This window comes from Pseudaminobacter soli (ex Li et al. 2025) (assembly GCF_003012705.1).
Taxonomy (GTDB): Bacteria; Pseudomonadota; Alphaproteobacteria; order Rhizobiales; family Rhizobiaceae; genus Pseudaminobacter; species Pseudaminobacter soli.
In genome coordinates, this window is the sequence record NZ_PXYL01000001.1 from 57340 (window position 1) to 113993 (window position 56654).

Annotated in this window: 49 protein-coding genes (2 of these 49 only partly in view); 28 read left to right on the forward strand and 21 right to left on the reverse strand. The window is 63.6% G+C overall.

Annotation, left to right across the window (positions count from 1 at the left end; genetic code table 11):
• The 4 genes in view from lpdA to C7I85_RS00270 are tightly spaced (at most 4 nt apart) and all read right to left on the reverse strand, a layout consistent with a single transcriptional unit that may run on beyond the window.
• Positions 1–1347: the 5' portion of a dihydrolipoyl dehydrogenase gene (gene lpdA / locus C7I85_RS00255; RefSeq protein ID WP_106721950.1), read on the reverse strand. It extends 51 nt beyond the left edge of the window; only the first 1347 of its 1398 coding nucleotides appear in the window; it begins with the start codon at positions 1345–1347; the stop codon falls past the left edge of the window.
• 4 nt (positions 1348–1351) lie between these two features.
• Complete coding sequence (locus tag C7I85_RS00260) at positions 1352–2677, reverse strand: dihydrolipoamide acetyltransferase family protein (RefSeq protein WP_106721952.1); 1326 nt, start codon at positions 2675–2677, stop codon at positions 1352–1354.
• A 2-nt stretch (positions 2678–2679) separates the two neighbouring features.
• A complete protein-coding gene (locus tag C7I85_RS00265; RefSeq protein WP_106721954.1) occupies positions 2680–3693 on the reverse strand; it encodes an alpha-ketoacid dehydrogenase subunit beta in 1014 nt (337 codons plus the stop codon).
• Between the two features lie 3 nt (positions 3694–3696).
• Positions 3697–4929 (reverse strand): 3-methyl-2-oxobutanoate dehydrogenase (2-methylpropanoyl-transferring) subunit alpha, encoded by a 1233-nt coding sequence (locus tag C7I85_RS00270; protein ID WP_106721956.1) that lies wholly within the window; start codon positions 4927–4929, stop codon positions 3697–3699.
• Between the two features lie 336 nt (positions 4930–5265).
• On the opposite strand from C7I85_RS00270, the gene C7I85_RS00275 reads away from it, so the two are divergent.
• From C7I85_RS00275 to C7I85_RS00280, 3 genes are all read left to right on the forward strand, one after another.
• On the forward strand, positions 5266–5586 hold the full coding sequence (locus tag C7I85_RS00275; protein ID WP_106721958.1) for a hypothetical protein: 321 nt from the start codon (positions 5266–5268) through the stop codon (positions 5584–5586).
• 152 nt (positions 5587–5738) lie between these two features.
• The gene (locus C7I85_RS30850) at positions 5739–5891 is read left to right on the forward strand and encodes a hypothetical protein (RefSeq protein WP_181257037.1); all 153 of its coding nucleotides are present in this window, start codon (positions 5739–5741) and stop codon (positions 5889–5891) included.
• Positions 5892–6005: 114 nt separating this feature from the next.
• Positions 6006–6980, forward strand: coding sequence for an LLM class flavin-dependent oxidoreductase (locus C7I85_RS00280; protein WP_181257038.1), 975 nt, complete (start codon positions 6006–6008; stop codon positions 6978–6980).
• On the opposite strand, the gene C7I85_RS00285 is transcribed toward C7I85_RS00280, so the two are convergent.
• From C7I85_RS00285 to C7I85_RS00315, 7 genes are all read right to left on the reverse strand, one after another.
• The gene (locus C7I85_RS00285; protein WP_106721962.1) at positions 6981–7430 is read right to left on the reverse strand and encodes an RrF2 family transcriptional regulator; all 450 of its coding nucleotides are present in this window, start codon (positions 7428–7430) and stop codon (positions 6981–6983) included.
• Between the two features lie 257 nt (positions 7431–7687).
• On the reverse strand, positions 7688–8734 hold the full coding sequence (locus C7I85_RS00290) for a sulfate/molybdate ABC transporter ATP-binding protein (RefSeq protein WP_106721963.1): 1047 nt from the start codon (positions 8732–8734) through the stop codon (positions 7688–7690).
• Positions 8735–8762: 28 nt separating this feature from the next.
• Positions 8763–9650 carry a sulfate ABC transporter permease subunit CysW gene (cysW, locus tag C7I85_RS00295; RefSeq protein WP_106721964.1) on the reverse strand — a complete coding sequence of 296 codons (888 nt, stop codon included), beginning with the start codon at positions 9648–9650 and terminating at the stop codon, positions 8763–8765.
• Complete coding sequence (gene cysT, locus C7I85_RS00300; protein WP_106721965.1) at positions 9643–10494, reverse strand: sulfate ABC transporter permease subunit CysT; 852 nt, start codon at positions 10492–10494, stop codon at positions 9643–9645. The genes cysW and cysT overlap by 8 nt, the downstream gene beginning before the upstream one ends.
• Before the next feature lie 130 nt (positions 10495–10624).
• A complete protein-coding gene (locus C7I85_RS00305; RefSeq protein WP_106721966.1) occupies positions 10625–11653 on the reverse strand; it encodes a sulfate ABC transporter substrate-binding protein in 1029 nt (342 codons plus the stop codon).
• Between the two features lie 197 nt (positions 11654–11850).
• On the reverse strand, positions 11851–13935 hold the full coding sequence (gene pbpC / locus C7I85_RS00310) for a penicillin-binding protein 1C (RefSeq protein WP_106721967.1): 2085 nt from the start codon (positions 13933–13935) through the stop codon (positions 11851–11853).
• Between the two features lie 2 nt (positions 13936–13937).
• Positions 13938–19421 carry an alpha-2-macroglobulin family protein gene (locus C7I85_RS00315; protein WP_106721968.1) on the reverse strand — a complete coding sequence of 1828 codons (5484 nt, stop codon included), beginning with the start codon at positions 19419–19421 and terminating at the stop codon, positions 13938–13940.
• 497 nt (positions 19422–19918) lie between these two features.
• Here C7I85_RS00315 and C7I85_RS00320 point away from each other — a divergent pair, with 497 nt between their 5' ends.
• The 10 genes from C7I85_RS00320 (at position 19919) to C7I85_RS00365 (ending at position 31208) form a co-directional block, all read left to right on the forward strand.
• Positions 19919–21574: an ABC transporter substrate-binding protein gene (locus C7I85_RS00320; RefSeq protein ID WP_106721969.1), complete on the forward strand. Its 1656-nt coding sequence runs from the start codon at positions 19919–19921 to the stop codon at positions 21572–21574.
• Between the two features lie 166 nt (positions 21575–21740).
• Positions 21741–22775 (forward strand): ABC transporter permease, encoded by a 1035-nt coding sequence (locus C7I85_RS00325; RefSeq protein ID WP_106721970.1) that lies wholly within the window; start codon positions 21741–21743, stop codon positions 22773–22775.
• A 9-nt stretch (positions 22776–22784) separates the two neighbouring features.
• Positions 22785–23942: an ABC transporter permease gene (locus C7I85_RS00330; protein WP_106721971.1), complete on the forward strand. Its 1158-nt coding sequence runs from the start codon at positions 22785–22787 to the stop codon at positions 23940–23942.
• Positions 23943–23953: 11 nt separating this feature from the next.
• On the forward strand, positions 23954–26110 hold the full coding sequence (locus C7I85_RS00335; RefSeq protein ID WP_106722556.1) for an ABC transporter ATP-binding protein: 2157 nt from the start codon (positions 23954–23956) through the stop codon (positions 26108–26110).
• 157 nt (positions 26111–26267) lie between these two features.
• On the forward strand, positions 26268–26567 hold the full coding sequence (locus C7I85_RS00340) for a hypothetical protein (RefSeq protein ID WP_146148819.1): 300 nt from the start codon (positions 26268–26270) through the stop codon (positions 26565–26567).
• A 224-nt stretch (positions 26568–26791) separates the two neighbouring features.
• Positions 26792–28156 (forward strand): NAD(P)-dependent oxidoreductase, encoded by a 1365-nt coding sequence (locus C7I85_RS00345; protein WP_106721973.1) that lies wholly within the window; start codon positions 26792–26794, stop codon positions 28154–28156.
• Positions 28157–28158: 2 nt separating this feature from the next.
• Positions 28159–29472 (forward strand): NAD-dependent dihydropyrimidine dehydrogenase subunit PreA, encoded by a 1314-nt coding sequence (gene preA / locus C7I85_RS00350; protein WP_106721974.1) that lies wholly within the window; start codon positions 28159–28161, stop codon positions 29470–29472.
• A 159-nt stretch (positions 29473–29631) separates the two neighbouring features.
• Positions 29632–30147, forward strand: coding sequence for an RrF2 family transcriptional regulator (locus C7I85_RS00355; RefSeq protein WP_106721975.1), 516 nt, complete (start codon positions 29632–29634; stop codon positions 30145–30147).
• 14 nt (positions 30148–30161) lie between these two features.
• Positions 30162–30620 carry a carboxymuconolactone decarboxylase family protein gene (locus C7I85_RS00360; RefSeq protein ID WP_106721976.1) on the forward strand — a complete coding sequence of 153 codons (459 nt, stop codon included), beginning with the start codon at positions 30162–30164 and terminating at the stop codon, positions 30618–30620.
• Positions 30621–30785: 165 nt separating this feature from the next.
• The gene (locus tag C7I85_RS00365; protein WP_181257039.1) at positions 30786–31208 is read left to right on the forward strand and encodes an AprI/Inh family metalloprotease inhibitor; all 423 of its coding nucleotides are present in this window, start codon (positions 30786–30788) and stop codon (positions 31206–31208) included.
• A 34-nt stretch (positions 31209–31242) separates the two neighbouring features.
• Here the strand turns inward: C7I85_RS00365 and C7I85_RS00370 are convergent, their stop codons facing one another.
• Both C7I85_RS00370 and C7I85_RS00375 read right to left on the reverse strand, forming a co-directional pair.
• Positions 31243–31551: an EthD family reductase gene (locus C7I85_RS00370; protein WP_106721978.1), complete on the reverse strand. Its 309-nt coding sequence runs from the start codon at positions 31549–31551 to the stop codon at positions 31243–31245.
• Between the two features lie 135 nt (positions 31552–31686).
• A complete protein-coding gene (locus tag C7I85_RS00375) occupies positions 31687–32328 on the reverse strand; it encodes a TetR family transcriptional regulator C-terminal domain-containing protein (RefSeq protein ID WP_106721979.1) in 642 nt (213 codons plus the stop codon).
• 235 nt (positions 32329–32563) lie between these two features.
• On the opposite strand from C7I85_RS00375, the gene C7I85_RS00380 reads away from it, so the two are divergent.
• The 7 genes from C7I85_RS00380 to C7I85_RS00410 all read left to right on the forward strand — a co-directional run bounded on the left by C7I85_RS00380 (position 32564) and on the right by C7I85_RS00410 (position 40080).
• Positions 32564–33892 carry an aspartate aminotransferase family protein gene (locus tag C7I85_RS00380; protein WP_106721980.1) on the forward strand — a complete coding sequence of 443 codons (1329 nt, stop codon included), beginning with the start codon at positions 32564–32566 and terminating at the stop codon, positions 33890–33892.
• Between the two features lie 168 nt (positions 33893–34060).
• Positions 34061–35311, forward strand: coding sequence for a Zn-dependent hydrolase (locus tag C7I85_RS00385; RefSeq protein ID WP_106721981.1), 1251 nt, complete (start codon positions 34061–34063; stop codon positions 35309–35311).
• Between the two features lie 367 nt (positions 35312–35678).
• Positions 35679–36473: an ABC transporter ATP-binding protein gene (locus C7I85_RS00390; protein WP_106721982.1), complete on the forward strand. Its 795-nt coding sequence runs from the start codon at positions 35679–35681 to the stop codon at positions 36471–36473.
• 8 nt (positions 36474–36481) lie between these two features.
• Positions 36482–37360, forward strand: coding sequence for an ABC transporter permease (locus tag C7I85_RS00395; RefSeq protein WP_106721983.1), 879 nt, complete (start codon positions 36482–36484; stop codon positions 37358–37360).
• Positions 37357–38484: an ABC transporter permease gene (locus tag C7I85_RS00400; protein ID WP_106721984.1), complete on the forward strand. Its 1128-nt coding sequence runs from the start codon at positions 37357–37359 to the stop codon at positions 38482–38484. Before C7I85_RS00395 ends, C7I85_RS00400 begins: the two co-directional genes overlap by 4 nt.
• A gap of 22 nt (positions 38485–38506) precedes the next feature.
• Entirely contained in the window at positions 38507–39478 is a 972-nt protein-coding gene (locus C7I85_RS00405) for an ABC transporter substrate-binding protein (protein WP_106721985.1), read from the forward strand.
• Between the two features lie 161 nt (positions 39479–39639).
• Entirely contained in the window at positions 39640–40080 is a 441-nt protein-coding gene (locus tag C7I85_RS00410; RefSeq protein ID WP_106721986.1) for a CHRD domain-containing protein, read from the forward strand.
• A 58-nt stretch (positions 40081–40138) separates the two neighbouring features.
• Here the strand turns inward: C7I85_RS00410 and C7I85_RS00415 are convergent, their stop codons facing one another.
• The 3 genes from C7I85_RS00415 to C7I85_RS00425 form a co-directional block, all read right to left on the reverse strand.
• Positions 40139–41788, reverse strand: coding sequence for a thiamine pyrophosphate-binding protein (locus C7I85_RS00415; protein ID WP_106721987.1), 1650 nt, complete (start codon positions 41786–41788; stop codon positions 40139–40141).
• On the reverse strand, positions 41785–42960 hold the full coding sequence (locus C7I85_RS00420) for a CaiB/BaiF CoA transferase family protein (RefSeq protein ID WP_106721988.1): 1176 nt from the start codon (positions 42958–42960) through the stop codon (positions 41785–41787). The genes C7I85_RS00415 and C7I85_RS00420 overlap by 4 nt, the downstream gene beginning before the upstream one ends.
• 98 nt (positions 42961–43058) lie before the next feature.
• Positions 43059–43991 (reverse strand): alpha/beta fold hydrolase, encoded by a 933-nt coding sequence (locus C7I85_RS00425; RefSeq protein WP_106721989.1) that lies wholly within the window; start codon positions 43989–43991, stop codon positions 43059–43061.
• Between the two features lie 218 nt (positions 43992–44209).
• Here C7I85_RS00425 and C7I85_RS00430 point away from each other — a divergent pair, with 218 nt between their 5' ends.
• The gene (locus C7I85_RS00430) at positions 44210–45136 is read left to right on the forward strand and encodes an ABC transporter ATP-binding protein (protein ID WP_106721990.1); all 927 of its coding nucleotides are present in this window, start codon (positions 44210–44212) and stop codon (positions 45134–45136) included.
• Positions 45133–45894: an ABC transporter permease gene (locus C7I85_RS00435; RefSeq protein WP_106721991.1), complete on the forward strand. Its 762-nt coding sequence runs from the start codon at positions 45133–45135 to the stop codon at positions 45892–45894. Before C7I85_RS00430 ends, C7I85_RS00435 begins: the two co-directional genes overlap by 4 nt.
• Before the next feature lie 12 nt (positions 45895–45906).
• On the opposite strand, the gene C7I85_RS00440 is transcribed toward C7I85_RS00435, so the two are convergent.
• Entirely contained in the window at positions 45907–47328 is a 1422-nt protein-coding gene (locus tag C7I85_RS00440; protein ID WP_181257040.1) for a DUF1254 domain-containing protein, read from the reverse strand.
• Positions 47329–47537: 209 nt separating this feature from the next.
• Between C7I85_RS00440 and ettA the strand changes: the two genes are divergently transcribed.
• From ettA to C7I85_RS00460, 4 genes are all read left to right on the forward strand, one after another.
• Positions 47538–49187, forward strand: coding sequence for an energy-dependent translational throttle protein EttA (ettA, locus tag C7I85_RS00445; RefSeq protein WP_106721993.1), 1650 nt, complete (start codon positions 47538–47540; stop codon positions 49185–49187).
• A 68-nt stretch (positions 49188–49255) separates the two neighbouring features.
• Entirely contained in the window at positions 49256–50023 is a 768-nt protein-coding gene (gene tam / locus C7I85_RS00450) for a trans-aconitate 2-methyltransferase (protein WP_106722557.1), read from the forward strand.
• A 125-nt stretch (positions 50024–50148) separates the two neighbouring features.
• Positions 50149–51270 (forward strand): beta-ketoacyl-ACP synthase III, encoded by a 1122-nt coding sequence (locus C7I85_RS00455; RefSeq protein WP_106721994.1) that lies wholly within the window; start codon positions 50149–50151, stop codon positions 51268–51270.
• Between the two features lie 133 nt (positions 51271–51403).
• Positions 51404–52018: an MOSC domain-containing protein gene (locus tag C7I85_RS00460; RefSeq protein WP_106721995.1), complete on the forward strand. Its 615-nt coding sequence runs from the start codon at positions 51404–51406 to the stop codon at positions 52016–52018.
• A gap of 43 nt (positions 52019–52061) precedes the next feature.
• Here the strand turns inward: C7I85_RS00460 and C7I85_RS00465 are convergent, their stop codons facing one another.
• The 3 genes from C7I85_RS00465 to tsaA form a co-directional block, all read right to left on the reverse strand.
• On the reverse strand, positions 52062–52895 hold the full coding sequence (locus C7I85_RS00465; protein WP_106721996.1) for an SDR family oxidoreductase: 834 nt from the start codon (positions 52893–52895) through the stop codon (positions 52062–52064).
• A gap of 119 nt (positions 52896–53014) precedes the next feature.
• Positions 53015–53332, reverse strand: a complete 318-nt coding sequence (locus tag C7I85_RS00470; protein WP_106721997.1) for a DUF2293 domain-containing protein — start codon at positions 53330–53332, stop codon at positions 53015–53017.
• Positions 53329–53829 carry a tRNA (N6-threonylcarbamoyladenosine(37)-N6)-methyltransferase TrmO gene (gene tsaA / locus C7I85_RS00475; protein ID WP_106722558.1) on the reverse strand — a complete coding sequence of 167 codons (501 nt, stop codon included), beginning with the start codon at positions 53827–53829 and terminating at the stop codon, positions 53329–53331. The genes C7I85_RS00470 and tsaA overlap by 4 nt, the downstream gene beginning before the upstream one ends.
• Before the next feature lie 125 nt (positions 53830–53954).
• On the opposite strand from tsaA, the gene C7I85_RS00480 reads away from it, so the two are divergent.
• Positions 53955–54959, forward strand: coding sequence for an ArsR/SmtB family transcription factor (locus C7I85_RS00480; RefSeq protein ID WP_106721998.1), 1005 nt, complete (start codon positions 53955–53957; stop codon positions 54957–54959).
• Positions 54959–55882 carry a methylenetetrahydrofolate reductase [NAD(P)H] gene (metF, locus tag C7I85_RS00485; RefSeq protein WP_106721999.1) on the forward strand — a complete coding sequence of 308 codons (924 nt, stop codon included), beginning with the start codon at positions 54959–54961 and terminating at the stop codon, positions 55880–55882. The genes C7I85_RS00480 and metF overlap by 1 nt, the downstream gene beginning before the upstream one ends.
• A gap of 314 nt (positions 55883–56196) precedes the next feature.
• Here the strand turns inward: metF and C7I85_RS00490 are convergent, their stop codons facing one another.
• On the reverse strand, positions 56197–56654 hold the 3' portion of the coding sequence (locus C7I85_RS00490) for a DMT family transporter (RefSeq protein WP_106722000.1). 502 nt of this gene lie beyond the right edge of the window; the window shows 458 of its 960 coding nt (coding positions 503–960); the start codon falls outside the window, past its right edge — the gene reads right to left on this strand; the stop codon is at positions 56197–56199.

Here is a 56654-nt window from a genome sequence, read left to right on the forward strand (position 1 = left end):
TTCGCCCTGGGTCGGATGGGCATGGATGGTGCCGGCAATGTCTTCCAGCCGCGCGCCCATCTCGATCGCCAGGCCGAAGGCGGTGGCGAGTTCCGAGACATGCTGACCGACCGCCTGGATGCCGAGCACCAGATGGTTGTCGGCGCGCGCCACCACGCGCACGAAGCCGGCCTCGCCCTGCATGGTCATGGCGCGGGCATTAGCGGTGTAAGGGAACTGGCCGACCTTGATTTCGTGGCCATGCGCGCGGGCCTCCTCGGGCGACAGGCCGGCGCTCACCACCTCCGGATCGGTGAAGCAGACGGCCGGAATGCAGCGCTTGTCCCATGAGCGGCGGTTGCCGGCGACGATCTCGGCCACCATTTCGCCCTGCGCCATGGCGCGGTGCGCCAGCATCGGCTCGCCGGTGACGTCGCCGATGGCATAGACGCCGCGCATGGAGGTGCGGCACTGGCTGTCGATGCGCAGGAATTTTCCCGCGCGGTCTAGATCGAGCTCTTCCAGCCCCCAGCCTTCCATCACCGGCTTGCGGCCCACCGTGACGAGAATCTTGTCCGCGGGAAGCTCCTGTTCGCGGCCGTCGGCGGTTTCCACGACGAGGGCGTCGCCCTTGGCCGAAAGACCCTTCGCCTTCGCCTCGGTCAGCACCGCGATGCCGAGTTCGCCGAGCCGCTTCGCCACTGGCCGGGTCAGTTCGGCGTCATATTGCGGCAGGATGCGCGGCAGGGCTTCCACCACCGTCACCTTGGAGCCGAACTTTGCGAAGGCGGTGCCGAGCTCGAGCCCGATATAGCCGCCGCCCACGACGACCAGCCTTTCCGGTACTTTTGACAGCGAGAGCGCTTCGGTCGAGGAAATCACCGGCCCGCCGAAGGGCAGGGCGGGCAGTTCCATCGGCGCGGAGCCGGTGGCGATGACCACCGTTTCGGCGCGGATCACCTGCGTCCCGGTCTCGGTCTCGACCTCGACGGTCTTGCCGTCGCGGAATCTGCCGCGGCCATGCACGATCTTCACGCCGGCCTTCTTCAACAGGCCGACCACGCCGTTGTTGAGACGGCCGACCACGCCGTTCTTCCAGGAAACCGTTTTTGCGAGGTCGAGCTTGGGCGCTTCCAGCGTGATGCCAAGCGTGTTCTTGCCTTCGGCTGCCAGCAGAGCTTTTTCGAATTCGTCGGCGGCATGGATCAGCGCCTTGGATGGGATGCAGCCGATGTTGAGGCAGGTGCCGCCCGCCTTCGTCATTTCCACGATCACTGTGTCGACGCCGAGCTGGCCGGCGCGGATGGCGCAGACATAGCCGCCCGGGCCCGCGCCGATGACCAGAAGCTTGCAGGAGATGTCTTTCATGAGCTCATCCCTCGACGAAAATCAGCGCCGGTGTTTCCAAAAGCGTCTTGATGCGCTGGATGAAAACGGCGGCATCCCAACCGTCGACGACACGGTGGTCGAAGGAGGAGGACAGGTTCATCATCTTGCGCGGAATGAACTGCGTGCCATCCCACACCGGGCGCACCATGATCTTGTTGACGCCGACGATGGACACTTCCGGATGGTTGATAACCGGCGTGGTGGCGACGCCGCCCATGGCGCCAAGCGACGTGATGGTGATGGTCGAGCCTGACAGTTCCTCGCGCGTGGCGGTGCCGGTGCGGGCGGCGTCCGACAGCCGGGCCAGTTCGGCAGCACTATCCCAGATGTCGCGGGCCTCGGCATGGCGGACCACCGGCACCATCAGGCCGCCCGGCGTCTGCGTTGCGATACCGATATGCACGCCGCCATATTGATGCACCACGCCCGCCTCGTCGTCGAAGATGGCGTTGACATTGGGCTGGTCGGCAATGGCCTTCACCATGGCCCGCATCAGGAAGGGCAGCAACGTCAGCTTCGGCTGATCGGGGCGCTTTTGCTTGTTGAGTGCGGCGCGCAGATCTTCGACTGCTGTGACATCGATCTCCTCGACATAGGTGATGTGTGGGATGCGCGATTTTGCCACCGCCATCTTCTCGGCGATGCGGCGGCGCAGGCCGACCACCTTGATGTCTTCGACGGACGTGTTCCGAGCGAGGCCGGGCGCGCCGGTCGGCGCCTGCGGTCCGCGCGCCAGAAAGGCGTCGATGTCCTCATGCGAGATGCGGCCCGCGGGTCCCGTGCCCGGAACCTGGCGCAGGTCGATGCCCGCTTCCGTGGCGCGCAGACGCACTGCCGGCGAGGCCAGCGGCTTTTCGTCTTCCGCGCGTGGCGCGCCTAACTGCGAGCGGGCCGGGAAATGGTTGCGGCCATTCGCCGGGGCCGGCTTTGGTGCGGGCGCGGCAGGAGCGACTGCCGGTGCGGCGGGCTTTGCCTCCGTGGCGTCGATTGCCTTGGCGGCGGGCTCTGGCTTCGGTTCTTCAATCGCTTTGGGGGCTTCGGTAGCGCTTGGCTCCTCCGCCGTTTCGCCTTCCACCTTCAGCCGGATCAGCGGCGAGCCGACGGCGACCACGTCGCCGATCTCTGCGCCCAGCCAGGTGATCTCGCCATGGACGGGCGAGGGGATTTCGACGGTCGCCTTGTCGGTCATCACCGCGGCTAGCAGCATGTCCTCGCGCACCAGGTCGCCGACCTTGACGTGCCATTCCACAAGCTCGGCCTCAGCTACGCCTTCCCCGACGTCCGGAAGCTTTATGACGTGCTCGGCCATGCTCACGCCTCCATGGTTTCGCGCATGGCCTGCCCGAGGCGGGCGGGGCCGGGAAAATACTCCCATTCCTGCGCATGCGGGTAGGGCGTGTCCCAGCCGGTGACGCGGGCGATGGGGCCTTCGAGATTATAGAAGCAGTATTGCTGGACGAGCGCGGCAAGCTCCGCGCCGAAGCCCGAGGTCAGCGTCGCCTCGTGCACGATGACACAGCGGCCGGTCTTCTTGACCGAGGCCACGATGGTGTCGAGGTCGAGCGGCAAAAGCGTGCGCAGGTCGATGATCTCGGCGTCGATGCCGGTTTCCTCGGCTGCGGCTTCGGCCACATAGACCATGGTGCCGTAGGCGAGGATGGTCAGGTCCGAGCCCTCGCGGCGCACCGAAGCCTTGCCGAGCGGCACGACGAAATGGCCGTCGGGCACTTCTCCCAGCGGATGTTTGGACCACGGCGTCACCGGACGTTCGTGGTGCCCGTCGAAGGGACCGTTGTAGAGCCGCTTCGGCTCCAGGAAGATGACCGGGTCGGGGTCTTCGATGGAGGCTATCAGCAGTCCCTTGGCATCATAGGGGTTCGACGGCACCACGACCTTCAGGCCCGAGACGTGGGTGAACAGCGCTTCCGGGCTCTGGCTGTGGGTCTGGCCGCCGAAAATGCCGCCGCCTGTGGGCATGCGCACCACGATGGGGCAGGTGAATTCGCCATTGGAGCGGTAGCGCAGGCGCGCGGCCTCCGAGACGATCTGGTCATAGGCAGGGTAGACATAGTCGGCGAACTGCACCTCGACGCAGGGGCGCAGGCCATAGGCAGCCATGCCGATGGCAGCACCCACGATGCCGGATTCGCTGATCGGCGCATCGAAGCAGCGGGTCTTGCCGTATTTCTGCTGCAGCCCTTGCGTGCAGCGGAACACGCCGCCGAAATAGCCGACATCCTCGCCGAAGACGACGACGGTGTCGTCGCGCGCCATCGAAACGTCCATGGCGCTACGGATCGCCTCGATCATGGTCATTCTGGCCATGAGCTACACCCCCGCTTCCTGCCGCTGGCGCCGGAGATGCGGCGGCATCTCGGCATAGACGCCTTCGAACATGTCGCGCACGGAAGGCTTGCCGCCGGCGTGCAGCGTGCCGTGGCTTTCGGCCTCCTTCTGCGCGGCGATGACCGCGTCGAGGATTTCGGCTTCGGCCTGCTTGTGGCGCTCTTCGGACCACGCGCCGCGCTTGATGAGGTGGTTCTTCAGCCGCAGCACCGGGTCGCCCAGCGGCCAGGCCGACGACTCCTCCTTGGGCCGATAGGCGGACGGATCGTCAGAGGTCGAATGGGCGCCGACGCGGTAGGTGACATATTCGATCAGCGTGGGCCCGAGATTGCGCCGTGCGCGCTCGACCGCCCATTTGGCCACCGCATGCACGGCCAGATAGTCGTTGCCATCGACCCGCAGCGCGGGGATACCAAAACCCAGGCCGCGCGCAGCAAAAGTGCCGGAGCCGCCGCGAGCGATGCCCTGAAAGGTCGAGATCGCCCACTGGTTATTGACGATGTTGAGAACGACGGGCGCCGTGTAGGTGGAGGCGAACACCAGAGCCGCATGGAAATCGCTCTCGGCGGTGGCGCCGTCGCCCACCCAGCCGGCGGCGATCCTGGTGTCGTTCCTGATGGCCGAGGCCATCGCCCAGCCGACTGCCTGGATATATTGCGTGGTGAGGTTGCCCGAGATCGAGAAGAAGCCGTGCTCCTTCGAGGAATACATGACTGGCAGCTGGCGACCCTTCAGCGGGTCGCGCTCGTTGGAAAAGATCTGGTTCATCATGTCGACCATCGGATAACCGCCCGCGATCAGCAGGCCGGCTTGCCGATAGGTCGGAAAATTCATGTCGCCGGGGGCGAGCGCCTTGCGGAAGGCGCAGCTTACCGCTTCCTCGCCCATATGCTGCATGTAGAAGGAGGTCTTGCCCTGCCGCTGCGCCATCAGCATGCGCGCGTCGAAGGTGCGCAGGGTCATCATGTCCCTGAGGCCTTGCAGCAGCTCCTCGTCGGTTAGCGTGCCGGCCCAGGGGCCGACAGCCTCGCCTTCGCGGTTCAACACGCGGATGATCGAATAGGCGAGATCGCGGATTTCCTTCGGGTCGACATCCACCTCGGGGCGAGGCACGGAGCCGGCCTTGGGGATGGGGACGTTGGAGAAATCAGGTGTGCCGCCGGGGCGTACCTCCGGCTCGGGGACATGCAGGCTGAGCGGTCCGTGCTCGGTCATGCGGCCAATTTCCTCCCGGTTACGGTTGGCCAACGACACTTTATTCGCCATTCATTCCACCGGCTTGGGCGGCAATCAACCCCTCCTTCCGACTGCCGGAGCCTGTTCCGAGGGCCGGCGAAGAGGCCGCGCAGCAGGCTTGGAAACTTTATGATTCGATTGCTTCGTGGCGGGACCGTTCCTGTCGCCTGCGCAATTTCGAACAGTTTTTCCTGTCGTTTTCACTTATTTTGGGTTTCATTGGTGCCGGCTGAAAATTTTTTCGGCCAGCCGCAGAGGAGCCAGTGCATCCGCAGCGACCGACAGCAACGACCGTCAAAGTGAGAGGAGACAGACATGACTGCCTTGTTGCCCCCGCTTCATGAAGGCCACGCGCCGACCATTCTGCACCAAGCGTTCCACGATGCCCTGGAAGCCTTCGAGGAATGGGTGCCGGGTGCGCCCGAGCCCTTCGTCGAGTTCGACGGCAGGCAAGTGGCCGTAAGCGCCGTGTTCGGGCGCATGCGTACCTGCACCGACATCCTGCCGGTTCGCACGCTGGATGCTGTGCGCGAGATCGTCGGCCCCGCCGCGCAGGAACTCTCCGAGGATCAGGTGACCTACGCGCATGCGGCACTGCTGCTCAGAGCGCTCTGCGTGGAGCGGTTGAGAGGCTAGGATTCACGGCGTTCCCCGAAATTCGGGTTTCGGGGAACCAATTTTCGCAAAAATGCTGTTGACGAAAAATTAATCGTAATTGTGGCGTGAATTTCGCAATCGACAATGTCTACAAAACTCATAGACTATGTGCGATTAGGGAGACCACGACGATGTCGCGCAGCCACCAGCCAATTGTAAGATGGCATTCCATCCGCGGGCCGCTGGCAAACCGTCCGGCTAAGTTCCGTATTGGCCTGGAAACCATCATCTTCCTTCTCGCCGTCGGGTTCACCATAGCTTTGGTGTTCGGCCTGTTCAGATAGGCCGGCAGGGCCCCCGGGGAGAGGCCTTAGCAGTCAACGAAAACAGGGAATTGGTCGCCGCGTCGTGAGCGCGGTCGATAGACTGTTGTCGATAAGACCATGGAGGAGAGTGCCATGCATATCGAATTCACGAGCCGTATCGAACGATGGACGCCGGCTGCCGATACCGGCGGAACGACGGAAGCCGACGCACAGGTCCAGGCTCGCCGGCTGGCCTTGGCGGCCGAAAGTGTTGGGTTCGACCGCGTGCTGATCGCCGACCCGAAGGGCGGGGCCGACAACAGCCAACTGGCCTCGTTCCTGCTGCACAACACGCTGCAGCTCGGCGTGGCAATGTCGCATGCCGCCGGTATTCTGGCGCCACAGGTGGCGGCCGAGCAGTTCGCAACGCTCGACCAACTGAGCGGCGGCCGGCTCATGGTTCGCGTGGTGCCCGGCGAGGATGGCCTCGATCATGAGGCCGCTTTCGCCCGCACTGACGAATATCTGGTGCTTCTCAAGCGCTTATGGGCCAACGAGCGGCCTTTCGACCATGAGGGGGCGCACTACAGCTTGAAGTCAGCGCTTTCAGCGGCGCGGCCTTTCGGTCGCGCGCAGGTGCCGTTGGCGCTGGGCGGGCTGTCGGGAACGGCGGTCAAGGTTGCGGCAAAGCATGCCGACCTGTTCGAGCTGCCCGCAGCCACGGCCGCTGAAACGCGCCAGACCATAGCCCGTGTGCGCGCTGCCGCTTCCACCCATGGCCGGGTCGACAAGATCCGCTTTTCCCTGCCGATCCGGCCGGTGATTGCCGATAACCGTGCGGAAGCATGGGCGAAGGCCGACAAACTGGCGCAAGACAACAATGCGACCCGACTCGTCGGGACGCCGGAGCAGGTCGCGCTGGGTCTGGTGGATTACTGCGAGCTGGGCATCAGCGAGTTCGTGGTGCACGGCCTCGGCCAGCCGCAGGAGCTGGTGGCATTCGGACGCGACGTGGCGGCAGTCGTCAGGCGTTCACTGGCACGGCATGAAGCGCAGGCGGTCGAAATGCCGAAGCACGATTTATGGGACGCGCTGGTGGCCCTCCCGCTGCGCGCAAAACTCAGCTAATCACATGCCGTATTTGACGTTGCGCAGTACGTCGTCATTGTCGGCGTCGCGCATCGAGGCAAGGCTGCGGTTGTCGAGCACCTCGGCGATGGCCTGGCGCACGTCCAGCATCATGTGGCGCACTTCGCAGGTCGCCTCGTCGCAGTCTTCGCAGCGCTGATACTGGGTGCGGCTGGCGCAGGGGATGGGCGCGAGCGGGCCGTCGAGCACGCGCACCACATGACCGATCTTGATCTCCGAGGCTGGGCGGGCGAGGCGGTAGCCGCCGTCCTTCCCCTTGCGGCTCTGCACGAAGCCGGCGTTGCGCAGTTCACCCAAGATGGCGTCGAGGAATTTCTTCGGGATGTTGTTGGCAACGGCAATATCGTTGACGAAGGCAAGCTGGCCGGCCGGCAACCCCGAAAGATGAATCAGGGCTTTGAGGCCGTATTTACCTTTTTTAGTAAGCATGCCCGCGAAAACTCACAGAAAATCTGCCTATGCCTGTGGCGAGCGTTTGTGTGCAAATGATGACAGAACGCCGCCGCAAAGCGCGCATGACTGACTTAAAAGTCTGCGCCAGCATAAACAAGCGCAAACTCGTTGAAGTTCTGTGACTTTTCGGCGCCGCGCGCCCGTATTGGCGCGTGAAGGGGTTCAGGCGACTGAAATGCGCGTGTGGCGTCGCAAGGGATCGTCACCAAGGCCTCCCTAGCGGCAGTTCGATGTCAGGAATCCTGTGCCGGAAACACCTTCCACCGACGCGGGCGGAAGGCGATTCGGCTCTTCTGTGCGGCCGGATGCTCGATCGGCAGCTCGATCTCCACCAGCTGGCGTCCTCCGCCGATCTCAAGCTCGACGCGCCTTGTGCCCGCCACGCGGCGGCTCGCCGCCACCGTGCCGGCGATGCAGCCGTTGCAGCCGTCGAGCAGCTCGATGTCGTGTGGGCGGAAGTAGAGCGTCGCCTTGCCATTGGGCGCATCCGGCGTCGCGAGACCGATCGGCCGGTCGGCAACCCAGATCTGCCCGTCCTCGACCTTGACCGGCAGCGAGCTGGATTCACCGATGAAGCCATAGACGAAGGGCGAGTTGGGCGTGTCGTAGACCTCGTCGGCGGTGCCGATCTGCTCGATGCGGCCCTGGCTCATGACGACGACGCGGTCGGCCAGCTCCAGCGCCTCCTCCTGGTCGTGGGTCACGAAGATGGTGGTATGGCCGGTGGCATCGTGGATTTCGCGCAGCCAGCGACGCAGCTCGCGCCGTACCTGCGCGTCGAGCGCGCCGAACGGCTCGTCCAGCAACAGCACCCTGGGCTCGATCGCCATGGCGCGGGCCAGCGCTACGCGCTGCCGCTGGCCGCCGGAGAGCTGGGTCGGATAGCGCTTTTCCAATCCCGAAAGCTGCACGAGATCGAGCAGTTCGGAAGCGCGGCGGCGGATTTCGGCCTTGGGCGGGCGCGTGGCGCCGGGGCGCACCTTCAGGCCGAAGCCGATATTGTCGGCCACCGTCATGTGCCGGAACAGCGCATAATGCTGGAACACGAAGCCGACATTGCGCTCCTGGATGGTGCGCTGCGAGGCGTCCTCGTCACCGAAATAGATTTTTCCGCGCGTCGGCTTCTCCAACCCGGCGATCAGCCGCAGCAAGGTCGTCTTGCCCGAGCCGGACGGCCCCAACAGCGCAATCAGCTCGCCCGACTTGATGTCGAGCGAAACGTCATGCAGCGCCGGGAAGCGGTCGAACTCCTTGCGTACATTGGCAACGCGAACTTCCATGAAATTACCCTTGTCCCAAATGCGTTCGTCAATGTCCGCGGCTGGCGGCGATGGCGTGGCCGTAGCGGATTTCCAGAATGGTTTTCAGCACCAGCGTCACCAGCGCGAGTCCCGCCAGCAGTGAGGCGACTGCGAAGGCACCGACGGCGTTGTATTCGTTGTAGAGAATCTCGACATGCAGCGGCATGGTGTTGGTGAGGCCGCGAATATGGCCGGACACTACCGAGACGGCGCCGAACTCGCCCATGGCACGCGCATTGCACAGTAGCACGCCGTAGAGCAGGCCCCATTTGATGTTGGGCAGCGTGACATACCAGAAGGTCTGCCAGCCATTGGCGCCGAGCGACAGCGCCGCTTCCTCGTCGCCCGTGCCCTGTTCCTGCATCAGCGGGATCAACTCGCGGGCCACAAAGGGGAAGGTGACGAAAATGGTCGCCAGCACGATGCCGGGCACGGCGAACAGAATTTCGATGCCGTAGCTCTTCAGCCATGGCCCGAGCACGCTGTTGGCGCCGAAGAGCAGCACATAGACCAGGCCCGAAATCACCGGCGAGACAGAGAAGGGGAGGTCGATGAGCGTTGTCAGGAACGCCTTGCCCTTGAACTCGAACTTGGCGATCGCCCAGGCGGCCGCCACGCCGAAGACGAGGTTGAGCGGTACGGCGATCGCCGCCACCAGCAAGGTTAGACGAATTGCGGAGATCGTATCCGGATCGATGATCGTATCGAAATAGGGGGCCCAGCCGCGCTTGAACGCCTCGGCGAAGACCAGGACCAGCGGCAGGAGCAGGAAGACGGCGAGGAAGACGAGCGCCAGCGCCAACAGCGCCCAGCGCGTGGTGCGGCCTTCCGTGGTGGCCGAGACGGTACTGGCCGGGCTGGTGTCGGCAGCGGCGGTGTAGGACAGGTCAACCATAGCGCTTGCGGCTCCAGGACTGGATCAGGTTGATGACCAGCAGCATCAGGAACGAGATGGCGAGCATGATCGTGGCGATGCCGGTCGCTGCGGCGTAGTGGAACTCCTCCAGCCGGATGACGATCAGAAGCGGCGCGATTTCCGACACATAGGGCAGGTTGCCGGCGATGAAGATCACCGAGCCGTATTCGCCGACGCCGCGTGCGAAGGCGAGCGCGAAGCCGGTGACGATGGCCGGGGTCAAGCCCGGCAGCAGCACGCGCGAAATGGTCTGGAAGCGGTTGGCGCCGAGGGTTGCGGCGGCTTCCTCGACTTCCCGGTCGATCTCCTCGATGATCGGCTGAACCGTGCGGACCACGAAGGGCAGGCCGACGAAGATGAGCGCGATCACGATGCCGAGCGGCGTATAGGCCACCTTGATGCCGAGCGGGGCAAGCAGGCTGCCGACCCAGCCCTTGGGCGCATAAAGCGAGGTCAGGGCGATGCCGGCTACCGCGGTCGGCAGGGCGAAGGGCAGGTCGACCATGGCGTCAAGGATGCGACGGCCGGGAAAGCGGTAGCGCACCAGAACCCAGGCGACCAGCGTGCCGAACACGACGTTGACAGCGGCGGCCACAAATGCAGTGCCGAAGCTGACTTGCAGCGCCTTGATCGTGCGACGGTCGGTGGCGATCGCCCAGAAATCGGCCCAGCCGAGCGCTGCGGTGTGCCAGACCAGCCCGGACAGGGGGATGAGGATGATGAGCGTGAGATAGGTGAGCGAAAAGCCGAGGGTCACTCCGAAACCCGGAATGACGCTCGGCTGCCTGAATCTCCACCCTGCTTCGGCGGGCGCTGTGGTCATATGTTCCCGTTCTTTTTAGCGTCGGCCACTTTGTCGTGGCACTATCATAACATGCCCTGCCGGGGCGGATGACGCAGCTTCGTGGATGCCGCGTCAATCGCCCCGGCAGGGGAAGGCTTTTTAGGGGCTGTTACTGGCCTGGCTTGTAGAGCTGGTCGAAGATGCCGCCATCGCCGAAATGTTCGGGCTGCACCTTCTTCCAGCCGCCGAAGATCGGATCGTCGATGCTGACGAGCTTGAGCTCGGGCAGCTTCTTGAGATCCTCGGCCGGAACGAGCTCCGGCTTGGAGGGCCGGTAGTGGTGCTTGGCGGCGATGCGCTGGCCTTCCTCCGAATAGAGATAGCCGAGATAGGCTTCGGCCACCTTGCGGGTGCCCTTGGCATCGACATTGCCGTCGACCACCGCAACCGGCGGCTCGGCGAGGATGGAGGAGGGCGGAATGACGATGTCGAACTGGTCGGCGCCGAATTCGTCGAGCGCCAGATAGGCCTCGTTCTCCCAAGCGAGCAGAACGTCGCCCAGCCCGCGCTCAGCGAAGGTCACGGTCGCGCCGCGCGCGCCGGTGTCGAGCACCGGCACATGCTTGTAGAGGCTGGCGATGTAGTCCTTGATCTTGGCCTCGTCGCCACCGAACTGGCTGTGCGCCCAGGCCCAGGCGGCCAGATAGTTCCAGCGCGCGCCGCCGGAGGTTTTCGGGTTCGGGGTGATGACCTGAAGATCATCCTTCACCAGGTCGCCCCAGTCCTTGATGTCCTTGGGATTGCCCTTGCGGACCAGGAAGACGATGGTCGAGGTGTAGGGCGAGGAATTGTTGGGCAGCTTGCCGCGCCAGTCGGGCGCGATCTTCTTGGTCTTGTCGGCGATGGCGTCGATGTCGCTTTCCAGCGCCAATGTCACCACGTCCGCGTTGAGGCCGTCGATCACCGCGCGCGCCTGCTTGCCGGAGCCGCCATGCGAGGCCTGGATGGTCACGGTCTCGCCGGTCTCGGCCTTCCAATGCTTGGCGAAGGCCGCGTTGTAATCCTTGTAGAGTTCGCGGGTCGGGTCGTAGGAGACGTTCAGGATCGTCGTGTCGGCAAACGCAAAGCCGAGTATCCCGAACTGCACCGCACCGGCGAGGAGACCGGCAAGAAGGAAACGCGGTCGAAATTGAGTCATGTCTGCCTCCGTTGAACGAGCATACTCTATCGACTAGGTAGAATTTTGATGCGCCGGTTCGTGCCAAATTTTCAGCGCCGGGGCAATTTTCGTCACTTCGGCCTTGTTCGAGACGGAATTATTTTCCTGGCGGGGTGAACCCATGCGGTGTCGCTATGGTTCCTGCGGCAGGCAATTTCAGCGTGGACCGCCGCCAATTACTCCACGAACACCTTCACGCTGGCCGCGCGGCCGGCGGCGTCGATGACCGTCAGCGTGGAATAGCCGGTGCCGTCGGGCTGCCAGGTGGCGGTGCGGCGGCGGGAGGGCTCTTCCAGCGGCTTGCCGTTGGCAAGCCAGCGGAACGGCGCGCGCCCACCTTGAAGCTTCAGCACCAGCGGGGTGGCGGCATTGGAGGCTGCGGCAAGGTCGACATGGGCGCCGTCGGGCGGGAATACGATCTGCGGCGCGGGCTCCGTTGCAGCTTTGACGGCAATCAGCCCATCCGGTGCCGGTGAAAAACGCTCCTGCGTCACCGGCAGGTCGGCGCGGGCGGTGCGGAAGGCGCCGGAGGGCGCACGCGGCAGCGGCACGGCGGCAAGGCCCGATTTGGCAAAAGCTTCGAACAGGATAGGCGCGGCCGTGGTGTAGCCGGAAATGCCGGGCACAGAACCGGCATCCGCGCGGCCTACCCAGACGCCGAGCACGTAACGGCCATCGAAGCCGACCGACCATGCATCGCGATAGCCGTAGGAGGTTCCGGTCTTGTAGGCGATGCCGCGCCGGGCAGCACCCTCGGGCGGCTTCACGCCCGACAAAATGTCGGCGATCTGCCAGGTTGCCCGCTCGTCCAGCACGGTGCCGCCGCTGTTCCAGATCGGGGCGGTTTCGGTGCCGTCGCGCAGCGTGCGCGCCTTCCCGCCATTGGCGAGCCCGATGTAGAGCTGCACCAGATCGCGAAGCGAAACGCCCACGCCACCGAGGCCGATGGCCAGCCCCGGCGCCTCGCCCTTGGGCAATACCGGCGTGACGCCCGCCTGGCGGAAGCGCGCCGTCAGCCGCGCGGGGCCGACCGCGTCGAGCAGGCGAATGGCCGGCACGTTGAGCGACAGTTGCAGCGCCTGGCGCACGCTGACATCGCCCTGGTAGCTCATGTCGAAATTGCGCGGGCGATAGCCGCCGAAATCGGCCGGACGGTCCTCGATCAGCGTCTCCTGCGCGACGAGCCCCTGTTCCATCGCGAGCCCATAGATGAACGGTTTCAGGGTCGAGCCCGGCGAGCGCACGGCCCGTGTCATGTCGATCCAGCCGGAGCGGCCACCATCGAAATAATCGGCAGAGCCGACCTCGCCGAGGATCTCGCCATTCTGCGAATCCGCCAGCACCATGGCGACCGAGATGCGTGGGCCGAGCTTTGCGGCCGCGTCTGCGGCAACGGTTTCAAGGCCTTGCTGAACGTTCTTCTTGAGGGTCAGCTTGTGCCGCATCTCGGAAGGTGCCTTGCGTAGCGCGACGTCGGCGACATGCGCGGCGAGCGCGGGCAGGGCAAGGCGCGTTTTGGAAACGGGTTCCGTCGCGGCGTGTGCCGCTTCGCGCTCGTTCAGCACGCCAGCCGCGACCATGCGCTGGAGCACGCGGTCGCGCGCGGCCTCAGCCGTCTCGCGGTTGCGGTCGGGGCGGCGGCGTTCGGGAAGCTGGGGCAGGGCAACCAGCAGCGCCGCTTCCGGCACGGTGAGCCGGCGCGGTTCCTTGCCGAAATAGGCAAGGCTCGCGGCGCGCACGCCTTCGAGATTGCCGCCATAGGGCGCGAGCGTGAGGTAGCGTTCGAGGATTTCGGTCTTGGAGAGCCGGCGCTCGATCTGCAGGGCGCGCAGCACCTGCAACAGCTTGGAGCCGAGGCTGCGGCTTTCGCGCGGCTCGATCAATCGGGCGAGCTGCATGGACAGCGTCGAGCCGCCGGAAACGATGCGGCGATTGCCTGCGAACTGCTTTGCGGCCCGCAGCAACGCCAGCGGGTCGACGCCCTCATGGTCGAAAAAGCGTTTGTCCTCATAGGCGATCAGCATTTTAACGAATTGCGGATCGACCTGGTCGAGGCGGGTGTCGAGCCGCCAGTAGCCGTCGGGCGTCGCATAGGCGCGCAGAAGCGCGCCGTCGCGGTCCAGCACTTCCGTCGAGACGGCAAGCCGTGCGGGCAGGGGCGGGGGATAGGCGCGGTCGAGGGCGTAGAGAGCGCCGACCGCCGCCGCGGCGAGGCCGATTGCGGCCGCGCCGAAGACTGTCAGCTTGCGAAGCGCTCTCATGGCTACTGCGCCGCCACCTCCATCATGCCGGTCGAGGTGCGGGCCGAATATTGCGGCCTATACATGTCCTCGACGCTCGCTGCCGGGTGTGCATACAGGCCGGGCGTCACCGCGCGCACGACATAGGCCAGCGTGATCGAGCTTGCATCGCCGGCCTGCCGGTCGAAGGCGGCGACGAAACGGTCGTCGCGGAATTCGAGATGCGCCGGTTCAGTACGCTCCAGCCAATCGAAATTCGAGAGTTCGGCGCTGGACACCAGCCCCGGATTGTCGATCTCGAACCCGGCCGGCAGTAGGTCGGTCACCAGCACGCGCGAGGGCCAGTCGTTGAGCTCATCGATCTTCAGCACCACGACGAAGCGCTCGTTCTGCTGAACGCTGGTCACATTGGCCTCGGAGCCGTCGAGCGTGTAGTAAGTGCGCTGGATATTGAAGCCATCGCCGCCGGCGGGTAGCGACTGCGCCGGCGCCGCTACGGCAGTCACCACCGCCTGCAGCGGGTCGCTGCCGGTGTTGGCGATGACGAGCGGATTGGCCTCCAGTTCCTTGCCGCTCATCTCCTCCGAATAGACGCCGCTATGCGCGGTGCCGTTGACGGTGAGCTGGATGGTGTCGTTGTTGGCCCTCAGCGCGCGGGCGGCCAAAAGCATCCAGGCCTGGTCCTGCGTGCTGAGATAGGTCGCCGCCTTGCGCTCGGTGGAGACGAATTTGATCAGCTCCGGCACGATTTTGGGCGCCGGGCGGCTTTCGGCGGCAAGCGCCAGCATGGCCGCACCGTCGCGGAGGCGCGAGCCGTAGTCGGAGCGCGTGTAGTCGTGCTGGGTGCTGGCTTGGGCCAGCCCCAACGCGGCGTGGAAAGTGCTTTCGGCGCGCTGCTGGTCGCCATAGAACGCGAGGCTCGCCGCCAGCTGGGCCACGGCCATCGGGCTCGTGAAGGCCTCAAGCTGCGTGTCCGAATAGTAGCGCAGGTCGCCGATGGAAGCCTTCTTGTTGCGGGCCAGCACATAGAGCGCATAGGCGATCTCGCTGCCGCGTCCCTTGAGGTCGACGTCGTAGGAGATGGCGTTCTGCAGATTGCCCAGCGCCTGCGACAGCGCCTCGGTCGGCACCTCGTAGTTCTTCTCGCGCGCCCTTGTCAGGAAGTCGGTGACATATGCGTCGAGCCAGAGGTCGCCGGAACCGGGGCCCCAGAGACCGAACGAGCCGGAGGACGACTGATAGCTCAGTACGCGATAGATCGCGTCCTGGGTGCGCTTGCGCAAGTCCGGATCGTCGCTCATGCCCGCGCTTTGCGGCATTTCGCTGAGATAGAGCAGCGGCAGTGCCCGGCTGGTGGTCTGCTCGGCGCAGCCATAGGGGTAGCGGTCGAGCGACAACAACAGCGACGGCACATCGAAAGCCGAGGCGTGCGACACGCCTACGCTGACGGAGGCGCCGTCGAGCAGAGAAGCGGCCAACAGTTCGCGATCGACGCGCACGCTGCCGCCATTGGGTTTCAGGTCGACCACGGTGCGCGTCGTCACCGGCAGGTCGGCGGGGCGTATCGGCAGCGACAAGTTCTGCTCGACATCCACGCCATTCGCGTCATTGGCAATGCGGATCGAAATCTGCGCGGTGCCGGTTGCGTGCGCGGTGAGCGGGATTGCCAGCGACTGGCGCTTGCCGCCGGTCAGCGTGACATGGTCGGGCAGGGCGCCTTCATTGGCGGCGAGGTTGTCGCCAGTGACGATGGAAAGCCGATAGTCACCATCGGGCGCGTCGGTGTTGGCGATGTCGAGGTGCAAGGTCGCCTGGTCGCCGGGAGCGAGGAAGCGCGGCAGGCCGGCCGTCAGCACCACCGGATCACGGACGATAACGTCGGTCACGGCGTGGCCGACGGCCTCCTTGGTCCAGGCCACGGCCATCACGCGCACCGTGCCGTTGAACTGCGGCAGGTCGAAGTCGATGGTCGCCTTGCCTTCGCCGTCTAGCTGCACCGGGCCCGAGAAGAAGGCGACAAGCTTTTCGGTGGGCGGGCTGCCTTCGGTTGCCATGTTGGCGCCGTCGCCGCCGGTGCGCAGCTTGCCGGTGGTGCCGAGCGAGCCATCGATCAGCCGGCCGTAGAGGTCGCGCAGCTCAAGCCCCAGCTGGCGCTGGCCGAAGAACCAGTTTTCCGGGTCGGGTGCCTGGTAGCGGGTGAGGTTAAGGATGCCGACATCCACCGCCGCGACCATGACATAGGCTTCGCTGGCGGCCGACGCGCCGGTGACCTGGACGGGAATGGAAAGCGTGCGGCGCGGCTCGGACTTTTCGGGCGGCGTCAGCGTTACGCCGAGCTTCTTCTGGCCTGGGTCGACCTTCAGCCATTTCACGCCGATGGCGCGCGCTGGCATGCGCGATTCCTGCGCATCGCCGGGCCTGTAAAGCGTGGCGGTGACATAGGCGCCGGCGCCCCAGTCGCTATCGACCGGAATATCCACCGTCGCGCCGCCTTCGGGCACGCTCGCCGTGACGGTCTTCAGCAGCCGGTCGGCGCCGATCGTCACCAGCAATTCGCCTGCGAAGCGCGGCGAAACTTGCAGCTTGGCCGTCTCGCCGGCGGCATAGCTGTCCTTGTCGAGGGCGATTTCCAGCCCGTCGGGTGTCTCGGTCGAGGTCGAAGTGACGAACCAGCCGGCATTGAATTCGTAGCTGGTCGCCGGGCCGGCGGGGTCGGAAGTCTCGATCTCGAGCCGGTAGCGGCCCCAATCGACCGGAACTGAGATCGCGGCTTCCTTGTCGGAGGCGAGATCGATGGTGCCATTGGCGACCGCGCGGGTGAAGGTCACCGGCTCGTAGTTCCAGGAATTGTTGGAGCGATACCACTGATAGTTCCGCTCGATCTTCACCACCGACCATTGCGCGCCCTGCAGCGCCTGACGGTCGCCCTGCGGGTTCACGGCAATGATGCTGAACTTCGCCGTCGAGCCTTGCGGCACCTCGTCGCCGGAGAAATCGGGGCGGATGCCGAACATCTGGCCTTGCGGGCGGATGCCGATGTCGAACGCGCGTTCCACCGCGCGACCGCTGCCTTCGCGCATGCGCACGGCGACGGCGGCATTGAGCAGGCGCGTCGTCGAAGGCAGCTGGTCGATGGCCAGGGGGAAGGTGGCCTTGCCGTCATCGCCCACCGGCGGCAGCTCATCCAGCGGAATTCGCGTGGCTTCGCCTTCCTGTTCGTCGGCCAGCCCGAAATAATAGCCCTTGAACTTTTCCCAGTCGCGTTTGGTCGAAATCGTCACTTCGCCTTCCAGCGCAAGGCCGGCGGCCGGCGCGCCATAGAGGAAGCGGCCGTCGACGGTGACGTTGGCCTGCTCGCCGGCGGCGATCTCGCTGCGGTCGCTGGTCATGTCGAATTCGATGCGGTCGGGGACAAAATCCTCGACCAAAAATCTCTGCGTCGCCGCGGCCGGCTGCTTGGGATCGGTGTGGATCGCCATGCTCCAGGTGCCGCGCATGGCATTGACCGGCAGCGTCAGGTCCACGGCATGTCCGCCCACCTTGGCGCCATCGGAGATGAGGCGCCGATCCTCGACGCCGTCGGGCCGGGTGAAGACGAAGGTGAGCGGCAGGTTTTCGACCGCCTTGGCCGCATCGTCGCGGACAAGTGCTGCCGCATGCACTTCCTCGCCGGCGCGGTAGATGCCGCGCTCGGTCCAGGCATAGACGTCGAGCGCGCCGGGGGAGGCGCGGCCCGCCACGCCTCGGTCGGAGAGATCGAAGCCGGCGCGGGTCATGTCGAGGAAGACGAAATCGCTGTCACCCTGGCTGGCCATCAGCACCGCCGGCACCATGGCGCCGGTGCCGCGCGTCAGGCCCGGCGTGAAGGTGGCGCGGCCCTCGGCGTCAGTCGTCGCCGTGCCGAGCACCTCGTTGTTGCGGGCGAGCAGCGTCAGCGCAACGCCGGCGATCGGCTTGGCGGAGCCCAGCGAGCGGGCGAAGACATTGAGGCCATCCTCGCCGGTATAGGTTGAAAGGCCGATATCGGAGACCACGAACCACTGCGTAGCTTTGGACTGGTAGTCCTCGCTGCGGTCGTTCTGCGGCTGGGCGGTCAGTACATAGACGCCGGGCTTGCGGTTGGGCAGCGCCTCGTCGATGGGGAAGCTGGTGGTGACTTCCTTGTTGAGCTCGTTGCCGGCAACGTCGATCTCGCCTTCCCAAATCGGCTCGCCCATCTGGTCGGAAATGTTGTTGATGTCGTAGCCGTCGAGCTGGCGCAGGAACTGGTAGCCGGAGAGGAGCTGCGCAAGCGAGCGGTCGCCGATGCGGAACAGCTTTACGTCGGCGGTCGCCATGTTGACGGTGACCAGCGGAATGCCGCGACGGGCGGTGGCGGGCAGGACAAAACTGTCGCCGGTGAAACGCACCGAGGGCGTGCGGTCCTGCACATAGATCGAGAGCGTCACGGGCGCGGCAAGCGCCTCGTTAATCGCAGCCGGCAGGCCGGCGCGGAAGGTGACGCGATAGTGGCGGCCGTGCTCCAGGCCTTCGACACAGATCTGCTTGTCCTTGGCCTCGATGGCTTTCGGGGCGGCGTCGTCGACTTTCACGAAGGGCGTGTAGTCGACGCCCGCCTTGACCAGTTCCTCGGAAAACTGCGCGCAGATGCGAGGCGAGGCGCTGTCGTTGTCCACCGAGTGCTCGACGATGCGGAAACCCTTGCGCGCCTTGAGGTCCTCATATTCGGCGCGGACGGAAGCCGAGTTCACCAGCGCAAGGCTCGCCTCATAGGCCTGCAAGGCAGAGCGGTAGAGGTCGCGCTTGTCGAGCGCCACCGCCAGCACGGCAAGCGCGTCGGCGCGCGCGACGGCGGTGCGCGAAAGCTGGTAGCCGTTCCAGGCGGCCGAGGTGCCGTCACGCTGGAGCTTTGCGGTCTCCTCGTCGTTCGTCGGCGAAGCGCCGAGGATGGCGCGGGCAAGGTCGATCCAGAGCGTGCCGTCATCCGGCGACGTCGCGACCGCCGTGGTGAACTTTTCCATCGCGGTGCGCGGGTCGCCGTTCTGCATTGCCGTATTGCCGGCTTCCGTCAGCGCGGCGAGCCCTTCTTCGCCGGTGGCGATATTGTCGAGGTCGGAGCGGAAACGGCGCGCTTCATCGACCAGATTGCCGGCAAAGAAACCCAGTTCGGCAGGGGCGCCGATGTCGGGAGCGCTGTCCTGCGTCACCACCTTGCCGGCGACCGCGCCGGCAAAGGGCTTCATATGGCTGAAGTCGGACTTCAGGAAGCACCACTTGGCCTTGATGTTGTAGGTGAAGGCGCGGCAGGCGGAGTCGCCCAGGCAGGTGCTCTTGCACTGGTCGAGTGAAAGGTTCTGCACCGAGCGCAGGTCGAAGCCGAAATAGTCGCTGTCGGATGTGGTTGCGATCGAGCGAGCCTCGACGGCGCCTGCCGGTCCCGAGAAAGGCAGCAACAGCAGAAGGAGGAATGCGAAAGTCGAACAAAAACGAGCGGCGCGATTTGACATGGGATCCCCCTCCGGTCGCTGCTGCATCTTCCGAGCATCCATGTGACCAAGCCGGGGGCGTGCTTGTCAACGGATCGGCACAGCCTTCTAGCTGTGGTGGATGACATTTCGACGTCGCGCCCCGCAGGGTGCGATCCGCAGCGGATATGCCGGGGTGTTCGTTCGTGTGGCAATGGTGCCCAGGAGCTTTCCACAATTTTCAGTGGTATGGGCGGATTTTGCTGCGGTAGCGACGTTGAAAGCCTTGTCTGGCCTCACGTTGCGGCCGGTCTGGCGCTGCCTCTTTGCCGAAGCCGGCACTATCTTGTGACGCTGCGGAAGATTTCTCCCGATTCCGCGACGCAATATGACTTTTGCGTCAAGATTGTCGCTTTCGCGCGAACCGTCTCCCATCCAAAATTGCAAATTTGCTCTTGCGTTTGTTTCGCAGTCCTTTTGATATCGATGGCCGGAAGGAATGCTAATCGGCGAAAAGCCAATAACAATGGGAGAACAGCATGACATTCTACAAGAGCAACGGGGATCGCGTGCCCGATCACATTCGCAAGCTCGCCGAGAGCGCGAAGTCGGGCGAAGTCGATCGCCGCGAATTCCTGGCGCTGGCCAGCGTGTTCGGTGCTTCCACGGCCATGGCATATGGCATGATCGGCGTTGCCGTGCCGACGCAGGCCCGCGCCGACGAGCAGCCCAAGACGGGCGGCGTGATCAAGGTGGCCATGTCCATCAAGGACCCGAAGGACCCGCGCACGGCCGACTGGTCGGAAATCTCCAATGCCGAGCGCCAGGCGCTCGAACCGCTGGTGAAGTACACCCGCCAGTACACCTTTGAGCCGTATCTGCTCGAGAGCTGGGACATCAATGAGGACGCGACCGAATACACGCTGCATGTGCGGCCGGGCGTCGAATGGAACAATGGCGACAAGTTCACCGCCGACGACGTGATCTACAATCTGGAGCGCTGGGCCGATAAGAGCGCCGAGGGCAATTCCATGCCCGGTCGTCTGGGCACCCTGGTCGACGAAAAGACCGGCAAGCTGGACAAGAATGCTGTCACCAAGGTCGACGACATGACCGTCAAGCTCAAGCTGGGCAAGCCGGACATCGCGCTCATTCCCAACATGTGCGACTACCCGGGCCTGATCGTCCACAACTCGTTCGACGAGAAGGGCGCCAACTTCAAGAACTGCCCGATCGGCACCGGCCCGTTCGAGCTCGTCTCCTACGACGTCGGCCAGAAGGTCGTCTACAAGCGCCGCGAGACCGGCAAGTGGTGGCAGGGCGACGTCTATCTCGACGGCGTCGAGTTCATCGACTACGGCACCGATCCGGCGGCGACGGTCGCGGCCTTCGAGTCCGGCGAGGTGCACACCAACCACGAGACGACTGCCGATTACGTCAAGATCCTCGAAGGCGTGGGCGCCCCGGTCTCGGAAGTCGTCACCTCGGCCACGGTCGTTTCGCGCTTCAACGTCAACAACAAGCCGTATGACAACCAGAAGGTTCGTCAGGCGATGTGCCTGGCCGTCGACAATGCGACGGTTCTGCAGCTCGGCTACGGCAATGCCGGAACGGTGGGCGAAAACCACCATGTCTGCCCGATCCATCCGGAATATGTCGAGCTGCCGAAGGTCGCGCGCGATCCGGCCAAGGCCATGGAGATGCTGAAGGAAGCCGGCGTGGCCGACTTCGAGCACGAGCTGATCAGCAACGACGAGGACTATCACAAGAACACCACCGACGCGATTGCCGGGCAGCTTCGCGAAGCCGGCATCAAGGTGAAGCGCACGGTGCTGCCGAGCTCGACCTTCTGGAACGACTGGACCAAGTACCCGTTCTCGGAAACCAACTGGAACATGCGTCCGCTGGGCATCCAGGTCATCGCAATCGCCTACCGTTCGGGCGAAGCCTGGAACGAGAGCGGCTACGCCAATCCCGAGTTCGACAAGAAGGTCAACGAGGCGCTCGGCATCGCCGACGCGGAGAAGCGCAAGGTTGTGATGAAGGACATCGAGCAGATGCTGCAAGACTCCGGCATCATCATCCAGCCCTACTGGCGCAAGCTCTACATCAACATCAAGCCCGAGGTTAAGAACCACGCCATGCACCCGACCTACGAGGCTGATTTCGGTAAGGTCTGGCTCGATCAGGCGTGATCGACCGGTTGTCGAGGGGAGGGGCGCCAAAGCCCCTCTCCATTGCTCCTAACATGCCCGAAGTAGCGGAAGTCGACGTGATATGCGGCTGACGCGTCGCGACGGCATGTGCAAGAACAACAGGGGTTGAGCGTATCGACCCCGACCCCACCGGCAGGGGGCCGAAATGTTATCTTTCGTTGCAAGGCGTCTGGGCACGATGGCATTGACGATGCTGTGCCTGACGTTGGTCGTGTTCTTTCTCGTCAATCTCGAGCCGAACCTGAAGAAGCTGGCGATCAGCCAGACCGAGATGCACACCTCGGCCGAACAGCTCGAGAGCTGGCTGGTGAAGCATGGCTATCGCCAGAATTTCTTCGTGCGCTACGGCCAGTGGCTGGGCATCATGCCCAAGGAGCCGATCATCGATCCGGCGACCGGCAAGGCCTCGCAGCGTTTCACCTTCTGCAACGATCCGGTCGAGAAGACCTATGCAGGCATCCTGCAGGGCGACTTCGGCTGCTCGACCAAGTTCAAGGCCACGGTTTCCTCAAAGCTCTTTCCCGCGCTTGGTGCCACGGGCATCCTGATGTTCTGGGTGCTGGCCACCATGGTGCCGATATCGCTGGTGATTGGCATCCTGGCCGGCATGCGCGAAGGATCGCGCACCGACCGCACCTTGTCCGCGGCGTCGATCGCGACCACCGCAACGCCTGAATATGTGTCGGGCGTCATCTTCACGGTCATTTTCGCCTCCTGGCTCGGCTGGCTGAACGGTTCTGCCGCCTCGGCCAGCCAGGGCGTGACCTTCTACAATTTCACGCTGCCGGTGATGACGCTGGCGATCTACGGCATCGGCTACATCGCCCGCATGACGCGCGCCTCGATGGTCGAGGTGATGACCCAGCAATATATCCGCACGGCGCGCCTCAAGGGGCTCAGCTTCGGTGGCGTGGTGGTCAAGCACGCGCTGCGCAATGCGCTGATCGCGCCATTCACGGTCATCATGCTGCAGTTTCCGTGGCTGCTGACCGGCGTCGTCATCGTCGAGGTGATGTTCCGCTACCAGGGGTTCGGCTACACGCTGGTCGAGGCGGCCGGCAACAACGACATAGACCTGCTGCTCGGCTGTTCGCTGGTGTCGGTGTTCATCGTGCTGATCACCCAGCTCATCTCCGACCTAGGCTATGCCTATCTCAATCCACGCATCAGGGTGCAGTAGGAGGCGAGGATGCAGCTAGAATTCATCAGCGGGTTCCAGATTTTCCTCGGCGTTCTGGCGCGTTTCTGGCCTGTGTGGGCAGCGCTCGCCGTCGTCCTCGGCGCGAGCTTCATCTACAGGAAAAGGCTCGGCCTTTACGGCCAGCTCTTCGACAGCGGCGTCGGCATAGCGGGCGTCACCATCTGCCTGTTCTGGCTGTTCACGGCGATCTTCGCTTCGACTGTCGCGCCCTTCGATCCGCTGGCACAGATCCCGGCCATGAAGGACGCTCTGCCGGGCGCCATCGAGCCCGCATCGCACGGCGTCTATCTCTTCGGCGGCGACAAGCTTGCGCGCGATATCTTCTCGCGCATGGTCTATGGCAGCCAGATCGTACTGATCATTGCGCCTGCCGCCACCGGCTTTGCGCTGATGGTGGGCGTAACCCTCGGCCTGCCCGCCGGCTATTACGGCGGCAAGATCGACACCTTGCTGTCGTTCCTGGCCAATCTGGTCCTCGCCTTCCCGGTGATCCTGCTGTTCTATCTGCTGGTCACGCCGGGCATCATGGACACGCCCATCCCCTATGCCATGGCGGGGCTGTTCTTCCTGTTCCCGATCGTCTTCTTCTGCGTGCTGTTCTGGACGCGGTTCAAGACGCGTCCCGAGCGGCTGTACGTGCTTCTGGGGTTGACGCTGGTGATCGGCGGCTGGGTCTATGCCGGGCTCGTCTTCGACGCCGATCCGCTAAAAATCATCCATATCGACCCGAACCAGCTCAACATCTTCGTGGCGGTGGTGTTCGCCTCCAGCCCCGGCGTGTTCCGCATCGTGCGTGGCCTGGTGATGGACATCAAGACGCGCGACTATGTGGCGGCTGCGCAGACCAGAGGTGAATCGCCCTGGTACATCATGCTTTGGGAGATCCTGCCCAATGCGCGCGGGCCGCTGATCGTCGATGCCTGCCTGCGCATTGGCTACACCACCATTCTGCTCGGCACGCTCGGCTATTTCGGCCTCGGCCTCGCGCCCGAAAGCCCCGATTGGGGCACGGCGATCAAGGACGCCAGCCGACTGCTGCGCTCCTTCGTCCACCCGGCGCTGCCGCCGACGATCGCGCTGATGTCATTCGTGCTCGGGCTCAATCTTCTCGCCGACTCCCTGCGCGAACAATCGCTGAAAGATTGATGGAGGGCACCATGAACGAAGCTGTCAGGCCTCCGGTCGAACCCATCCTGGAGATCGAGAACCTCTCCATCTCCTTCTTCACCCGACGCGGCGAAATACCTGCCGTGATGGACTTCTCCTGCACCGTCATGCCCGGCGAGGCGATGGGCATCGTCGGCGAAAGCGGCTGCGGCAAGTCCACCGTCTCGCTCGGCGTCATGCGCGACCTTTCCAATGTCGGCAAGATCGTCGGCGGCCGGATCAAGTTCCAGGGTCGCGACATGGGCGACATGTCGGAGGAGGAGCTGCGCAAGATACGCGGCAACAAGATCGCCATGATCTACCAGGAGCCGATGGCGAGCCTCAATCCGGCGATGAAGGTCGGCAAGCAGCTAATGGAAGTGCCGCTGATCCACGAGAAGGTCTCGCAGGACGAGGCCTACCAGCGCTCGCTGGAAATGCTGAAGGCGGTGCGCCTGCCAGACCCCGAGCGGGTGATGAAGTCCTATCCGCACCAGCTGTCGGGCGGGCAGCAGCAGCGCATCGTCATTGCCATGGCGCTTCTCTCCAAGCCGGCACTGCTTCTTCTTGACGAGCCGACCACCGCCCTCGACGTGACCGTCGAGGCAGGCATCGTCGAGCTTGTGAAGGGGCTCGGCAAGGAGTTCGGCACGTCGATGATCTTCGTGTCGCACAATCTCGGTCTTATCCTCGAGACATGCGACCGCATCACGGTGATGTATTCGGGCGAAGCGGTGGAGACCGGCAAGGTCGAGGACGTGTTCGACCGCATGCGCCATCCTTATACGCAAGGCCTGTTCCGCTCGATCCCGCTGCCGGGCGCGGACAAGAATTCGCGGCCGCTGATCGCCATTCCGGGCCAGTTGCCGTTGCCGCACGAGCGGCCCAAGGGCTGCAACTTCGGCCCGCGCTGTCACCACTTCGTCGAGGGCGTCTGCAACGCCGCCGAAATCCCGATGGTGGCAGTCGACGGGCATGAAAACCACTATAGCCGCTGCGTGCGCTTCAACGAGATCGATTGGCAAGCGGTGCCGGAAGGGGCCAAGACTGACAAGGAGCCTGTGAAGCCCGGCGCGCCGGTTCTCAAGATCGACGAGCTGAAGAAATACTATCGGGTCGGCGGCAGCGAAGTGTTCGGCGGCGGCGAAGGCCGCGTCGTGAAGGCCAATGAGGCGATCAGCTTCGAGGCGCGCGAGTCCGAGACGGTCGCCATTGTCGGCGAAAGCGGCTGCGGCAAGTCCACGCTCGCCAAGGTTTTGCTGGGGCTCGAGACGGCAAGCTCGGGCAAGATCACGCTCGCCAATCGCGACATCCAGTCGACCCCGGTCGAGGAGCGCGATGTCGATACCGTGTCATCGATCCAGATGGTGTTCCAGAACCCGTTCGACACGCTGAACCCCAGCCATTCGGTGGGTTCGCAGATCATCCGCACGCTGGAGAAATTCAAGATAGGCAAGAATGTGGCCGAGCGCCGGCAGAAGATGTTCGATCTGCTCGATCTTGTGAAGCTGCCGCGCGCCTTTGCCGAGCGCATGCCGCGTCAGCTTTCGGGCGGGCAGAAGCAGCGCATCGGCGTGGCGCGCGCCTTTGCCGGCCGCGCCCGCGTGGTGGTGGCCGACGAGCCGGTGTCGGCGCTGGACGTGTCCGTTCAGGCGGCGGTCACCGAGCTTCTGATGGACATACAGCGCGAGTCCAAGACCACGATGCTGTTCATCAGCCACGATCTTTCGGTGGTGCGCTACATCGCCGACCGCGTGGTGGTGATGTATCTCGGCCATATCGTGGAGCAGGGCACCACCGACCAGATTTTCTCGCCGCCCTATCACCCCTATACCGAGGCGCTGCTGTCCGCGATCCCGATCGCAGACACCAGCGTGGTCAAGAAACGCATCGTGCTGGAGGGCGAAATCCCCTCGGCGATGAACCCGCCCACCGGCTGCCCGTTCCAGACCCGCTGCCGCTACAAGCACCTGGTGCCGGACAATCTGTGCGAGACCAAGGTGCCGCCGCTCAAGGATCTCGGTGACGGCCACAAGAGCCTGTGCTGGCTGTCGGATGAGGTGCTGGCGAAGATGGAGCCTGTGATCAGCTTCGAGAAGGACAACTCCGAGAGCGATGCGGCGGGGCGTGCGTCCCCGGCTGAGGACAACGAGGGCACCGCCGCCTGACCGGGCGGCTGCCGGGTACTGGGGCTTGGTTGACCACACCGTTTTCGGGGCGTAAGCCGGCTCTGCCTGTCGGCCCAATCATGGCAATTGCCGGCAAGCGCACTATCTAGGTGGAGGGCCGTTGTGACGGCCCTTCAGGCAGTATCGGATGCCCAAAGTGTCTATTTCCCAGAATATCAAGAGCCTCATGCTTGCCGCCCTTGCGGTTCTGGCAATGTCAGGGGCTTCGCAGGCCGTCGAGCTGCGACAGCCGGTCAAGAACAACGGTTTTGGCGTCAATCAGCAGTTCCTGAACCAGCTCTATATCCAGCAGAACGAGCAGATGCGGCAGAACTATCAGCAGCAGCAGCAGTTCTATCGGGAACTTGATCGCCCGCGCGTTGCGCCGCGGCAGATGGAAATTCCCAGCATGCGGCCTGCTTGCGTGGTTTCAGGCTATCCGCCTGGTTGTCGCTGAGCCTGCCAGCTCATCCCCGTTTCTCTGGCGTCGGACTGTGCGACACTAAGCACTTTGTTGTGCGTCGTTTTGAGCGAATCTATAGGTCAGCTCCGTAGTAAAACATGATATTGTTTGTCATGTTTTTATTGTGTCAGTTCAATCGTTTAGTGAGAAAATTGACCAATTGATAAAAAAATAAACTGTGCTAGCCTTCCTCAAAACCACAATAATGGGGAACTGAAATGGCCGAAGGTCAGTTCAAGGAAGGCATAGCCGCCGGAAGGCTTGCCGCCGCACAGTATGCGGAGAATTTTTCCGACCTGCATCCGCCGCTGGATCATCACGAAGCCCTCGTTGAGGCGGATCGTTGCTACTTCTGCTACGACGCGCCCTGCATGCAGGCCTGCCCGACCTCCATCGACATTCCGATGTTCATCCGGCAGATCGCCACGGGCAATCCGCTCGGCTCGGCCAAGACCATCTTCGACCAGAATATCCTCGGCGGCATGTGCGCCCGCGTCTGCCCCACCGAGACGCTGTGCGAAGAGGTCTGTGTTCGCGAGACGGCCGAGGGCAAGCCAGTGCAGATCGGCCGCCTGCAGCGCTACGCCACCGACATCGCGATGGAGGAGGGCAAGCAGTTTTACACGCGTGCCGAGCCGACCGGTCGTAAGATCGCAGTAGTCGGCGCGGGCCCTGCCGGCCTAGCCGCCGCGCATCGCCTGGCACGCTATGGCCATGAGGTGACGGTTCTCGAGGCCAGGCCGAAGTCCGGCGGCCTCAACGAATACGGCATCGCCGCCTACAAGAGCACGGACGATTTTGCCCAGGCTGAGGCCGACTACGTCACGGCCATCGGCGGCATCACGATCGAGAACGGCAAGGCGATGGGCCGCGATTTCCATCTCGCCGACCTCACCGCGAAATATGACGCCGTGTTCCTCGGTCTCGGTCTAGGCGGCATCAATGCGCTGCGCGCCGAAGGCGAGGACGCAACTGGTGTCGAAAACGCCGTCGAATATATCGCGACGCTGCGCCAGGCCAGCGATCTGGGCGCGCTGCCGGTCGGCCGCCGCGTCGTCGTAATCGGCGGTGGCATGACGGCCGTCGATGTGGCCGTGCAGTCCAAGCTGCTCGGCGCCGAAGAAGTTACCATCTGCTACCGGCGCGGCCAGGAGCATATGAACGCCTCGGTGTTCGAACAGGATCTGGCGACCGCCAACGGCGTCGTCATCCGCCACTGGATGCAGCCCAAGCGGGTTGTCTCGGAAGGCGGCAAGGTGGTGGGCATCGAACTCGAATACACCGCGATGAAGGGCGACAAGCTCGCCGGCACCGGCGAGACCGTGCATCTGGCCGCCGATCAGGTGTTCAAGGCAATCGGCCAGGCCTTCGAGCCGGCGTCGGTGAACGGCTCCGGCGCGAGCCTTGCCATTGAAGGCGGGCGCATCGTCGTGGACGACCAGGGCCGCACCTCGCTGGCCAAGGTCTGGGCCGGCGGCGACTGCATCCTCGGCGGCGAGGATCTCACCGTTTCGGCCGTCGCGCAGGGTCGCGATGCCGCCGAAAGCATTCACAAGTCACTCACCGCGAACGGGAGGGCGTGAGCATGGCTGACATTCGCAACAACTTCATTGGCATCAAGTCGCCCAATCCGTTCTGGCTGGCTTCCGCGCCGCCCACCGACAAGGCCTACAATGTCGAGCGCGCCTTCAAGGCGGGCTGGGGCGGCGTGGTCTGGAAGACGCTGGGCGAGGAGGGCCCGCCGGTCGTCAACGTCAACGGCCCGCGCTACGGCGCGATCTGGGGCGCCGACCGCCGCTTGCTCGGCCTCAACAATATCGAGCTGATCACCGATCGCGACCTGCAGACCAACCTGCGCGAGATGAAGCAGGTGAAGATGAACTGGCCGGATCGGGCGCTGATCGCCTCGATCATGGTGCCCTGCGTGGAGGAGAGCTGGAAGGCGATCCTGCCGCTGGTGGAGGAAACTGGCGCTGACGGCATCGAGCTGAATTTCGGCTGCCCGCACGGCATGAGCGAGCGCGGCATGGGTTCGGCGGTCGGCCAGGTGCCGGAATATATCGAGATGGTGGTGCGCTGGTGCAAGCAGTACACGCGTATGCCCGTCATCACCAAGCTTACGCCCAACATCACCGACATCCGCAAGCCGGCCCGGGCGGCACATGCCGGCGGCACCGACGCGGTGTCGCTGATCAACACCATCAATTCGATCACAGCGGTCGATCTCGACAGCTTCTCGCCCGAGCCTTCCATCGACGGCAAGGGTAGCCATGGCGGCTATTGCGGCCCGGCGGTGAAGCCGATCGCGCTCAATATGGTGGCCGAGATCGCGCGTGATGCGGAAACCCGCGGCCTGCCCATCTCGGGCATCGGCGGCATCACCACCTGGCGCGATGCGGCCGAGTTCATGGCGCTCGGTGCCGGCAACGTGCAGGTCTGCACGGCGGCCATGACCTATGGCTTCAAGATCGTACAGGAGATGATCGCCGGCCTCGAGAACTGGATGGACGAGAAGGGCCACAAGACGCTCGACGACATCATCGGGCGAGCCACGCCCAACGTCACCGACTGGCAGTATCTCAACCTCAACTACATCGCCAAGGCGCATATCGACCAGGATGCCTGCATCAAGTGCGGCCGCTGCCACATCGCCTGCGAGGACACCTCGCATCAGGCAATCACCAGCATGGTCGACGGAGTGCGCCACTTCGAGGTGATCGAGGAAGAGTGCGTGGGCTGCAATCTGTGCGTCAATGTCTGCCCGGTCGAGGGCTGCATCACCATGGAGTCGCTGGCTGTGGGCGCGCTCGACAAGCGCACGGGCAAGACGGTTTCGCCCGACTACGCCAACTGGACCACGCACCCGAACAATCCGATGGCCCGGCAGGCCGCGGAATAAGGTTCCTCCCGACCAGGCGGGTCCCGAATAGGGGATGGGCTCCGCCTGGCCACAGATTTGCAGAACTGGCGGGCCTTTGGCCCGCCAGTTTTCTATTTGTATAATTGACGATAAAAATTATCCAGGATAAAAAATATCTATGAATAGGAGTTGCGAGTCATGAAGCTGAGTGAAGGCGTCGAGGCGGCAATCCATTGCGCGGCAGTTCTCGCTGGCACGGATGAGGGCGCAACCATGCCGGGTGCGGCGCTGGCCGAGCAGTTCGGCGTGTCGTCCAGCTATCTGCTGAAGCATCTCAACGCGCTGGTCGCGGCGCGCATTTTCGAGTCCGTGCCAGGCCCGGCCGGCGGCTACAGGCTGGCGCGGCCGGCCGAGGAGATTTCGCTGCTCGACATCGTGCTCGCTGTCGAAGGGCCCCAGCCGGCGTTTCGCTGCGCCGAAATCCGCCAGCGCAGCCCGGCCAAATTGCCGGCTTCGGTCTATGTAAAACCGTGCGGGATCAATGCCGCAATGCTGCGGGCGGAGAGGGCCTACCGGGCCGCGCTTGCGGCCGAGCGCCTGTCCGACATCGTGGCCGAATATCTGGCGGAAGCCGATCCGCGTTCCGTGACGGCCAATTGTGCATTCGTCGCGCGCCATCAGCGGCCGCAAAAATCATCTTCAACCAAGCGATAGAGAGAGGAATTGTCATGAAGCCGAGACTGAATTTCTACAGCGCCGCACCTGAGCTGTTCAAAGAGGTGCGGGCTCTCAACAAGGCCGTGGACGAATGCGGCCTGGAAATGAGCCTGCTGCATCTGATCAAGCTGCGCGCCTCGCAGATCAATGGCTGCTCATATTGCGTCGACATGCATAGCCGTGAGGCACGCCATGACGGCGAGACCGAGCAGCGGCTCTATCTCGTCGCGGCCTGGAAGGAGTCGCCGCTGTTTTCCGAGCGCGAGCGCGCTGCCTTCGCCTGGGTCGAGGCGGTGACGCTGATCTCCAAGGACGGCGTTTCCGATGAGCTTTACGCGAAGACGCTCAAGCACTTCTCAGAGCAGGAACTAGTCAAGCTTACGGTTGCGGTGGGCATGATCAACATCTGGAACCGGCTATGCGCGTCGTTCCATGCAATTCACCCGGTCGAGAACGCCGAGGCCGCATAGCTTTTCCACAAATCCTGGATCGAAACCCACGCCTGCCGGCGAAAACCGCGTCGGCAGGCGCTTTTATGCAGCTTCACCGGCTTCATCGGCTGCTCATTCATCTTTCGTGCGTCTTGTCCGCTTTGCCGCGCAATGCTTTGCTGTGCGGAAATGGAGGGGGAGAAAATGCGCTTTGTCGTACTTGGCCTTGCTGCCGGCGCCTGCCTGCAATTCGGACAAGCTTTCGCGGGGGACGCGGTCTTCGACAATTTGAAGCCGATAGACGTCGAGGCTGCCGACCCGGAATTCGTCGCCGATATGTTTGGCCCATGGGCGATCAGCGACTCGAGTGGCGGCAAGCACTGCAACGTCGTGTTGAAGCGCGACCAGACCATCGGCGGCATGGAGATCGAGCTTGCGCCCGCCTGTGCCGCGACATTCCCGGTCTTAGGTGACATCACCGCATGGCGGCTGCTGGAGGGCTGGGCCATCGATCTGGTCGATGCCGAGCGCAAGACGCGCATCCGCTTCGACACGCCGGACGACATTTATGTCGCCTATCCCGAAACGGACGGCATCTTCACGATCCAGCCGATTCCGCGCGATTGAGGGGACGGGACGCGACCGGCATCGGCCGGAGACGTCAGACCTCCTTGCTGTCGAAGAAGAACAGGTCGGCGCCGCCGTCGGCGAAGTTCGGGATATCGCCCGCTGCCGCCTGGCCTTCGGGCGAAGCAAGGGCCGCTTCGAGCGCGGTAATGGAGGAGAAGTGAAGCACCGCGACCAGATAATAAGGTGCTGGGCCCGCCGAGCTGGCCACGGCACCTTCGCTTATCTCGTACTTCTCAAGGCCGGGAATCTTCCTGGCTAGCGGTACATGCGTGGAAAAATAGTAGCGGTCGAAGGCCGCCGGATCCTTCGGCGTCCCGTACATCACGATCAGCTTTGCCATGGACGTCTCCTCCGTCGCTCGACCCGCACGGAAGCCGGGGCCCAGCCGGCTGCAGCTGCGGGGAGGTTCAGTCAGGATGGCCGAAGTGCGGGTTCGTGGATAGCCGGACGAAAGTCGCGCGCCGGGGCTGCTGGTTCAGTCCTTATGCGGTGCCAGCCCGTGGATGAAAAGGTTTTCGAGAAAGCGCGCGGCATCCTCGAAACGGCCTTCGGCGCCACGGTCGGGGCCGAGGACTGCGCGCACCTGCACGTCGAAATCGGCATAGTGCTGGGTCGTCGCCCAGATGGAGAAGATCAGATGCCAGGGGTCGGTCTTGACGATCTTGCCGGCGCGCATCCAGCCCTTGATGATCTCGGCCTTCTCGTCGACCAGCTCCTTCAGCTCGCCTTCCAGCAGCGGCATGATGCGCGGCGCACCCTGCAGGATCTCATTGGCAAACAGCCGACTCTCGCGCGGAAAATCGCGGGCCATTTCCAGCTTTCGGCGGATGTAGCCGCGAATCTCGGCGATCGGGTCGCCGCTGTCGTCCAGCTCGCGCAACGGCGCCAACCAGGTCTTCAGCAGGCGCTCCATCAGCGTCTCGTAAATGTCTTCCTTGCGCCGGAAATAATAGAGCAGGTTGGGCTTGGACATGCCCGCCGCGTCGGCGATCTGGTCGATGGTCGAGCCGCGAAAGCCGTGGGTCGAAAACACCTCAAGCGCCGCCTCGAGAATCAGCTCCCGCTTCTCCTGCTGGATGCGGGTTCGGCGCGGAGGGACGGTGCTTTGGCTGCTCATGCCAGCCTCCTCGGGCCAAAAAATAAAATCAGGTTGTGGACCAATCCGCTGGACCAGTTTCTCTTGGCCGGTGGAACGCGATTTCGCGCGTGCATATGGGCTAGTATTCCCTTGACCGCCCGTCTGGCGGTGCTAACGTTTGTCCAATCGGTCAAAAATTGCGTAACACAGAAGTACCGCAAAGACCAAGCGTTGGCCGCAATGAAACAGGGGACCCCAAAAGGAAAGCTTGGTTATGTCCAATAGAAAGAACGTCGCGCCGAACGACCTCAGCGCATTCTGGATGCCCTTTACGTCGAACCGCCAATTCAAGCAGGCGCCGCGTATGCTCGTCAGTGCGAAGGACATGCACTATACGGCAAGCGACGGTCGCAAGATTCTAGACGGCACCGCTGGCCTCTGGTGCGTTAACGCCGGCCACTGCCGTCCCAAGATCACCGAGGCGATCCAGAGCCAGGCCGCCGAGCTCGACTACGCGCCGGCCTTCCAGATGGGCCACCCGATCGTGTTCGAACTGGCGAACCGCCTGGTCGATATCGCGCCCGTGGGCATGGACCACGTGTTCTTCACCAATTCCGGTTCGGAATCGGTCGAAACCGCGCTTAAGATGGCGCTCGCCTATCAGCGCGTGAAGGGTGAGGGCACGCGCACCCGCTTGATCGGCCGCGAGCGCGGCTATCACGGCGTCAATTTCGGCGGCATTTCGGTCGGCGGCATCGTCACCAACCGCAAGATGTTCGGCACGCTTCTGGGCGGCGTCGACCACCTGCCGCACACCCATCTGCCGGCCAAGAACGCCTTCACCAAGGGCGAGCCGGAGTATGGCGCGGAGCTCGCCGACGAGCTGGAGCGCATCGTCGCGCTGCATGACGCCTCGACGATCGCGGCCGTCATCGTCGAGCCGGTGGCTGGTTCGACCGGCGTTCTCATTCCGCCGAAGGGCTATCTGCAGCGCCTGCGCCAGATCTGCGATAAGCACGGCATCCTGCTGATTTTCGACGAAGTCATCACCGGTTTCGGCCGTCTCGGCACGCCGTTTGCGTCCGACTATTTCGGTGTCATCCCCGACATCATGACCACTGCCAAGGGCGTCTCCAACGGCGTCGTCCCGATGGGCGCGGTGTTCGTGAAGAAGGAAATCCATGACGCCTTCATGAACGGCCCCGAGCACCTCATCGAGTTCTTCCACGGCTACACCTATTCGGGCAACCCGATTGCGTCGGCCGCGGCCCTCGGCACGCTCGACACCTACAAGGAAGAAGGCCTGCTGACGCGCGGCGCCGAACTCGCTCCCTATTTCGAAGAGGCGCTGCACTCGCTCAAGGGCGAGCCACATGTCATCGACATCCGCAATATCGGCCTCGTCGGCGCGATCGAGCTGGAATCGATCCCCGGCAGCCCGAGCAAGCGCGCTTTCTCGGCCTTCGTGAAGGCCTTCGAGCGCGGCGCGCTCATCCGCACCACCGGCGACATCATCGCGCTGTCGCCGCCGCTGATCATCACCAAGGGGCAGATCGATGAACTGATCGATCATGTCCGCGAAGTGCTGAACATGATCGACTAAGACCAAACATGCCGGGAGGCCGAAAGGCCTTCCGGCTTTTTCAAGCATGATCCCAAACCGAAGGTCCGCGCAGCGAAAAGTTGCAGACTTTTTGGATGAGATCTTGCTCAAAGAACAAAAGCCTGGAGCATCGTCTTGCTCCAAAGCGCAGACCGAGGGAAAGATAAGATGGCGGCGCCGGGAGAGAATCTGCGAATCAATTCAGACCGTTTGTGGGATTCGCTGATGGAAATGGCGAAGATCGGACCGGGCGTTGCGGGCGGCAACAACCGCCAGACCCTGACCGACGCCGACGGCGAAGGCCGGCACCTCTTCAAGAAGTGGTGCGAGGACGCGGGCCTCGAAATGGGCGTTGACGAGATGGGCACCATGTTCGCCCGCCGCGAGGGCACCGACCCCGACGCCTTGCCGGTCTATGTCGGCAGCCATCTCGACACGCAGCCGACCGGCGGAAAGTTCGACGGCGTGCTCGGCGTTCTGGGCGGCCTCGAAGTCATCCGCACGCTGAACGATCTCGGCATCAAGACCAAACATCCCATCGTCGTCACCAACTGGACGAATGAAGAAGGCACGCGCTTTGCCCCTGCCATGCTGGCTTCGGGTGTGTTCGCCGGCGTGCTTGACCAGAACTGGGCCTATGACCGCAAGGACGCCGAAGGCAAGCGCTTCGGCGACGAGCTCGCCCGCATCGGCTGGAAGGGCGACGAGAAGGTCGGCGTGCGCAAGATGCGCGCCTTTTTCGAACTGCACATCGAGCAAGGACCGATCCTCGAGGACGAAGAAATCGAGATTGGCGTTGTCACCCACGGACAAGGGTTGAAGTGGCTGCAGGTGACGCTGACCGGCGTGGAAGCGCATACCGGCTCCACGCCTATGCCCAAGCGCCGCAATGCGGGCCTCGGCATGGCGCGGGTGACCGAGCTGGTGCACGAAGTGGCGATGGACTACCAGCCGGACGCCGTCGGTGCGATTGGGCACATGGAGGTATATCCGAACTCGCGCAACATCATTGCCGGCCGCACCGTATTCACCATCGACATCCGCTCGCCCGACAAGGAAGTGCTGGACGAGATGGATGCGCGCATCCGCGACGGCATCGCCACCATCTGCGAGGCGCTCGATATTTCCTTCGAGATCGAGCAGGTCGGCCATTTCGACCCGGTGACGTTCGACGAGGGCTGCGTGAAGGCGATCCGCGACGCGGCCAACCGGTTGGGCTACACGCACCGCAACATCGTCTCGGGCGCGGGCCACGACGCCTGCTGGATCAACCGCGTCGCACCCACGGCCATGGTCATGTGCCCGTGCGTGGATGGGCTCAGCCACAACGAGGCCGAGGAAATCTATCCGGAATGGGCAGCCGCCGGCTGCGACGTGCTTTTCCACGCAGTGGTGGAGACCGCGGAGATCGTGGAGTAGCATAGCCGCGAACAAGAATGGGCCGACGCGCCAAAAGAAGCGCGCGGCCCGCCAAGGGGAACATGGGAGAATGAGGAAGATTTTCACATACGGCACATAGCGACCGGTCGCCTTAGGACGGCCGCGAGGCCGCGCGCCTAACGATCCGGCAGCTCAGCAGGCATCGGAAAGTTCCGAAAACCGCATTCCACTTTTCGGTCCGATGCCTCAGCGGGGCGGGAAACGCGCTTCTGCGACCAAATTGCGGAATCGAGTCAGGAGACGGCCTCAGCCCGTTGTTTTTCGGGCTCATTTCGCGCTTGCGCCCGTGTGTCGACCCCCGAAATACGCTTTGATCGATTAACGGAAATTGGAAAGAGCCAGCAGCTTGCAGCCAGCACACAGCAATACCGTCATCGAAGCCAGTAAGCTCGGGCTTACCTTCCAGACCAGCGACGGGCCCGTCAGGGCGCTTTCGGATGTCGACCTTTCGATCGGCAAGGGGGAGTTCGTCTCCTTCATCGGTCCGTCAGGATGCGGCAAGACCACCTTCCTGCGCGTGATCGCCGACCTCGAACGGCCGACTTCGGGCTCGATTTCCATCAACGGCATGTCGCCCCAGCAGGCGCGCGAGGCTCGCGCCTATGGTTATGTCTTCCAGGCGGCGGCGCTGTTTCCATGGCGCACCATCGAGAACAATGTGGCGCTGCCGCTGGAGATCATGGGAATCTCGCGCGACGAGCGGAAGGCGCGCATCAAGCGCACGCTCGACCTCGTCAATCTCTCCGGCTTCGAGAAGAAATATCCCTGGCAGCTCTCGGGCGGTATGCAGCAGCGCGCCTCGATCGCGCGCGCGCTCGCCTTCGATGCCGACCTGCTCTTGATGGACGAACCTTTCGGCGCGCTCGACGAGATCGTACGCGACCATCTCAACGAGCAGCTTCTAAAACTCTGGGGCCAGACCAACAAGACGATCTGCTTCGTCACCCACTCCATCCCGGAGGCGGTCTATCTGTCGACCCGCATCGTGGTGATGTCGCCGCGCCCTGGCCGCGTGACCGATGTAATCGAGTCGACCCTGCCGCGGGAGCGGCCGCTCGACATCCGCGAGAGTCCCGAGTTCCTGGCAATCGCCGCGCGGGTGCGCGACGGCCTGCGGGCCGGCCATTCCTACGACGATTGAGGCCGGACATGGATCGCTTTCGCGACAAGATCATTCCGGTGACCACGCTCCTCGCGGGGCTGGTCGTGCTCTGGTACGTCTTCGCCGTCATCATGAACGCCCCGGTTCAGCGCGACATGGATCGCCGCGCCGGCGAGGATCCGAGATTCTCCGAATTCATCGGCAAGACGCTTGCGCAGGCCAAGCCCACGCTGCCCGCGCCGCATCAGGTGGCTACGAACTTCTTCGAAAACACTTTTACGCGGAAGATCACCAGCAACCGCAGCCTCGTCTATCATGCCTGGGTGACGCTTTCGTCCACGCTGCTCGGATTTGCCTTCGGCACGGTTCTGGGCATCCTGATCGCGGTCGGCATCGTGCATTTCATCGCGCTCGACCGCAGCCTGATGCCCTGGATCATCGCCTCGCAGACCATCCCCATTCTCGCCATCGCGCCGATGGTGGTGGTGGTGTTTGCCGCCATCGGCGTCACCGGCCTTTTGCCCAAGGCGCTGATCTCGACCTATCTGTCGTTCTTCCCGGTCGCCGTCGGCATGGTGAAGGGCCTGCGCTCGCCCGAAATTCTTTATCTCGACCTCATGCACACCTATAACGCCAGCGCCTCGCAGACCTTCTGGAAGCTGCGGGTACCGGCCTCGGTGCCGTATCTCTTCGCCTCGATGAAGGTGGCGGTGGCGGCAAGCCTAGTCGGCGCCATCGTGGCCGAACTGCCCACCGGCGCGGTGGCCGGCATTGGCGCCAAGCTGTTGGCCGGCGCCTACTATAGCCAGACCATCGACATCTGGTCGGCGCTGGTAGCCGGCTCGGTGGTGGCGGTGCTGCTGGTGACGCTGGTGGGGGTCGCAGGGCGCATCGTCGAACGTTCGATGGGCGGGAGGCCGGCATGAGCGCTTTGAAGATCTCATGGCAGGCGGCTCTGGCGCTCGTCTTTTGCGTCATCGCGGCATTCACGCTGCCGCTTGCCGGCGCCGAGGGGAGCAATCCGTTCAGCTTGGGCACGACGTTTACGATATTCGCGCTCGTCGGCCTCGCCGCGCTGATTTCCGCGATGCGGGTCACCGATGCCCTTGCCGCGGTGATCCTGTTTGTCGGGGCCCATGGCGCAGCCTGGCTGCTCCTTGCCGGCATCGCCGGGAACGAGGGCGCGGCGCGGGCGCCGTTCTTTCTGCTGATCGCCGCCGCCTGGCTTCTGGCGTGGCGCTGCGTGACCGTGCTTTCGGCATTGCGGCCGAAGGACCGCGCCGTGAGCACATTCCTGCGGTTGCTGATCCCCACAGTGTTCGGCGCCTGGATCCTGATCCTCTGGGAGGCGATCACGCGCGGGGCAGGCATTCCCTTCGTACTCTTGCCTCCACCAAGCTCCATCGGCGTCAGGCTGGTCAACTCGGTTCCGGTGCTGTGGGCTGACGTGAACCAGACGATCTTCCATTCGGTGATAGTGGGCTACATCATCGGCTGCGGCGCGGGCTTTGCGACCGCCATCCTGGCCGACCGGGTACCCTTCCTCCGGCGCGGGCTTCTGCCCATCGGCAACATGGTGTCGGCGCTGCCGATCATCGGTGTGGCGCCCATCCTGGTCATGTGGTTCGGCTTCGACTGGCATTCCAAGGCTGCCGTGGTCGTCATCATGACTTTCTTCCCGATGCTGGTGAACACGGTGGCGGGTCTTGCCGCCTCAGGCCACATGGAGCGCGACCTTATGCGCACCTATGCCTCGGGCTACTGGACGACGCTGCTCAAGCTCAGGCTGCCGGCAGCGGCGCCCTTCATCTTCAACGCGCTTAAGATCAATTCGACGCTGGCGCTGATCGGTGCCATCGTGGCCGAGTTCTTCGGCACCCCGGTCGTGGGCATGGGCTTCCGCATCTCAACCGAGGTCGGCCGCATGAACATCGACATGGTGTGGGCCGAGATCGCGGTTGCGGCGCTTGCGGGTTCGGTCTTCTATGGCGCGATCGCCCTTGTCGAAAGGGCCGTTACATTTTGGCATCCGTCTGTCCGTGGTGGGTAGGCGCACTTCAGAGGGTGATAAAATGAAAAAACTGATTGTTTCCATGCTTGCCGGCACGATGTCGCTGGCCGCGGCCCATGCCTGGGCCGCAGACAAGGTGACGCTGCAGCTCAAATGGGTGACGCAGTCGCAGTTCGCCGGTTACTACGTCGCCAAGGAGAAGGGCTTCTATGAAGCCGAAGGCCTTGACGTCGACATCAAGCCGGGTGGCCCGGATATCGCTCCCGAGCAGGTGATTGCCGGTGGCGGCGCCGACGTGATCGTCGACTGGATGGGCGGTGCGCTGGCCGCGCGCGACAAGGGCGTGATGCTGGTCAACATCGCCCAGCCCTACAAGAAGGCCGGCATGGAGCTGGTCTGCCCGAAGGACGGCCCGATCAAGACCGAGGCCGATTTCAAGGGCCACACGCTCGGCGTCTGGTTCTTCGGCAACGAGTATCCGTTCTATGCCTGGATGAACAAGCTCGGCTATTCGACCGAAGGCGGCAAGGACGGCGTGACCGTGCTGAAGCAGAGCTTCGACGTGCAGCCGCTGATCCAGAAGCAGGCCGACTGCATTTCGGTCATGACCTATAACGAGTACTGGCAGCTCATCGACGCCGGCTACAAGCCGGAAGACCTCATCGTCTTCAACTACAGCGCCATGGGTAACGACCTGCTCGAAGACGGCCTCTACGCGCTGGAAGACAAGCTGAAGGACCCGACCTTCCAGGACAAGATGGTCCGCTTCGTCCGCGCTTCGATGAAGGGCTGGAAGTATGCCGTGGACAACAATGACGAAGCGGCAGGAATCGTCATGGACAATGGCGGCCAGGACGACAATCACCAGAAGCGCATGATGAGCGAAGTTGCCAAGCTCATCGACAACGCCGACGGCAAGCTGATCCCGGCGGCTTACGAGCGCACTGCCAAGGCGCTGCTCGACCAGAAGATCATCTCCAAGGAGCCGCATGGCGCCTACACCACCGAGATCACCGACAAGGCGATCAAGTAAGCGCCTCGGTTCGGGAGGACGAGACTGCGAGGGGCGGGAAACCGCCCCTTTTTCGTTGCCACAAGGGCAACCTCGGAAGGTTCTATCCGTTTTCGGTCTTTCCGCCGGAAGCGCAAGCTCGTCTTCCGGGCGACGCTTCCATGCCAACCGGAGGCAGTGACATGAAACCTTTCAGACTTTCCGTGCTGATTGCCGGTCTCGCCATCCCCGCCGTGCTCATGATCTCGCCCGGCTTGGCGGAGCCGATGAAGTTCACCGCCAAGATGGACGGCGCCCATGAAGTCCCGCCCACCAAAAGCAAGGGAACGGGCCTCGTGACCGTCACCTATGATCCCGACACGAAGACGATGGAATGGACGCTGAAATATTCCGGCCTGACGGGCGAACCCATGGCCGCGCATTTCCACGGTCCAGCGGAGCCGGGCAAGAATGCGGATATTGCAGTGCCAATTCCTGACACGAAGAGCGGAAGCAAGGGATCGGCGACATTGACCGACGAACAGGCCAACGACCTGGCGAGTGGCAAGTACTACGTCAATGTCCACACCGAGAAGAATCCCGACGGCGAGATCCGCGGCCAGGTGCAGAAAACGAGCAAGTGATTTTCCGCAGGGCATCAAAGCAGAGAGGGCGCCGTGGGCGCCCTCCTTGGTAGACGCATCAGCGCTTTTCGCGGATGTCGGTCAGCGTGCGGGCCGGCGTGATCGCTTCGGGATCGAGCTTGATCTCGATGATCGCCGGCTTGCCGCTCGCCTTGGCGCGCTCGAAGGCGGGCGCGAAAGCGTCGGTGGTTTCCACCGTCTCGCCATGGCCGCCATAGGCGCGGGCAAGGGCCGCAAAATCCGGATTGCGCAGATCGGTCGCCTCGACGCGGCCCGGATATTCCCGCTCCTGGTGCATGCGGATCGTGCCGTAGATGCCGTTGTTCACAACCACCACAATGATCGGCAGGTTGTACTGCACGGCGGTGGCGAATTCCTGGCCGTTCATCATGAAGCAGCCGTCACCTGCAAAGGCGACCACAGTGCGCTCAGGGAAGGTGGCTTTTGCCGCGACCGCCGCCGGCGTGCCATAGCCCATCGAGCCCGAGGTCGGCGCGCCCTGCGTGGCATAGCGGCGGAAGCGGTGGAAGCGATGCACCCAGGTGGCGTAGTTGCCCGCGCCATTGGTGAGGATGGCGTCCTCGGGCAGCACGCTCTCCAGATAGTCCATGATCGGGCCCATCTGCACCGCGCCCGGGCCGGTTTTCGGCGGCGTCGACCAGGCGAGGTAGTCCGCATGCGCCTCAGCCGCCGCATCGGCCCATGCCGGCTTGCCGGCGGGCTTGCGAGCCGCGAAGGCTGCGGCGAAGGCGGCCGGCGAGGCGTTGATGGCGACGGTCGGACGATAGACGCGGCCGAGCTCGCTCGAGTCCGGATGGACATGCACCAGCTTCTGGTCCGGATAGGGGCTCTTCATCAGCGTGTAGTCGGACGAGGGCATTTCGCCAAAACGTCCGCCGACGAGCAGGATGAGGTCCGCGTCCTTGATGCGCGCGGCGAGCTTCGGGTTGATGCCGATGCCCACATCGCCCGCGTAGTTCGGGTGCAGGTGGTCGAACAGCATCTGGCGGCGGAAGGACACGCCGACCGGCAGCGACCAGGCCTCCGCCACCGCGCGGAAATCTGCCACTGCCTTCTCGTTCCAGCGCGAGCCGCCGAGAATGACGAAGGGGCGCTTGGCGCCGGCCAGCAGCTTTTCCAGTTCGGCAAGCTCGGCCTCGCCGGGCTGCGTCTCGACCGGCGTGAAGGGCAGGGCGACGGGCGCTTCCACTTCGCTGGTCAGCATGTCTTCCGGCAGCGAGATCACCACCGGGCCGGGGCGGCCGGAAGTGGCGACCGAGAAGGCGCGCGTGACGATTTCGGGAATGCGCGCGGCGTCGTCGATTTCGGTCGCCCATTTGGCGATGGGGCCGAAGAAGGCGCGGTAGTCGACCTCCTGGAACGCTTCGCGCTCCCGGGCATGGCTGGCCACCTGGCCGATGAACATGATGAGCGGGATGGAATCCTGCCGGGCGATGTGGATGCCGGCCGAGGCATTGGTCGCGCCGGGGCCGCGGGTGACGAAGCAGATGCCGGGCTTGCCGGTGAGCCGGCCGGCGCAGTCGGCCATCATTGCCGCGCCGCCTTCCTGGCGGCAGACGATGCTTTGGATGGGCGAGTCATGAAGCGCATCCAGCACAGCGAGGTAGGACTCGCCCGGCACGCAGTACATGCGCTCGACGCCATTGGCTTCGAGTGCTTCGACGATCAGTTGGCCGCCGGTTTTCATGATCCCATTTTCTCCAGTTCCGCGAGTATTTCTTCTGTGTGCTCGCCAAGGCGCGGCGAGGGGCGTTCGTAAGTCAGCGGCGTTTCCGAAAGCAGCATCGGCGCGCGCACCGAAGGCAGGTTGTTGCCGTGGCCGTCGTCGAGGTCGAGGCGCATGCCGCGCGCAATGACGTGCGGGTCGGCGAATGACTGGCCGATATTGTTGATCGGGCTTGCCGGCACATGGGCCGCCTCCAGCGCATCCAGAAGCGGCGTGCGTTCGAAGGCGGCAAGTGCGGCCACGATCTTCTCGCGCAGTGTGACGCGGTTGGCCACGCGCGCGGCGTTCGTGGCGTAAAGCGGGTCATCGGCCAGCTCTTCGAGCCCGATCACGGCGCAGAACTTTCTGAACTGCCCGTCATTGCCGACCGCCAGGATAAAATGCCCATCCTTCACCGGCAGCACCTCGTAGGGCGCGATGTTGGGGTGGGCATTGCCCATCTGCACCGGAGGCACGCCGGAGACCAGATAGTTCAGGTTCTGGTTGGCAAGGACGGAAACCTGCGCGTCGAACAGCGCCATGTCGATATGCTGGCCCTGGCCGGTGCTTTCCGCATGACGAAGTGCGGCCTGGATGGCGATGACCGAATAGAGGCCGGTGAAGATGTCGGTGACGGCCACGCCCACCTTCTGCGGCTCACCGCCGGCCGGGCCGGTGATGGACATCAGGCCCGACATGCCTTGGACGATGAAGTCGTAGCCCGCGCGCGGCGCATAGGGGCCGGATTGGCCGAAGCCGGTGATCGAGCAATAGACGAGCTTCGGGTTGATCTTGCGCAGGCTCTCATAGTCGAGGCCGTATTTCTTCAGGCCGCCGAGCTTGAAATTCTCGATCAGCACATCGGCAGTGGCAACGAGTTTGCGAATCGTCTCGGCGCCCTCGGGCGTCGAGAAGTCGACGGCGATGGAGCGCTTGCCGCGATTGCAGGAATGGTAATAGGCAGCCGACAGGTTCTCGCCGTCATGGCCTTCCACGAAGGGCGGGCCCCACTTGCGTGTGTCGTCGCCGCCGTTCGGGCTCTCGACCTTGATGACGTCGGCGCCGAGATCGGCCAGCAATTGCCCGGCCCAGGGGCCGGCGAGGATACGGGCGAGCTCGATGACGCGGATGCCGTGAAGCGGGGGAGTAGCCATGAAACGTCCTGAGATGAACTGACAGAGGGACGTGAACGCTCTAGCAACAATGTGGCGGTCGTGTCACGACGGATACGCTGTGCCAGGGGTTGGTCAGGTCACTTTGTCACCACCGATTTGGCCCAGTCGGCAAATTGCGCCGCGATGATGTGACGGTTCAGCTCGTTCAGGCTTTCGTGGCGGGTCTCGGCGTAAACCTTTGCAAACAGATTCGAAAAGCCCATTCGCCCGAGCCGTCCGGCAAGATCGTTGACAGCTTTGCCGCCATTGGTCGCCGGGTCCTTCTCGCCGCCCACCAGGTGCAATGGAAGCTCGCGGGAAAGCCCCGAGAAATTGCGGTCGTCAGCGGCAAAGAAGATCATCTCAAAGACGTCCTGCCACATCGATACCGTCGCATCCCAGCCGCAGAGCGGATCGGCGACGTATTTGGCGACCTCCGCCTCGTCGCGCGACAGCCAGTCGAAATCGGTACGGCGGTCGGGCACCTTCTTGGCCCAGTCCTGGAATGTCAGCTTCGGCAGGATGCGCGAGGGCACGTCGGAACCCATCCGGAAGCGCTCATAGGCCAGCAGCGCCTGCGCCAGTCGGCCGAGCATGCCGGCGGAGAAATTGGCGTTCCAGACCGCGGCGGCGCCAACGCCTTGGGGATGACGCAGCACGTAATTCAGCGCGACAATGCCGCCCATAGAATGGCCGAAGACGATGACCGGCAGGTTGGGATGCTCCGCGCCGATGAGCGTGTGGACCGCGCCGACATCTGCCATGACGCTTTCGACGCCGGCCTCGGTGGCGAACATGCCGCGCACCGTATGGGGGGCGGAGGTATCGCCATGGCCGCGATGGTCATGGACATAGACGTGAAAGCCGTCGGCCGCCATGGTGTCGGCAAAGCGCGCATAGCGGGCGGCGTGTTCCGCAAGGCCGTGATTGACCTGGATCACGCCCAGCGGCTGGCCCTCGGCGCGCCGCGTATAGAGATTGATCCTGGCGCCGCTCGGCGACTGAAGATGCATCTGCCTGTCGAACGGCATCATTTCACCCCTTACCCTGGCGGCAGTGTTGCGGTGGCGAGTTTCGGCGTCAAGGGCAGGGGCCGAGTTGTCCCGATGTCAGGAGCGGTCAGGACCGCCCTTGTGTGAGCCGCGGCAGCCCATATATTGCGTTCACTTCGCAATCGGGTCTGCCTTCTGCCGCTCTTTCATGGTCAGCTGTGAAAGCGCTCCCCCCAACCTATCTTGCTCACGTTGTCATGAAGCCGGTCATTTCCGTTTCGAATCTTTCCAAGACCTATGCGTCCGGTTTCACGGCGCTGAAGAACATCAATCTCGAAATCCGCCGCGGCGAGATTTTTGCGCTGCTTGGCCCCAACGGGGCGGGCAAGACGACGCTGATCAGCATCATCTGCGGCATCGTCAATCCGTCCCAAGGCACGGTGCTGGCCGACGGCTACGACATCATCAGCGACTATCGCGCAGCGCGTACGCGCATCGGCCTTGTGCCGCAGGAACTGGCGACGGACGCCTTCGAGACGGTGTGGGCGACAGTCAGCTTCAGCCGCGGCCTGTTCGGCAAGCCGGCCAACCCGGCCTATGTCGAGAAGGTGCTGAAGGACCTCTCGCTCTGGGACAAGAAGGACAACAAGATCATCACGCTTTCGGGCGGCATGAAGCGCCGCGTGATGATCGCCAAGGCGCTGGCGCATGAGCCGCAGATCCTCTTCCTTGACGAGCCCACCGCGGGCGTCGACGTCGAGTTGCGCCGCGACATGTGGGAGCTGGTGCGCTCACTCAGGCAAACCGGCGTCACCATCATCCTCACCACCCACTATATCGAGGAGGCCGAGCAGATGGCCGACCGCGTGGGGGTGATCAACCAGGGTGAGATCATCTTGGTCGAGGACAAGGCAGAACTCATGCGCAAGCTCGGCCGCAAGCAGCTGACGCTGCAGCTGCAGAACCGGCTCGACCAGGTGCCCGCCGTGCTCGCGGACCACGGGCTGGAACTGATCGAGGACGGGCATGAACTCGTCTACACCTATGACGCGCAGGGCGAGCGTACCGGCATCACCTCGCTGCTCAAGGACCTCAACGAGGCTGGCATCCGGTTCAAGGACCTGCAGACCAAGCAGAGTTCGCTGGAAGACATCTTCGTCAATCTGGTGAGGGAACGGCGATGAATTTTTACGCGATCCGCGCGATCTATCTGTTCGAAATGGCGCGTACCTGGCGCACGCTGCTGCAGAGCATCGTCTCACCGGTCATCTCCACCTCGCTCTATTTCGTGGTCTTCGGCGCAGCCATCGGTTCGCGCATCAGCGAGATCAACGGGGTCAGCTACGGCGCTTTCATCGTGCCGGGGCTGATCATGCTCTCGCTGCTCACGCAGAGCATTTCCAATGCCTCCTTCGGCATCTATTTCCCGAAATTCGTCGGCACCATCTACGAGCTGCTATCGGCGCCGGTGTCCTATCTGGAGATCGTCATAGCCTATGTCGGTGCTGCGGCGTCCAAGTCCATTATCCTCGGCCTGATCATCCTCGCCACGGCCTCGCTGTTCGTGCCGCTGCACATTGAGCATCCGTTCTTGATGGTTCTGTTCCTGGTGCTGACGGCGGTGACGTTCAGCCTGTTCGGCTTCATCATCGGCATCTGGGCCGGCAATTTCGAGCAGTTGCAGCTGGTGCCGCTGCTGATCGTGACCCCGCTGACCTTCTTGGGCGGCAGCTTCTATTCCATCGACATGCTGCCGCCGTTCTGGCACTCGGTGTCGCTGCTCAATCCGGTGGTCTATCTGGTCAGCGGCTTCCGCTGGAGCTTCTTCGGCATATCGGACGTCAATGTCGGCATCAGCCTTGGCATGACGCTGGTGTTCCTCACCGTCTGCCTTGCCACGATCTGGTGGATCTTCAGGACCGGCTGGCGGATCAAGGCATAGCAGGTCTGGCCGCTAGTTGTATTCGACCCTCTGGATCGCCGGCGGCTTCCATGTGCCGTCGATCGCCTCCTGGCGCGGCTCGTAGAGGCGCAGCATCAGCATCATCCCGCCTCCGTCCGGTGTCGGCAGCCAGTTGGCTTCCTTGTCCGAGCCGGGAGAATCGCGCTGGATGAAGATCGTCAGCGAACCGTCCTTGCCGTAGATCATCTGGCTGCGGCCGCCGAGGGCATAGCGGTTGATCGGGTTCCGCGAGAGGAAGCCGCTGCTGTCGTACATGGTAAGTGACCAGAACGCCTTGACCGGCGGTATCTCGTCTTGCCTGAAATGCAGGACATAGCGGTATTCGGCGTCGAGAGGCAGGTTGTTGGAATCGACGGCCGTGGTCGGATAGATCGCATCTTCGGCCAGGTTGGCGCCGACATCGAAGAACGTCGAGTTTGCGCGATAGGCGTAGTTCTTGCCGAAGCGTCCCATATCGAGGGCGAACCGCCACGTATTTACCGCCTTGCCCCGGTCCACCGATTGCATGTCCCGTTGTCCGTCGCGCACGCCGTCATAGACGTCCTGCTGCAGGCTCTGATCGAAGGATGCGAAGTCGAAGTTCCTCCCAGGGACGATGCCCAGCCGCGTGAGGCGGTCCATGGTGGCCGGATCCGACGGTTCAGGCGGATTGTAGACCAGCAACCGATTGAGGTTGTTGAAGAACGTGTCCGGCGACATGCGCAGCGTCTGCTCTTGAACGGTCTTCTTCGTGTCGAGGGCCTTGTCTATCGGCACGTCGGTGGGCGGCGTATAGGGCTTTCCCCAGGAAGACAGGGGCACCAGCTGGTACTTGTCCTGCAGGGCATGAACCGCGGGCAGATCGGCCTCATTGGCGACGTAGGTGCGCCCTTTCAGCAGCAGCATGGTCGTCGGCAGGTGCAGGTGGGTAAGCCCCCCGGGGATCGACCCGTGCCATCGCGGGCCGACAAGGACGAAATCGCCGCCCTTGCCGCCGACGGTGCGCGATCCCGGCGCGGCGGGAACGTTGTTCCATGCGTCCACCAGCTGCATGATCCAGTAACGATCGCCCATTTCGGGCACCGACAGCACGATCGGCTCGGCCTTGAGATCGAGGCAGGCGAGGGAATAGAGCGTATCGACATTCATGGTGGCGGCGATCTGGGTGTCGACGTCCGGGAAGTCGCGGAAATGTGCGAACTGGTTCATCGGCGCCTGCCGGTCATTGGGCCGGGAGACATTGCTGGAGAGAAGCCACTGCCGTTCTATGTAGACCGGCGGCATTCCCAGAACCCAGGCTTCCCGCGCCAGCTGGCGCGCCTGCCTGCGCGAAAATCGCTGGATTAGTCTTTCGCTTTTGGCGCGGTGCATCAGGCCGGATGCAACAACCACTCCCGCGAGGCCCGCGATGGTCTGTCTCCGGGTCAGCGCCATGGATTGTCTCCCATGCCGATGCGGGAGCTGCAATTTGGCAGCCTCGCAACAAGATAGCGCGGCAGAGGCGAAAAGGTTGCCTTTTCGGGCACAGGCTGGAGGTAACGAGAGGGGGAGGCTGGGCCCCGGGACCGAAAGCATTTGCCGTTTCGGGCTGTATCGCCTACATAGCGCGCAACTTCCGAAACAGATTCATGGGATAAGCGCGCGTGGCACGCCAGTTCATCTATCACATGTCCGGGCTCTCAAAGGCTTACGGCACCAAGAAAGTTCTCGAAAACGTCCATCTTTCCTTCTACCCAGACGCCAAGATCGGCATTCTGGGCCCCAACGGCGCCGGTAAGTCGACGATCCTCAAGATCATGGCCGGGCTCGACAAGGAATACACCGGTGAAGCCTGGCTCGCCGATGGTGCGACCGTCGGCTACCTCGCGCAGGAGCCGCAGCTCGACCCGAGCAAGACCGTATTCGAGAACATCATGGATGGCGTCGCCAAGAAGACGGCCATCATCGAGCGCTACAATGAGCTGATGATGAACTATTCCGACGAGACCGCCGAGGAATCGGCGCATCTCCAGGACGAGATGGACCGCCTGAACCTTTGGGATCTCGAACAGCAGGTCGAGATGGCGATGGAAGCGCTGGCCTGCCCGCCCAAGGACGCGGACGTGACCAACCTTTCGGGCGGTGAGCGTCGCCGCGTGGCGCTGTGCAAGTTGCTGCTCAGCGAGCCCGACCTGCTGCTGCTCGACGAACCGACCAACCACCTCGACGCCGAGACCACGGCTTGGCTTGAAAAGCACCTACGCGCCTACAAGGGCTCGGTGCTGCTCATCACCCACGACCGCTACTTCCTCGACAACGTCACCGGCTGGATCCTCGAACTAGATCGCGGTCGCGGCATTCCCTACGAGGGCAACTACACCGCCTATCTGGAAGCCAAGGCCAAGCGCCTCAAGCAGGAAGGCCGCGAGGATGACGCGCGCCAGCGCGCCATCTCCCGCGAGCGCGAGTGGATCGCCTCCAGCCCGAAGGCCCGCCAGACCAAGTCCAAGGCCCGTATCAAGGCCTTCGAGGAACTTCTGGAGGCGGCCGACAGCCGCCGTCCGACGGACACGCAGATCGTCATCCCGCACAGCGAGCGCCTCGGCAACGTCGTCATCGAGGTCGAGGGCATCAACAAGGGCTTCGGCGAGGAACTGCTGATCGAAGACCTGTCGTTCAAGCTGCCGCCCGGCGGTATCGTCGGTGTCATCGGCCCGAACGGCGCGGGCAAGACCACGCTGTTCAAGATGATCACCGGTCAGGAGAAGCCGGATGCCGGCTCGATCCGCATCGGCGAGACGGTCAGGCTCGGCTATGTCGACCAGAGCCGCGATGCGCTCGACCCGAACAAGACCGTCTGGGAAGAAATCTCGGGCGGCGCCGAAGTGGTCAAGCTCGGCAAGTTCGAGGCAAACACCCGCGCCTACTGCTCGTCCTTCAACTTCCGCGGCGGCGACCAGCAGCAGAAGGTCGGCAACCTCTCCGGCGGTCAGCGCAATCGCGTGCACCTCGCCAAGATGCTGCGCTCGGGCGGCAACGTGCTGCTGCTCGACGAACCGACCAACGATCTCGACACCGAAACTTTGGCAGCACTTGAAGACGCGCTGGAAAACTACGCCGGCTGCGCCGTGATCATCAGCCACGATCGTATGTTCCTCGACCGTCTGGCCACGCACATCCTGGCCTTCGAGGGCGACAGCCATGTCGAGTGGTTCGAGGGCAACTTCGAAGACTACGAGAAGGACAAGGTCCGTCGCCTCGGACCGGATGCGCTGACCCCGCACCGGATGACCTACAAGCGGCTCACCCGCTAAGAAATGCCAACGCCCCGCCCATACCGGCGGGGCGTTTTTGTTTTGTGTGCCTGCAGGAGCCTATGCCGATGAAAGACTGGTCCGCTTCGCAATATCTGAAATTCGAGGACGAGCGGACGCGGCCCGCGCGTGATCTCCTGGCGCAGGTGCTCATCGAACGTCCGCGCCATGTGGTGGACATCGGCTGCGGGCCAGGCAATTCCACCGAGCTTCTGGTCGAGCGCTGGCCGGAGGCAAAGGTGTCCGGCTTCGACAGCTCGCCGGCCATGATCCAAGACGCGAAGAAGCGGCTGTCTTCGGTCGACTTCCGGATCGCGGATGCCGAAAGCTGGACGCCGGACGAGCCGGTGGACGTCATCTTCGCAAATGCGGTGTTCCAGTGGCTGCCCAATCACCAGCAGGTTCTGGCGCGGCTGCTCGGCCTCTTGGCGCCGGGCGGCTTCCTGGCCGTGCAGATGCCCGACAATATGGGCGAGCCCTCGCATGTGGCCATGCGCGAGACGGCCGCCGCCATGCCCTTCGCAGCCAAGATCGCCGGGGCCGCCCGCGCGCCGCTGCCGCCTGTCGTGTCGTATTACGACCTTCTGGGCCCACAGGCCGCGCGGCTCGACATCTGGCACACCATCTACAATCATCCGCTGGCGGATGCCACTGCGATTGTCGAATGGGTCAAGGGGACGGGACTGCGGCCTTTCATCGATCCGCTGGAGGAGCAGGAGCGGCAGGCATTCCTCGCTGCCTATGCCGAGCGCATCGCTGCGGCCTATCCGCCGGCGGCCAACGGCAAGGTGCTACTGCGCTTTCCACGACTTTTCATCGTGGCGCAACGAAGATAGGAAGCAGCCTGCTTGGCGCGGCAGGTTAAGCTGACGTAAACTGCCGCACTGCAACAATAGGCTGACGATCTTGAAGGCGTGCGCGTATAGATCGTCGAGGGCATGCGCACAGGACAATCAAAAGCATGCAGCGCGTCATCATCAGCGGCATCGGCGTCGAAATCCCCGAGGCCCGCATCACCAATGAAGAGCTGGTCGCAAGCTTCAATGCCTGGGTAGATGCCGAGAATTTGAAGCGCGCCGGGCAGGGGCTGGAGCCGCTGTCGAAGTCGGATGCCGACTTCATCGTCCAGGCATCGGGCGTAAAGACGCGCCACGTCATCGACCGCGAAGGCATTCTGGACCCGACCCGCATGGCGCCGCGCATTCCCGCCCGCGCCGACGACGATCTGTCGCTGGAAGCAGAGTTCGGCATCGCCTCGGCGCGCAAGGCGCTGGCGCATGCCGGCGTAGGACCGGCGGATGTCGATCTCGTCATCTGCTCGGCGTCGCACCACCAGCGGCCTTACCCGGCGATCGCCATCGAGATGCAGCAATCCATGGGCACGCGCGGCGCGGGCTTCGACATGGGGCTGGGCTGCTCCTCGGCCGCGGCGGGCCTGCATGTAGCCGCCGGCCTGGTGCGCGCGGGCGTGCAGAAGCGCGTGCTGGTGACGACGCCGGAGATCATCACCGGCCATCTCAATTTCCGCGACCGCCAGACGCATTTCATCTTCGGCGACGCTTCGGCCTCCATGGTGGTCGAGGCGATCGGGGAGGACGAGGTGCGGCCCGGCTGCTTCGAGGTGCTCGACACGCGGCTGTGGACGCAGCTTTCGAACAACATCCGCACCAATCTCGGCTATCTCACCCGCACCGCCCAGGAAGATCCCTACATGATCGAGCTGGAAGGCAACATGATCAAGCAGGTCGGCAACCGGGTGTTCAAGGACGTCACCGTCGCCGGCCATCGCTTCATCGTCGACTTCCTGGCCGAGCACGGCCAGACGCCGGACGATATTCGCCGCTTCTGGCTGCATCAGGCCAATGCGCGGATGAACGCCATGATCCTAAAACTCTCCTTCGGCCACGAAGTTGGTCACGACCGCGCGCCTATGGTGCTGGAGCGGCTGGGCAATACGGCCGGCGCGGGCGCCGTCATCGCGCTCGAGGAAAACCACGCCGACATGAAGGCCGGCGACTACGGCCTGCTCTGCGCTTTCGGTGCGGGCTATTCCATTGGCGGCGCGCTGCTGAGGATGATGTAAGGGCAAATCTTCGGCGAGGCACAAGCTCTCCGCTGTCAGACACCAATCAGTCCCGCTCATGTACCGATCAGGCTTTTTGGCTGGACGTGAAGGCGACGCATCGGCATCTTCGCGCCGAAACATGAGGAATCCCATGCTCGACCTGCAAAGCCCCGCCGATGAAATCGAAATCCTGCCCGCCAGGAAGCTGAATGCTCGCGTGGCCGGGGTCTACATCGCCGAGAACGACGATTTCGAGACGCGGGCGACAGATGCGCTGGAGCTGGATTTCCGGGGTATCTTCAACGACTACCATGCGGGCCACACGCGCCGCTCGGGCGGGCGCGAGCCGTGGTATCCGCGCGGCACCGAGATGCGCAACGAACGCCAGCTGTCTATCCTTGCGGCCGACGAGCTGGCGCTGGCGGCCGAGGGCATGGGGCTTGCGGAAATCAGGCCTGAATGGATCGGCGCCAATCTCGTCCTCGACGGCGTGCCGCACCTGTCCATGCTGCCGTCGGGCACCATGCTGTTCTTCAAAGGCGGCGTGACGCTGAAGGTCGATGGGCAGAACGCCCCGTGCCGCATCGCCGGCCGCCGCATCGCCGAGCGCGCCGGCATGGCCGATATCGAAGCGGGCGCGCTGCTGTTCCCGAAGGCGGCTAGGCGCCTGCGCGGGCTCATCGGCTGGGTCGAAAAGCCAGGCCGCATCGAGCAGGGCGAAGAGGTTTCCGTGCGCGTGCCCGAACAGTGGATCTACCGGGCGTAGCCCGCGCTATCCACTGCCGTCTGCGCGGCAGTTCAGTTCTTCACTAGCGGTTGCCCTTCGGACCCTGCGCCATCAGCGCGATGTTGTCCCATTTTTCCCAGAGCGCGATGCGGTTGGCATATTCCTGCTTGATCATCGGCAGGCCGACATCGCCGAAGAAGACACGCAGCGGTGGCTCGGCTGCATCCACCAGAGCAAGCATGGCTGGGCCGGTCGCATCGGGATCGCCGGGAACGGTGGTTTGGCGGAGGTGGGTCATCTTGGCGCGCGCATCGTCATAAGCAGAAATCGGCGCGGCGAATTTCGCCGAAGGGCCGCCCCAGTCGGTGGAGAAGCCGGCCGGCTCGACCAGCGTGACATGTATGCCGAACTCGGCGACTTCCTGGCTCAGCGCCTGGCTAAAACCTTCCAACGCCCATTTGGAGGCGTGATAAAGACCGAGCGAAGAGAAGGCGTTCACGCCGCCGATGGAGGAGATCTGGATGATGTGACCCGAGCGTTGCGCGCGCATGATGGGCAGCGCGGCCTTCGTGACCCAGAGGGCGCCGAACACATTGGTTTCGATCTGGTCACGCGCTTCCTGTTCGCTCACCTCCTCGATGGCGCCGAACTGGCCATAGCCTGCATTGTTGATGACGACATCCAGCCGGCCGAAACGCTTGTGCGCTTCCGCCACCGCCGCATCGACGGCCTTCTTGTCGTCGACGTCCAGCTTCACGGCGGCGACGCTCTTGCCGTATTTCTCGACCAGTTCCGCCAGGCTGTCGGGATTGCGTGCCGTCGCCGCGACGAGGTCGCCACGGGCGAGGGCGGCTTCCGCCCAGACGCGCCCAAAACCCTTCGATGTTCCGGTGATAAACCAAACCTTCTGCGCCATGACCGCAATCCTTTGCCGTGCAACTGACGTGCGTGAACGGAAAACTCCGCCCAGTGATATGAGCGGCGGATACGGCTTTTCAAACGCGGTCGATCAATCGTGATCGCGGCAGGGAAGGATCATTCGTCCTCGTCGTCCGGGTCGAGCAGGCGGGTCGCGCGCCAGCGCGTCAGCACCTCGTTGACCTGGCCGACGACGAAGAAGCGTGCGGAGTCGCGGTCGTAGCCTTCCTCCAGCAGCCCCTCGTAGTCGGTGTGCTGGTGGCGCACATGGGCGACGGTGGCCAGCCATACGGCGATCGTCGGCGGCAAGGTTTTCAGGTGCGGCGCGCCGGCGTCGGCGCGGATGCGCTCGGTGTCGGAATAGGGCGCCATGGGCAGAAGCGCCGTCAGGGCCTTGGCAATGGCGCGCTGGCGGCCGGTGGAGGGCTTTGTCATTCGGACCGCCCGAACACGGCGTCGGGATAGGCATCGACGCTGGGAATGTAGGGCTTCAGGTCGATAACCGGCGTGCCGTCGAGCGCGTCGATGGCGTCGAGCGTGAGAATGCCTGTCTCCATGTCGAGCCCGACCAGCCGCGCGATGTGCAGGCCGACCGGGTTGGGTCGGGCAGGGGAGCGCAAGCCAAAAACGCCTTTGGCGTCAGAGGCATGGCGCGGCTTCTGGATGATTAGATTCCGTGGCGCGTGCTGCAGCCAGGTCAGGATCACCACATGGCTGGCGCGGCCGAGCCCTTCCAGTCCCGGCCGATAGGGTGCGTCGACCTCAACCGTCGCGCCGCCGCCCTGTTCCCGCGCGGCGCGCATGTTCTTGGGGCAATCGTCGCGTGTGGTCCATGGCGAGCGTATGCGGCCGATGAACACGACATGGCCGTCGCCGGGCATGGTTGCCGGGTCTTCGGCCAGCGGGTGTTCGCCTTCGCGTTGTTCGAACATGCCCATGCGTACTGTCATCCTTCCGACTTAGCGCCATATGATGGTTCGCGCGCGACATTCGCCGTTGCAAACCGACGAAACATCACATAAAGATATGTTTATGTCTTTTTGCATGAGGTCGCAATATGCGGGTAACCCTCGACTCCCTGGTTGATACATTGAAGGCGGCGGCCGAATCCAGCCGCTTGCGCATTCTGGCGCTTTTGTCACGCGGCGACCTGACCGTTTCCGATCTGACCGAAATCCTCAACCAGTCGCAGCCGCGCGTCTCGCGCCACCTCAAGCTGCTGCTCGAAGCGGGGCTGATCGAGCGCTATCAGGAGGGCTCCTGGGCCTATTTCCGCGTTGCCGATACCGACGCCTCGCGCGACTTCGTGCTGGGGCTGGTGTCGCGCATGCATGACGGAGACCCGCAGATCGAGCGCGACATGGAGCGCTTGTCGTCCGTCAAGCGCAAGCGGCAGGAGCGGGCCCGCGAGTTTTTCGCCGAGAACGCCGCAAGCTGGGACGAGATCCGTTCGTTGCATGTCCCCGACAAGGCGGTGGAGACCGCGCTGCTGAAGCTCGTCGGCAAGCGGCCGTTCCAGTCCATGCTCGATCTGGGCACCGGCACCGGCCGGCTTCTGGAGATCTTCGCGCCGCTCTACCGGCGCGGCGTCGGCATCGACATGTCGCGCGAGATGCTGACAGTGGCACGCGCGAATCTCGACAAGGCGGGCGTTTCCAACGCGCAGGTGCGGCTGGGTGACATCTATGCGCCGCCGGTCGAGCGCGACTCCTTCGACCTCGTCACCATGCACCAGGTACTGCACTATCTCGACGATCCCGCCGCCGCGATCCGGGAGGCGGCGCGGCTGCTGCGCCCATCGGGCCGGCTGGTGATCGTCGATTTCGCTTCTCACGCGCTGGAGTTCCTGCGCGAGGAGCATGCGCATCTTCGTCTCGGTTTTTCCGACAGGCAGATTGCCGAGTGGTTCGCCGAGGCGGGCCTCGAACTCGAACAAACGCAGGATTTCGAGCCGCGCGGCGCCTCGGAAGCCAAGCTCACCGTCAAACTCTGGCTTGGCCGGGACCGGCGTCTGCTGATTGCGGACCCTGCGGCCAGCGCAGCCGCAAGGGAAACCGCCTGATGAACAATTTCGGCTTTTCGCGTCGACCCGATATTGGTGGCAAGATCAGCGTATCCTTCGAGTTCTTTCCGCCCAAGACCGAGGAGATGGAAACCCGGTTGTGGGATACGGTGACGCGGCTGGAGCCGCTGCAGCCGGAATTCGTCTCGGTGACCTATGGCGCAGGCGGCTCGACGCGCGAGCGCACCGCCCGCACGGTCAAGCGCATCCTGACCGAGACGACGCTGACGCCGGCGGCACATTTGACCTGCGTCGATGCCGTGCGCGGCGAGGTCGATAAGGTGATCGGCGAATTCGTCGACATGGGTGTCACGCGCTTCGTCGCGCTGCGCGGCGACCCGGTGGAAGGTGTGGGCGCGTGCTACAGCCCGCATCCGGGCGGCTACGCCAATGGCGCCGAACTGGTAGGCGCGCTGAAGAAGGCGGGCGATTTCGACATTTCGGTTTCCGCCTATCCGGAAAAACATCCGGAGAGCCCGGACTTCGCCACCGACATCGACATGCTCAAGCGTAAGGTGGACAATGGTGCCACCCGTGCCATCACCCAGTTCTTCTTCGACAACGATCTCTATGAGCGTTACGTCGAGCGGGTCCGCCGGGCGGGTATCTATGTGCCCATCGTGCCGGGCGTGCTGCCGGTGCACAATTTCGCGCAGGTTGCTCGCTTCTCAGAACGGGCCGGCGCGCATGTGCCCGCCTGGCTGGCCGAACGCTTCGACGGGCTGGAGAACGACCCGCAGACCCATGCGCTGGTGGCCGCCGCCGTCGCCGCCGAGCAGGTTCTGGATCTCGTCGAGCGCGGTGTCGACGATTTCCATTTCTACACCATGAACCGGGCGGATCTCTCGGTTGCCATCTGCCACATGATCGGCATCCGCGCACATGCCGTCTCTGCCGGCGGGCCAAGCTCGGCTGCTGCCTGACGCATCAAATGAAAAGGCCGGGCGCTTGGCCCGGCCTTTCGAACTTTGCCAGACTGGCTGGCTCCCATCAGCTCCGCGGCTTAAGGAAGAACCCCCGCGATCAGGGCGCCGATAACAGCGAACGCAGCACAAATCATCAACGCGTTGATTGGCCGTGTAAGTCCCATATCTAGCCTCCTGTTTGAGCTAAGGCGTTGAAGGATAGGTGACTTTCGGCAACAGGCAAGCAAAAATCATATTGCAGTGCGACACATTTGGCGCAAATGCGACACTGTCATCCCGCTTAGTTTTTGAAATAATTTCCAAAAGCCGGCTTAGGACTTGTGAATAAATTGTGGCGAACTACCGCCTTTTTTGCGCCGATAACCGGCCAGAAGCCGCCCGTCGATCGTCAGCAAGCCGAAGCCGATCAACGCCATGCCGAGCATTTCGAGCATGTCCAGGCGCTCGCCAAGGAAGGCGATTCCCAACAGCGTGGCGCTTACCGGCACGATCAGCGTCACCAGCGAGGCATTGGTTGCGCCCGCCTTGGCGACGAGGTTGAAGAACAGGATATAGGCAAAGGCCGTGGACATCAGCGCCAGCGCAAGCACTGCCGACCACACCGGCAGGCTTGCCGAAAACAACCCGGACGGCCCGTAGAGCAAGAGCGCGATCGGGATCATGATGATCGTCGAGGCGGTCATCTGGCCAGTCGCCACGACGGCCGGCGGCAGTGCCCGGAAGCGGCGGGCGAAGATCAGCGCAAAGGCGTAGGAAAGCGAGGCGCCGA

What these genes read in the sequence shown, in the direction of transcription:
- C7I85_RS00440 (WP_181257040.1), bottom strand. Translation starts at nt 47,328, where the DNA reads ATGGCGCTGACCCGGAGACAGACCATCGCGGGCCTCGCGGGAGTGGTT.
- C7I85_RS00465 (WP_106721996.1), bottom strand. Translation starts at nt 52,895, where the DNA reads ATGGCGCAGAAGGTTTGGTTTATCACCGGAACATCGAAGGGTTTTGGG.
- C7I85_RS00315 (WP_106721968.1), bottom strand. Translation starts at nt 19,421, where the DNA reads ATGTCAAATCGCGCCGCTCGTTTTTGTTCGACTTTCGCATTCCTCCTT.
- tam (WP_106722557.1), top strand. Translation starts at nt 49,256, where the DNA reads ATGAAAGACTGGTCCGCTTCGCAATATCTGAAATTCGAGGACGAGCGG.
- C7I85_RS00305 (WP_106721966.1), bottom strand. Translation starts at nt 11,653, where the DNA reads ATGACTCAATTTCGACCGCGTTTCCTTCTTGCCGGTCTCCTCGCCGGT.
- C7I85_RS00370 (WP_106721978.1), bottom strand. Translation starts at nt 31,551, where the DNA reads ATGGCAAAGCTGATCGTGATGTACGGGACGCCGAAGGATCCGGCGGCC.
- C7I85_RS00320 (WP_106721969.1), top strand. Translation starts at nt 19,919, where the DNA reads ATGACATTCTACAAGAGCAACGGGGATCGCGTGCCCGATCACATTCGC.
- C7I85_RS00460 (WP_106721995.1), top strand. Translation starts at nt 51,404, where the DNA reads ATGCTCGACCTGCAAAGCCCCGCCGATGAAATCGAAATCCTGCCCGCC.
- C7I85_RS00355 (WP_106721975.1), top strand. Translation starts at nt 29,632, where the DNA reads ATGAAGCTGAGTGAAGGCGTCGAGGCGGCAATCCATTGCGCGGCAGTT.
- C7I85_RS00470 (WP_106721997.1), bottom strand. Translation starts at nt 53,332, where the DNA reads ATGACAAAGCCCTCCACCGGCCGCCAGCGCGCCATTGCCAAGGCCCTG.
- C7I85_RS00400 (WP_106721984.1), top strand. Translation starts at nt 37,357, where the DNA reads ATGAGCGCTTTGAAGATCTCATGGCAGGCGGCTCTGGCGCTCGTCTTT.
- C7I85_RS00345 (WP_106721973.1), top strand. Translation starts at nt 26,792, where the DNA reads ATGGCCGAAGGTCAGTTCAAGGAAGGCATAGCCGCCGGAAGGCTTGCC.
- C7I85_RS00430 (WP_106721990.1), top strand. Translation starts at nt 44,210, where the DNA reads ATGAAGCCGGTCATTTCCGTTTCGAATCTTTCCAAGACCTATGCGTCC.
- C7I85_RS00420 (WP_106721988.1), bottom strand. Translation starts at nt 42,960, where the DNA reads ATGGCTACTCCCCCGCTTCACGGCATCCGCGTCATCGAGCTCGCCCGT.
- C7I85_RS00365 (WP_181257039.1), top strand. Translation starts at nt 30,786, where the DNA reads ATGCGCTTTGTCGTACTTGGCCTTGCTGCCGGCGCCTGCCTGCAATTC.
- C7I85_RS00455 (WP_106721994.1), top strand. Translation starts at nt 50,149, where the DNA reads ATGCAGCGCGTCATCATCAGCGGCATCGGCGTCGAAATCCCCGAGGCC.
- C7I85_RS00375 (WP_106721979.1), bottom strand. Translation starts at nt 32,328, where the DNA reads ATGAGCAGCCAAAGCACCGTCCCTCCGCGCCGAACCCGCATCCAGCAG.
- C7I85_RS00395 (WP_106721983.1), top strand. Translation starts at nt 36,482, where the DNA reads ATGGATCGCTTTCGCGACAAGATCATTCCGGTGACCACGCTCCTCGCG.
- C7I85_RS00425 (WP_106721989.1), bottom strand. Translation starts at nt 43,991, where the DNA reads ATGCCGTTCGACAGGCAGATGCATCTTCAGTCGCCGAGCGGCGCCAGG.
- cysW (WP_106721964.1), bottom strand. Translation starts at nt 9,650, where the DNA reads ATGGTTGACCTGTCCTACACCGCCGCTGCCGACACCAGCCCGGCCAGT.
- C7I85_RS30850 (WP_181257037.1), top strand. Translation starts at nt 5,739, where the DNA reads ATGTCGCGCAGCCACCAGCCAATTGTAAGATGGCATTCCATCCGCGGG.
- C7I85_RS00410 (WP_106721986.1), top strand. Translation starts at nt 39,640, where the DNA reads ATGAAACCTTTCAGACTTTCCGTGCTGATTGCCGGTCTCGCCATCCCC.
- cysT (WP_106721965.1), bottom strand. Translation starts at nt 10,494, where the DNA reads ATGACCACAGCGCCCGCCGAAGCAGGGTGGAGATTCAGGCAGCCGAGC.
- C7I85_RS00280 (WP_181257038.1), top strand. Translation starts at nt 6,006, where the DNA reads ATGCATATCGAATTCACGAGCCGTATCGAACGATGGACGCCGGCTGCC.
- C7I85_RS00290 (WP_106721963.1), bottom strand. Translation starts at nt 8,734, where the DNA reads ATGGAAGTTCGCGTTGCCAATGTACGCAAGGAGTTCGACCGCTTCCCG.
- C7I85_RS00480 (WP_106721998.1), top strand. Translation starts at nt 53,955, where the DNA reads ATGCGGGTAACCCTCGACTCCCTGGTTGATACATTGAAGGCGGCGGCC.
- C7I85_RS00265 (WP_106721954.1), bottom strand. Translation starts at nt 3,693, where the DNA reads ATGGCCAGAATGACCATGATCGAGGCGATCCGTAGCGCCATGGACGTT.
- C7I85_RS00285 (WP_106721962.1), bottom strand. Translation starts at nt 7,430, where the DNA reads ATGCTTACTAAAAAAGGTAAATACGGCCTCAAAGCCCTGATTCATCTT.
- tsaA (WP_106722558.1), bottom strand. Translation starts at nt 53,829, where the DNA reads ATGTTCGAACAACGCGAAGGCGAACACCCGCTGGCCGAAGACCCGGCA.
- C7I85_RS00405 (WP_106721985.1), top strand. Translation starts at nt 38,507, where the DNA reads ATGAAAAAACTGATTGTTTCCATGCTTGCCGGCACGATGTCGCTGGCC.
- C7I85_RS00270 (WP_106721956.1), bottom strand. Translation starts at nt 4,929, where the DNA reads ATGACCGAGCACGGACCGCTCAGCCTGCATGTCCCCGAGCCGGAGGTA.
- C7I85_RS00325 (WP_106721970.1), top strand. Translation starts at nt 21,741, where the DNA reads ATGTTATCTTTCGTTGCAAGGCGTCTGGGCACGATGGCATTGACGATG.
- C7I85_RS00335 (WP_106722556.1), top strand. Translation starts at nt 23,954, where the DNA reads ATGAACGAAGCTGTCAGGCCTCCGGTCGAACCCATCCTGGAGATCGAG.
- C7I85_RS00385 (WP_106721981.1), top strand. Translation starts at nt 34,061, where the DNA reads ATGGCGGCGCCGGGAGAGAATCTGCGAATCAATTCAGACCGTTTGTGG.
- C7I85_RS00435 (WP_106721991.1), top strand. Translation starts at nt 45,133, where the DNA reads ATGAATTTTTACGCGATCCGCGCGATCTATCTGTTCGAAATGGCGCGT.
- C7I85_RS00330 (WP_106721971.1), top strand. Translation starts at nt 22,785, where the DNA reads ATGCAGCTAGAATTCATCAGCGGGTTCCAGATTTTCCTCGGCGTTCTG.
- C7I85_RS00380 (WP_106721980.1), top strand. Translation starts at nt 32,564, where the DNA reads ATGTCCAATAGAAAGAACGTCGCGCCGAACGACCTCAGCGCATTCTGG.
- C7I85_RS00260 (WP_106721952.1), bottom strand. Translation starts at nt 2,677, where the DNA reads ATGGCCGAGCACGTCATAAAGCTTCCGGACGTCGGGGAAGGCGTAGCT.
- C7I85_RS00415 (WP_106721987.1), bottom strand. Translation starts at nt 41,788, where the DNA reads ATGAAAACCGGCGGCCAACTGATCGTCGAAGCACTCGAAGCCAATGGC.
- C7I85_RS00275 (WP_106721958.1), top strand. Translation starts at nt 5,266, where the DNA reads ATGACTGCCTTGTTGCCCCCGCTTCATGAAGGCCACGCGCCGACCATT.
- metF (WP_106721999.1), top strand. Translation starts at nt 54,959, where the DNA reads ATGAACAATTTCGGCTTTTCGCGTCGACCCGATATTGGTGGCAAGATC.
- preA (WP_106721974.1), top strand. Translation starts at nt 28,159, where the DNA reads ATGGCTGACATTCGCAACAACTTCATTGGCATCAAGTCGCCCAATCCG.
- C7I85_RS00360 (WP_106721976.1), top strand. Translation starts at nt 30,162, where the DNA reads ATGAAGCCGAGACTGAATTTCTACAGCGCCGCACCTGAGCTGTTCAAA.
- pbpC (WP_106721967.1), bottom strand. Translation starts at nt 13,935, where the DNA reads ATGAGAGCGCTTCGCAAGCTGACAGTCTTCGGCGCGGCCGCAATCGGC.